Raw genomic sequence first — 57,671 nt, 5'->3', positions numbered from 1 at the left:
GCGTTATAATAGCGCATTCAGCTCGCAAAGTTACAAATCTAAATTAAGATGTGCAACTTATTTTGTGGTTTAAATGCCATTATTATATAATATGTTGAAATTCTTGCCTGATTTCTCTTTTCTTGGGATGATTCCTGTTTTTTTTATCTGATAATTGTCTTTGATGCGTGTGTGAAATTAGAGCGTAGCTTCGTACCTTTTCTTTCAAACAAGTGAAAGGCGTCTTCTGAAAAGTCAAAATCCGAGCAAGTCCCAATGGCCGATTCGGGCTTTATACACTTGTCCCGGATTGGGTAAGGAAGGGACAAAGTGAAATCAAACCGCTTTTGTTTTGCATTGCTCTTGAATTTGCATTACCTTTGTCCGCAAAAAACAAGAAGAAATGAAAAAGATAATTTGCTTTGCCTTGGCGCTGGCGCTGTTTTCGGCATGTGCCGACAATGGCAAGGAAGAGGCCCGGCGCATTCTCACAGAAGCCCAGGGACAATATGACAAAGGGAACTACAAAGAGTCGTTGCGGCTTGTTGACTCCCTCCGCCGCTCTCATCCCGAAGCAGTGGAAGAGAGGCGTCAGGCGCTGACACTCTATCAGGACGCATCCGAAAAACTCGCACAGTCGGAAATAGCCCGTCTCGATATGCAACTGCAGACTGCACAGTGCCGCCTGGACAGTATGGCTGCAGTGGTGGATTCGCATTCCGGAAGCAACGGCGATGCAGCCCTCGACAAGCTCGCCAGACTGCGCCAGCAGAGAGACTCCCTTCAGGTGGCGTTCGATACCCAGTGTGCTATGGTCAGACTGATAAGAGAGAAGCGCAAGGGATAGTCTGTATGCGGAAAGGGAAAAGGGGAGAAAATGCTGTGGCAATGACAAGTGGAGATTGCTTATAGTCGCTCAAATCGCCGATTTGGGTTAAAAAACTTTCCAAATCACTTGATTGTCAATATTAATGTGTAACTTTGCCCCAATATTGACTCCTGATAAGTTATTTAAAAATAAAATAAGACCCATAAACAGAGCATCATACAATGGCTAAGGAAAATCCAGAAACGGAAAAGCAGTTCAAGGAAACACTCGAAGGCTGTCGCACGCTCTTTGCGAAGAAGCTACACGACTACAATGCGTCATGGCGAATGCTCCGACCATCGTCGCTCACCGACCAGCTCCTCATCAAGGCGCGCCGCATACGCAGCATCGAGGTGAAGGGCAAGGCTATGGTTGAAGACGACATACGCTCGGAATTCGTGGCGCTGATAAACTATGGCATCGTAGGACTGATACAGCTCGAGAAAGGATTTGCCGACAGCGTGGACATCACCAACGATGAGGCCCTGGCGCTATACGACAAATATGCCTCTGAGGCCCTGCAGCTCATGCTCCGCAAGAACCACGACTACGACGAGGCGTGGCGTATGATGCGCGTGAGCAGCTATACCGATTTCATCCTGACAAAGATAGAACGAGTGAAAGAGATAGAGAACCTTGGCGGAGGAACCCTCGTTTCTGAAGGAATCGACGCCAACTATATGGACATCATAAACTACTCCGTGTTCGGAGTGATAAAACTGACATACGGGGAGTGACAAAGAGGCTGATGAACAAGGAGACGATAAAAGATATCGGAGTCAACGTGTGCCGCTTCGTGGTGGCACTGACATTCGTGTTCTCAGGCTACGTGAAGGCGGTAGACCCCATCGGAACGCAATATAAGCTGAACGACTATCTTGCCGCCGTGAATCTCGAAGGGACCGTTCCCGACTATCTCACGCTCAGCGCCTCGGTGCTGCTGGCTGCCGTGGAACTGTCGCTTGGAATCCTCCTGCTCTTTGCCATCCGCCGCAGGCTCGTGTCCAAGCTGATACTCGCCTTCATGACGGTGATGACCGCCATAACGGTATGGATAGCTATAGCCGATCCCGTGAAAGACTGCGGATGTTTCGGCGATGCATTGAAACTCACCAACGGTGAGACGCTCCTCAAGAACATCGTGCTGCTCGCCGCCTCCATCGTCGTGTGTAAATGGCCGTGCGCCATGGTGAGGTTCATAGGCAAGGCAAACCAGTGGATAGCCATCAACTATACCATACTGTATAGCATAGCCACAAGTACATATTGCCTGTATGCACTGCCGGTATTCGACTTCCGTCCATACCACATCGGTGCCGACATACGCAAGGGGATGGAAATACCGCCCGGAGCAGAGCAGCCACAGTTTGAGACCACCTTCATACTGAAGAAAAACGGACAGACCAAGGAGTTCACCCTCGAAAACTATCCCGACTCCACATGGACTTTCGTAGACAGCAAGACCGTGCAGACGAGCGAGGGGTACGTACCGCCGATACATGACTTCAGCATGGAAGACATGACGACGGGCGACGACATGACAGACGACGTGATATCCTCCAAGGGATACACCTTCCTGCTCGTGTCGCCACATCTGGAGAATGCCAACGACTCATACTTCGGCAACATGAACCAACTCTACGACTATGCCCAGGCGCATAAATACCGCTTCTACTGCCTCACGGCAAGCAACGCCAAGGCGATAGACCGCTGGCGGGACATGACGGGAGCCGAATACCCGTTCCTCTTCACCGACGAGACCACGCTGAAGACAATCGTCAGAAGCAATCCCGGACTGCTGTTGCTGAAAGACGGAGTGGTGATAGGCAAATGGAGCCACAACCAACTGCCGCAGCTCGACGACGAGTCGGCGCCGCTCGACAAACTGCCCGAGGGCAAGCTCTCAGTCACATCGCTGGGCAAGAAAATATGCCTGTCGCTGCTGTGGTTCTTCCTTCCGCTGTTCATCCTGTCGCTTGCCGACAGGACATGGGCATGGACGCGCCGCTTCAGAAAACAGAAGTCGGCGGCAGGACAGACAGGCGGAAGTGATTCTACTGACAAAGACAACAACACCCCCGTCGCAGACGAGGGATAACATCATTTTAATTATTAGCAAAAGTAAAAGGAAATGAGAAAGAAAATTGTAGCAGGAAACTGGAAGATGAACATGAACCTGCAAGACGGAGTTGCTCTGGCAAAGGAGCTTAACGACACACTGACAGCACAGAAGCCAAACTGCGGAGTGATAATCTGCACTCCATTCATCCATCTGGCAAGCATCGCACAGTTCCTCGATCAGAGTGTAATCGGTCTTGGAGCCGAAAACTGCGCCGACAAGGAGAAGGGCGCATACACCGGCGAGGTGTCAGCAGAGATGGTGAAGAGCACCGGTGCACAGTATGTCATCATCGGTCACTCAGAGCGCAGAGGCTATTACAATGATACTCCAGAGGTACTGAAGGAGAAAGTGCTCCTGGCGCTGAAAAACGGTCTGAAGGTAATCTTCTGCATCGGCGAGAGTCTTGAGGAGCGTGAGGCAAACAAGCAGAACGAGGTTGTGAAGGCAGAACTCGAAGGAAGCGTGTTCAACCTCTCAGCAGAAGAATTCAAGAACATCATCGTTGCCTACGAGCCAATCTGGGCTATCGGTACAGGCAAGACCGCCACTGCCGACCAGGCAGAGGAGATCCACGCATACATCCGCAGCGTGATTGCCGACAAGTATGGCAAGGAAGTAGCCGACGACACTACCATCCTCTATGGTGGAAGCTGCAAGGCAAGCAACGCTCCAGAGCTGTTTGCAAAGCCAGACATCGACGGTGGACTCATCGGTGGAGCTTCTCTGAAGGCTGCCGACTTCAAGGGTATCATCGACGCACGATAATAATTGAATACGAGAGTATCCCCTGTCGCAGAATGCCTGCAAACGGCATTGGCGGCAGAGGACTCTCCTTTTTATATTAAAGCAAAAAGACAAACATGAAACAGTTCATCGCTATATTAGTATTCACGGTATGCCTCGCCACCAGCGCCAAGGCACAGACATTCCTCAACGACCTGCAGAAATCCAAGCCGGGAGAGGGAAAGATTACCGTGACGCAAAGTGCCGATATAGACAACTTGGTGAACAACGCCAAACTGAAATACGCACAGGAACAGGCCTCTAAGCAGAAGGCAGGTCAGAACGTCGTGCCTCAGGACGACAAAGACAAGAAAAACAAGACCCATGTTCCTGCCGACAAGAAAGACCACCATACGGCTGCCACGGAAAAGAAAGAAAACCACACCGCGGCTCCCAACAAGAATACTGCAGGAGAGCATCACCGTGGAGACTCCACGGAGCACAAGAACCCTTCTGCCGAAGCAAACAACACACACAGAAGCCAGGACCGCCAGCCTGTTGACAGCCAGCAGCCTGTAGACACCAGCAAGAAGATGATGCGCAACAGCCGCAAGGTGACCGGCTATCGCATCCAGGCATATTCAGGAGGAAATTCCAGAGCCGACCGCGAGAAGGCAAATCGCATAGGCAACGACATAAAGATGAAATACCCCGACCAGCCAGTCTACGTGCATTTCTATTCTCCGCGATGGATATGCCGGGTGGGCAACTTCCGGTCATACGGAGAGGCGGAACAGATTCTCAGAGGCATCAAGGCGATGGGCTACAAACAGGCTTGCATCGTGAAGGGAAAGATTACAGTGGCATACTGATCTGTCCCGTCGGCTGAGAAAAGTCAGTTCCCGCCTTTACTCCCCACAACGAAGGGTATTACACATCATTAATAAGTAAACTAAAATAAAACAATATAATGAATCCCGAAACAGAATTCCGCCCCGGGCTCGACCAGCTGGCGGAGAACTACAAGAGCATTCTTAACCTGCTCGGTGAAGACACGGAGCGTGAGGGACTGCTCAAGACGCCGATGCGCGTAGCCAAGGCGATGCAAGTGCTGACACGCGGATATACGCAGGACGCACACAAAGTGCTTACCGACGCACTCTTCAAGGAAGAATACAACCAGATGGTAATCGTGAAGGACATCGACTTCTTCTCGCTCTGCGAGCACCACATGCTGCCGTTCTATGGAAAGGTGCACGTGGCGTATATCCCCAACGGATACATCACCGGACTGAGCAAGATAGCGCGCGTGGTAGACATCTTCAGCCATCGTCTGCAGGTGCAGGAGAGAATGACGCAGCAGATAAAAGACTGCATTAACGAGACTTTGCATCCACAGGGCGTAATCGTGGTGGTTGAGGCTAAACACATGTGCATGCAGATGAGAGGCGTGGAGAAGCAGAACTCCATCACCACAACCAGCGACTTCTGCGGTGCCTTCGAACAGGCAAAGACCCGTCAGGAGTTCATGAACCTCATCCATAAGTGATGCCCTGCAGCCGGTGCCGGCAGTGAGGCTCGGTGGAATATCCTCCATACCAGACAGAAAAAATATACCGTTGCCATGCAATGAAATGACATCATCGGAGTTTTACAGGTAAAAAATGAAATAAAAATTATTTGTAATATGAAGAAACTAAGAAAACTACTGCCATTGATGCTTATGTCATTGATGGTCTCTATGACAATGGTGTCATGTCTCGACAGCAACGACGATGAACAGCTCTCAGACAAGGAGAAGCAGAACTGGCTCATGAACGCAGCCGGAACATACAGAGGAAAGATGTACTGGTTTGACAAGAACATCGACAAGACGAAATACCCCAAGCAGGTTGACTCGCTCGTTGTCACCACAAAGATGTCGCTCGACAACACCATCACCATCTACGACTTCCCTGTGAAGCTCTTCTTCAAGTCATTGCCTGTAACGAAGAACTATACCGAGCAGCAGCTCGCAGAACTCTCTGCCGACGAACTCGCCAAGCTGAAGCGCAACGACGAAATCGTGAAGTCTGCTGAGGAAGTGGGAACGATGGATCTGAAGATGAACTTCAGCATCTTCACCGCCAAGAACAACTTCTTGTATTACTATGTGGCTCCAAACCCCGTAAGAATGACGCTCAACTTCGGTGGTGCATCACACGACATTGCCATCGCCTTCATCAGCATGACAAGAGGTATCTACAGTTCCAACAAGAACTATATCCAGATCTACGAGGCTGCCATCTACGACGGTAAGGACGTGAACGGCAAGGACAAGCTCCTCGACGGAAAGGCTCTCTACGACAACAACTCTACCGGAACAGAACTCCAGGATCTCATCTTCGAGTTCAACGGAGAGAAATAAAAGCATATTGCAGACATGAGATATACTGCCGCAGCAGGTTGACTACATGGATAGTCACTTGCTGCGGCAGTTTTTTTGTTTCCCCAATCCATTCTCTAAAAAACAAAATCCGCTCTTCTAAAAATCAAAATCCAAGCAAGCCCTAATTGCCGATTTGAGTTAAAATGCCACCTGTCTGTATTTTGTCATTGGCTAAATTTCATAATCTTATACAAAATCATTAACTTTGCAGCCGCTTTTATTTATATACAGTATATGAGACTATTGAGTGACGCCGAACTGGCACAAATACTTGACAAAGAAATATTCCATAAAATTTCAGATGCAGCCGACTCCCTCGGACTGGAGTGCTATGTAGTGGGGGGCTACGTGCGCGACCTCTTTCTTGAGCGCCCGTCAAACGACATTGACGTCGTGGTGGTGGGCAGTGGAATAAAGGTGGCCGACGCACTGAGGCGGTCGCTCGGCAGGAAGGCTCATATCTCCGTGTTCCGCAATTTCGGAACGGCACAGGTGAAATACAAGGGAACGGAAGTTGAGTTCGTAGGCGCCCGCCGTGAGAGCTACACCCGTGGGTCACGAAAGCCGATCGTTGAAGACGGTACGCTCGAAGACGACCAGAACCGTCGCGACTTCACCATCAATGCACTTGCCGTATGCCTGAACAAAGACCGCTTCGGCGAGCTCGTGGATCCCTTCGACGGAGTATACGACATGGAAGACGGCATCATACGCACACCCCTCGATCCCGACATCACATTCTCCGACGACCCGCTGCGCATGCTGCGCTGCATACGTTTCGCCACACAGCTCAACTTCTTTATAGAAGAAGAGACCTTCGACGCGCTGCAGCGCAATGCCGACAGGATAAAGATCATTAGCGGAGAGAGAGTGGAAGAGGAGCTGAACAAGATAATGATGACCAAGACACCGAGCAAGGGGTTCGTCGACCTGCAGCGTTGCGGACTGCTGCCGCTGATAATGCCGGAGCTTAGCGCTCTCGATATCATAGAGACCAAAAACGGCAGGGCACACAAGAATAACTTCTATCACACACTTGAGGTGCTCGACAACGTTAGCCGCCGGAGCGACAATCTGTGGCTGCGCTGGGCAGCCCTCATGCACGACATCGGAAAAGCGCGCAGCAAGCGCTGGGACCCCATTGCCGGATGGACATTCCACAACCACAACTTCATCGGTGCCAAGATGGTGCCGGAGATATTCCGCAGGATGAAGCTTCCGATGGATGCCAAGATGAAATACGTGCAGAAACTCGTCGACCTGCACATGCGCCCCATCGCCATCGCCGATGATGTGGTGACCGACAGCGCCGTGCGCCGACTCATCAATGATGCCGGCGACGATATCGATGACTTGATGATTCTCTGCGAGGCAGACATCACGAGCAAAAACCAGGTGCGCAAGCAGCAGTTCCTCGAGAATTTCCGTATGGTGCGCGAGAAACTCACTGACCTTAAGGAAAAGGACTTCAAACGCTTGCTGCAACCGGTAATCGACGGCAACGAGATAATGGAGATGTTCCATCTCAAACCATCGAGAGAGGTGGGCACGCTGAAGCAGACGCTGAAGAATGCCGTACTCGACAACAAAGTGGCTAACGAGCGAGAACCGCTGATGCAGCTGCTGATGGAAAAGGCGAAGGCTATGGGACTGTGCTGAGTCCTTTCTGATACATTGAGTGGAATCAGATTATAAACTCTCGACACATTTTTTTCAAAATCGGTCATTAGAACAAGCGGTGCATGTAAAATGCCATTAAACGTTCTAATGACCGATTTTTGTTGTATGCTCGGCACGAGCATTGTCTAACGGGTGCAAGTCCCGAGTAAGCCTTAATAGCGGGAATTACATAGCCAAAGGCAAGGGTGTTCATCGTGAGGTGAAATCTGAAAGAAGCCGGTGGCAAACATCTGACCTAACGTACAGAAACTTCATACAAGGCATATGACCGTGGGTAAGGTTGCAACACAGACCAAAGCCCCATAGCTATTCGGAACGGTCGGTGTAAATGAAGTGGGTATAAGATGGAAAGACAATGCCCTTATCCGAGGAGGTCTCACGGACGCTTCAAATAGTTTTTTTTACGAAAGAAGCGGAGTAAAGCTTACCGTGAGAAGTCAGCAGACGCCATAGTAGTGCAATAGTCGATAACGTTGCACGAAGGGCTGAACCTAACAATTAAACGATAGTAATTGAAACATACCTCATGAAGGAAAGAATGCAGAAAACATTATCCCAAGTTAATGGCTGCCCCCAAAGAGATAGGTCGGAAACCGAATGGTATGGGGGAGTGCAGACCTTCATGTGGATGTGTGAAGACAACATCGTGGAAGTACCATTCGACAAGGAGCACCTTTTCGAGCAAATCCTCAGTCCTTCCAATCTCAACCGAGCCTACAAGGCTGTTATGAGAAACAAAGGCTGTGGTGGTATCGACAAGATGTCATGCGAGCAGTTGCTCCCATGGCTCATGACCAACAAGGATGTGCTCATCCGTTCCTTGATGGACGGCTCTTACCGTCCGAACCCAGTGAAAAGGGTAGAAATACCCAAAGACAACGGCAAGATGCGCCTGTTGGGAATACCTACAGTAGTAGACCGTGTGGTGCAACAAGCCATCAACCAAGTACTGACTCCTATCTATGAGAACCAATTCTCCAAGACAAGCTACGGCTTCCGACCGAGAAGGGGATGCCATGATGCACTGCGTGGAGCGCAAAGGATAATCAACGAGGGCTACACCTATGTAGTAGACCTTGACCTTGAACGCTTCTTCGACACCGTGAGCCATAGCAAGCTCATAGAAATCCTCAGCCGTACGATAAAAGACGGCAGAGTTGTCAGTCTTATACACAAATATCTCCGAAGTGGTGTAATGAACAAAGGCTTGTTTGAAGCGAGTGAGGAAGGAACTCCCCAAGGAGGACCGCTAAGTCCGTTGTTGAGCAACATCATGCTCAATGAATTGGATAAAGAACTTGAACGCAGAGGGCTTCCCTTTGTACGCTATGCAGATGACTCGATGATATTTTGTAAGTCCAAGAGGGCAGCAATGCGAGTGAAGGAGTCTATAACCCGATTTATAGAGAATACTCTATATCTCAAAGTCAACAAGGAAAAGACCGTAGTGTCGTATGTGCGCGGAGTGAAATACCTCGGCTACTCCTTTTATGTGATGAAGGGCAAATGCCAACTCACAGTGCACCCAAAGTCCAAAGCCAAGATGAAATCAAGGTTGAAAGAATTGACAAGTCGCAGCAACGGATGGGGATACGCCAAGAGAAAGCAAAAGCTGAAAGAATACATAAGAGGGTGGGTCGGCTATTATCATCTTGCTAATATGAAACGTCTCTTACTTGATACTGATGAATGGTTAAGACGTCGAATACGCATGTGTATATGGAAAGCTTGGAAGAAAGTCAAGACAAAAGTGGCAAACCTCATCAGATGTGGCATTAGTAAATACCAAGCATACGAATGGGGTAATACTCGCAAGGGCTATTGGCGAATAGCTGACAGCCCTGTTCTAAAAAGGGCGATAGATAACAATAAACTACGCTCCGCAGGGTATGCTACTTTAATGGAGGCATATCTCGAATGGTATCCAAAATAGGAACCGCCGTATGCGGAACCGCACGTACGGTGGTGTGAGAGGTCGGAAAACGAAAGTAGGAAGAAAACTGCTTCGTTTTCCTCCTACTCGATTAAGTGAAGCATGAGCTTTTGTCTTTTCAAAAATCAACAGGAAACGTAAGCGTATCCGTGCCGCCAGTGTATACAGATGCTTATATGCGCTGTACAATTCCTGAAGCCATGAATGTCAATAAATAAGAATATCGGGCAGCGGTTGAGCGTGAAATCTGCCCAAGTGGGGCACGCTGCTTGCCCCACTTGAGAACGGTGCTTACCCAACATGGGCAAGCATGTTGCCCATTTATTGAAATATTTGTTTGGATTTCAACCCACAAACGGCATGATGGCTTGATGCAGTTTTCTGCTGCCAGTGTTCCAAAGTTCTTGTGGCGTGACCATTGTGACTGATGGCTTTTCCGTTTTCCTTAAAATTTAGTTAAAACAAAACAATAATCATTGACATGCCATCATAGTATGAAGAATAATGGCTAATTTTGCATCTGAAAACTGAAACCTGTATTCGGGTTTTCTACAAATGATCCGCTGGAAATTTGCTTTAGCATGTGAATGCCATCAGCAGCCGGGGCGGATAAATCAAAAAAGAAATATTAGGTAGTTTTACATATATAATATACAAATCATTACATATATAATTTTACATACATAGAAAACATTAATATTATAAATAGGTATGAAGAAAAAGAGTAATTTATTTATTCTGTTGCTTGCCGCAGTGCTCGTGTCATGCGGCGGAGGCAAGAAAAGTGGAAAACCGGATTTCGGCGACGACGAATATGCGGTAAGGACAGTAGGTGTGCAGTCAGCAGAGCTGCAGACCACCTATCCTGCTACGATAAAGGGAGTGCAGGACGTGGAGATTCGTCCTAAGGTGTCTGGATTCATCACCAAGTTGTGTGTGCATGAAGGTCAGGCAGTGAAGAAAGGCCAGCTCCTCTTCGTCATCGACAACGAGACCTACCAGGCAGCCGTGCGCCAGGCAAGGGCAGCCGTGAACACAGCAAAGGCTCAGCTCAATACAGCCAAGCTGACATACTCAAACAATGAGAAGCTCTTCAAGAACAACGTTATCGGTACTTACGAGCTTCAGTCATCAAAGAACAATCTCGAGGCAGCCTATGCTGCCGTGGCACAGGCCGAAGCAGCTTATGTATCAGCCAAGCAGAACCTCGACTTCTGCTATATCACCAGTCCTGCCAACGGTGTCGTAGGCGATCTGCCATACCGTGTGGGCGCATTGGTGAGCGCTTCAAGCCAGCAGCCACTCACCACTGTGTCGAGCATCGGCACTATGCAGGTGTATTTCTCAGTAACAGAGAAAGACCTTCTGGACATGACAAAGGGCGTTGGCGGTATCAATGCTGCAATCAAGGATTATCCAGCCGTGAAGCTGCAGCTCGCTGACGGAACTGTATACAACCACGACGGACATGTGGCTACAGTGAGCGGCGTGATCGACCCTACTACAGGTACCGTTTCTATGCGTGCCGACTTCCCTAACCCTGAGCATCTGCTCAAGAGCGGCGCTTCTGGCAGCATCGTGGTGCCACATGTGTCTTCTTCGGCTATCATCATCCCGCAGGATGCCGTATCTCAGGTTCAGGACAAGTTCTTCGTATACGTAGTTGGCGAGGGCAACAAGGTGAAATACACCCCTGTGACCGTGAATCCTAACAACGACGGCAAGAACTACATCATCGAGAGTGGCCTGAAGGCAGGCGACCGTATCGTGATGAACGGTATCTCAGGTCTTACCGACGGACAGAAGATCACTCCTCTCACAGAGGCACAATATCAGGAGAAACTGAAGAAGACCGAGGCTATGGGCGCTGACCAGGGCGACCTGAGCAAGCTGAAGAAGGCTTTCGGAAAATAAACAAGTAGAGAAGAGACGAAATGGCAAGGAGTCCTCGCATGACCCGTCAAAAAGGGTAGTGGATGATTTAGGCAGCCATGATTGCTGACAGGCAGTTGATGTAATGCTTCTTGCAGATAAGCCGGCCTGTCGGATCTCCGGCTGACTTGTCAGCTTGTCTACTTGCCAACTCGTCAACCTAAATAAAATTACAACAATGAGATTAGATACATTTATCAAACGCCCGGTGCTCTCCACCGTGATCTCTATCCTGATAGTGATTCTCGGTGTCATCGGACTCATTTCGCTGCCAATCGAGCAGTACCCGAACATGGCGCCTCCTACCATCATGGTGCGTGCCTCATATACGGGTGCCAACTCGCAGACAGTGCTTAATTCCGTGCTTGCTCCTTTGGAGGAGTCAATCAACGGTGTGGAGGGAATGACATACATGACCTCTTCTGCAACAAACGACGGTTCGGCTTCCATCACAGTGTTCTTCAAGCAGGGTATGAATGCCGACATGTGTCAGGTGAACGTTCAGAACCGTGTGTCACAGGCGTCAGCTCTTCTGCCAGCCGAGGTTACCAAGGCCGGTGTGACGGTGATGAAGCGCCAGTCGTCAACGGTGATTCTTTTCGGTCTTACTGCCGACGACGACCGCTACGACGACAAGTTTCTCACCAACTATGCAAACATCAACGTCATTCCTGCCATCAAGCGTGTGAACGGTGTGGGTGAGTGTCAGTGTTTCTCCCAGAAAGACTACACCATGCGTCTCTGGATAGACCCGGTGAAGATGAAAAGCTACGGACTGATTCCTGCCGACCTCACAGGAGTGCTGGCTCAGCAGAACATCGAGGCAGCTCCTGGTTCTGTGGGCGAATCGTCTGACAACCAGTATCAGTACACCTTCCGTTACAAAGGTCGTCTGAAGACTCCAGAGGAGTTCGGCGACATGATCATAAAGTCTACACAAGACGGACAGACCATCCGTGTGAAGGACGTGGCACGCGTGGAGATGGGAGCCCTCTCATACAGCGTGGAGTCAAAGAACAACGGCAAGCCGTCTGTAACCATGATGGTGACACAGACTGCCGGTTCTAACGCTACAGAAATTGCTACAAACATCAAGAAGCTGCTGAAAGAGCAGGAAGCAACAATGCCTCCTGGCATCCACTTCGATATCATGCAGGACGTTACCGAGTTCCTCTTCGCTTCTATCGAAGACCTCATCAAGACCCTCTTCGAGGCATTCGTGCTCGTGTTCATCGTGGTGTATATCTTCTTGCAGGACACCCGTTCGACGCTCATCCCGCTTATTGCCGTGCCAGTGTCGTTGATCGGTACCTTCTTCTTCCTGTATGTGTTCGGCTTCTCGCTGAACCTCTTGACGCTCGCCGCCCTCGTGCTTGCCATCGCCATCGTGGTCGATGACGCCATCGTGGTGGTCGAGGCTGTCCATGCCAAGCTCGACCTTGGATACAAGTCGGCGACGACAGCTTCTATCGATGCCATGAACGAGATTTCGGGCGCCATCATCTCCATCACCCTCGTTATGGCATCAGTGTTCGTGCCGGTGTCTTTCATGGGTGGTACGTCAGGAACCTTCTATCGTGAGTTTGGTATAACGATGGCCATCTCCATCATCATTTCAGCCCTCAACGCCTTGACTCTTTCTCCAGCGCTTTGTGCAATGTTGCTGAAGCCTAAGAACGAGGACGGTTCAGAGCGCAAGATGTCGATGGTAGACCGTTTCCATGCTTCGTTCAACGCTGCCTATGGAAAGGTGCAGGCTAAGTACACCAAGGGCGTGCGTCGCTTGGTTGAGCGTCCGGTTATCGCAATAGGTTCTGTCATTGTCGGTATCGCAGTAATGGCAGTACTCATGTCAACCACAAAGACAGGTCTTGTGCCTGACGAAGATACAGGTACTGTATTCTGTACCGTTTCCACTCCTCCAGGAACTTCAATGAAGAAGACCAACGAGGTGATGGACGAGGTGGACCGTATGCTCGCCACCAACCCTGCCATCGCCAGCCGTATGCGTATCACGGGATACAACTTCATCGCCGGCCAGGGATCCAACCAGGGTACGTTCATCATCAAGCTGAAGTCATTCGAGGAGCGTCAGAAACTTGAGGGACCGCTGAAGTATATCGGTGTGCACAACCTCGGTTCCGGTATGGTGCTCGGTATGATATACAAGCAGACGGCAGCCATCAAGGGAGCGCAGATTCTTGCCTTCCAGCCGCCTATGGTGCAGGGATTCTCTGCTACCAACGGTATGACATTCTCTATGCAGGACCGCACCGGTGGCGATGTGAACAAGTTCTATGACATCACCCAGAAGTTCATCGGTGAGCTCAACAAGCGTCCTGAAATCAGCAATGCCATGACATCATACAACACTAAATATCCACAGTATAAGATTGATGTCGATGTTGCCAAGTGTAAGCAGAGCGGTATCGACCCAAGCACGGTGCTCACCACCATGCAGGGATACTACGGAGGTATGTATGCAAGCAACTTCAACTCATACGGTAAGCTCTACCGTGTGTATATCCAGTCAGAGCCGAAAGACCGTGCCGACCTGAAGAGTCTTGCAAACATCTACGTGCGCACTCAGACTGGTCAGATGGCTCCTATCCAGGAGTATGTAAACCTGGAGCGTGTATATGGTCCACAGGAGATCGACCGTTTCAACCTGTTTACCTCTATCAACGTGAACGCTTCTGCTGCCGACGGATATTCTACCGGTGATGCCATCAAGGCTATGGACGAGGTGGCAAAGACCACATTGCCAGCCGGTTACACATACGAGTTCTCAGGTCTGACACGTACAGAGCAGGAATCAAGCAACTCCACTGCGATAATCTTCGCGTTGTGTCTCACCTTCGTATACCTGATTCTCTCGGCACAGTATGAATCGTATGTACTGCCGCTTTCGGTAATCCTCTCTATTCCGTTTGGTCTTGCCGGAGCGTTCCTCTTCACCAACATGTTTGGTAAGAACAACGACATCTACATGCAGATCGCGCTCATCATGCTTATGGGACTTCTCGCCAAGAACGCCATCCTTATCGTGCAGTTCGCCCTTGAACGCCGTCGCACGGGTATGGCCATCTCATGGTCGGCAGTGCTCGGAGCTTCTGCCCGTCTGCGTCCTATCCTGATGACTTCGCTCGCCATGATCATCGGTCTGTTGCCATTGCTCATGCCATGGGGCGTAGGCTACAACGGAAACATGACACTCGGAGCGGCAGCCGTAGGTGGTATGCTCATCGGTATGCTCTGCCAGATTATGGTCGTTCCAGCGTTGTTCTACATCTTCCAGACATTGCAGGAGAAGATCAAGCCTATCGAGTTTGAGGGCGACAATGCTTCTGTTGACTCCGAGGTGAAACAGTATACCAACCCATATGTGGCTGGTGCGCTGCAGGCACAGATCGACAAGAACTCAAAGAAATAAAATAATATATCCAGTCCCATCGGAGAAACTCACCTCCTTTGGGTCTGGGATTATAAAAATACATTATCTATATGAAGATCAAGAGTATTATAGCTTTCGCCTCTGCCGGTCTGTTGCTTGGCAGCTGCGGAATATACAATAAATACGAGCGTCCCGACGTGAATGTGAAGGGCCTGGTGCGCGACTCCGCTTCCATCGCCGACACTCTCGCCGTAAGCGACACTACGAGCTTCGGCAACCTGCCTTGGCGCAGCGTCTTCACCGATCCTCAGCTGCAGTCGCTCATCGAGCAGGGACTGACTCACAACACCAACATGCTTAACGCTGCTCTCAACGTGAAGATGGTGGAGGAGCAGCTCATGGTGGCAAAGCTCGCTTTTGTGCCATCGTTCACGTTCTCGCCACAGGGAGTGATCTCTTCGTGGGACGGCAACAAGGCAACGAAGACATATTCACTGCCAGTGCAGGCAAGCTGGAGCATCGACCTCTTCGGCAATCTGCTAAACGTGAAGCGCAGCGCACAGATGTCGCTGCTCGCCACCAAGGATTATCAGCTCGTGGTGCAGACTGGTCTGATTTCAAACATCGCCAACATGTACTATACTCTCATGATGCTCGACAAGCAGTTGGAACTTGTAGACAACATGACAAACCTCACCAAGGAGACATGGGAAATCATGAAGCTCCAGAAGGAATTGGGACGTGTGAAGGAGACTGGCGTGCAGAGCGCCGAGTCTAACTACTATTCGGTGCAGGCACAGGCAGCCGACCTGAAGCGCCAGATTCGTGAAGTTGAGAATTCCCTCTCCCTTCTGCTCGGTCAGCCGGCACAGACAATCAGCCGCGGAAAGCTCGACGAGCAGTCGTTGCCTTCGGAATTCTCTACCGGCATCGGCATACAGCTCCTGAGCAACCGTCCCGACGTGCATTACGCCGAGATGTCGCTCGCACAGTGCTTCTACGACACCAACCAGGCTCGTTCGCGCTTCTATCCAAGCATCACAATCAGCGGTTCTGGTGCATATACCAACAATGGTGGTGGAGGTATCGTGAACCCTGGCAAGATGTTGTGGAATGCCATAGGTAGCCTCGTGCAGCCTATCTTTGCCCACGGTCAGCTCGTGGCAGGACTCAAGGTGGCCAAGGCAAAGCAGGAACAGGCATATAACACATGGCAGAATGCCGTGCTCTCTGCCGGCAGTGAGGTGAGCAATGCCCTGGTGCTCTACAACTCTTCTGACGAGAAGTCGAAGCTGGAGCAGAAGCAGGTGGAAAGTCTCACCAAGAACGTGGAATACACCAAGCTTCTCTTCAACGAGGGCAGCAGCACCTATCTTGAGGTAATCACCGCACAGCAGAGCCTGCTCAATGCGCAGCTCTCCAAGGTGGCAGATGATTTCTACAAGATGCAGGCTGTTGTGAACCTCTACTACGCTCTCGGCGGAGGAAGAAACTAAAGTTACACACCATTTAAACTTGTATATCATGATAAGTGAAAAAGCATATATAGCCCCGGGCGCAAAGTTGGGCAAGAATGTCACTGTCTATCCTTTCGCCTATATCGAGGACGACGTTGTCATCGGCGACGACTGCGTGATTTATCCTTACGTGAGCATCATGAAGGGCACACGGATGGGAAAGGGCAACAAGGTTTATCAGAACACCGTGCTCGGTGCTGAGCCACAGGACTTCAATTTCAGTGGTGACGACACACCGCTGATTATCGGCGACGAGAACATCTTCCGTGAGAATGTTGTCATCAACCGTGCCACATTCAAGACCGGCGAGACACGTATCGGCAACCGTAACTTCTTCATGGAGGGTGTCCACGTGTCTCACGACACAAAGGTTGACGACTACTGCACATTCGGATATGGTACTAAGGTTGCCGGCGACTGCGAAATCCACAGTGCTGTAATCTTCTCTTCCGGTGTTATCGTAAACGCCAATGTGCGTGTGGGTGGAGCCTCGATGGTCACCGGCGGTGTGCGCATCAGCAAAGACGTACCTCCGTTTATCGTAGCCACTGACAACCCAGTGCGCTACGGAGGAGTAAACGAGACCCTTCTCCACAATTCGGGCATTGAACCAAAGGTGGTAGGCCATATCGCCAATGCCTATCGCCTCGTGTTCCACGGACAGACGAGCGTGTTTGATGCCATAAACCAGATCAAGGAACAGGTGCCGCCAGGCAAGGAGATTGAATCTATAGTTGCGTTCCTTGAAGCATCTAAGATTGGAATTATAAGTAAAATGTAAATCATACCTGATATTTTTTCATAGCATGGTTTTTGTAGGGAATTGGCCGCGAGGTTAGTTCCCTATTTTCGTAGTATTGAGGTATGCCGGGCTTCTCTTGTCCGGATAGCTGTCGGTCATAAAATGCTTCCACAAAGCGCTCTGTATATGCAGACGGCGTTGAGTCGCTGCCGGCAGTTGAGACAATGGCAAAGGGCAACAGACCGACATATTCGCTGCCGTTCTCAGAAGACTTCACCGGCGGACTGACACCAGAAAACCGGATTATCGAGAAACTCGACGGCAAGATGCAGGACCAGTATCTGTGGCGCTTCGACAATTGGTATGAGATTCCTGTCACAAGCGGCAACTTCGAAGGAGACTTCGCTTCAATATCATCAGCAGTGGCAGGATACACACTGGTATGGGCAGTTCTCGACACACCACCACTCGTTCGCGGAGAACTGAAAGACGGTGAGAAGACATTCCTGGAGTTTGACATCGACTACAATGCCACGACAAAGAAGAGCACTGAGGCTGGAGTATACTATTCATACAACGCAGTGGAATGGGCGCCAATCGAAACGCTGAAGGGATATACCGCCGAAGACCTTGCTGACGGTGAGACAACGAAACCTGAACATAAGGTATATGACATCACCAAATGCTTCACTGATGACACCACGCCGGTATATATCGCATGGCAGTATAAGGGCAAGCTCGCACAGCACATGGCAATCGACAACGTGAGAGTTTACAACGGAGAGTCGGCTTCTATCGCAGCTGCCAATGCAGACATGAAATTCCGTGTTGAGGGCAACGCCGTCGTAGTGGGCGGTATGGCAGGCAACGTCAGTGTATGCACACCAAGCGGAATGTGTCTCGCCGAGGCAAGACTCAATGCCGGTGACACAGCAACGCTGCCACTCGCCAAGGGTGTGAACATCATCTCCATCCGCACGGCAGACGGTGTGAAGACAATGAAGATCAACAAATAAATGACGATGAATGATAAATGACAATAAGGAATTAAAGGTAAGTTTTAAACATGCGAAAAGAAAAATCGGCAATTTGACTTTTTGAGATTTCGCCGATCATAAGCAATAAAAATGTGCATAGTCTCAGCCGTGATGGCAGGGACTATGTTTTTTTTATGCTCTGACCCATGCCCGTTTTGATTGTCATGTGTTCCGACAGATTCAGAACTGTATACTCTTATCTTTTAACGTCATTTATCTTTTGCCGTCATTCATGTCCGCTCTTTATGCATTAATGTTACTTTTTACAATAATAAAGATGCTTATTCAAATATTTTGCCTAACTTTGCCCCGAACAATTTATATCTACTAACAAGCTAATCAAAAAAACATAAACAGGAAAATACAATGGAACAAGTATTCGGCTACATTATCAGTCTGGGTGCAAGTGTTATGATGCCTATCATCTTCACCATCATCGGACTGTGTATCGGTATGAAATTCGGCAAGGCACTCAAGTCGGGGCTCTTTGTCGGTGTGGGATTCGTAGGACTGGGAGTGGTGACGGCATTGCTGACCACCAATTTCAACGACCCGCTGAAGGGAATCTCAGACATCTATCACCTGCAGCTCAACGTTTTTGATATGGGTTGGCCAGCAGCAGCTGCCGTGGCATACAACACCGCCGTGGGAGCGCTCATCATCCCCATCTGTCTGGGAGTGAACTTCCTGATGGTCATTACCAAGACCACACGCACGGTGAACATCGACCTCTGGAACTACTGGCATTTCGCCTTTATCGGAGCCGTGGCTTATTTCGTGATGGGTGAGAGTCTGCTTTGGGGATATTTCGCTGCCATCGTTTGCTATATCATCACTCTGGTATGCGCAGACCTGACGGCAGAGAAATTCCAGAAATACTACGACCTCGAAGGAATCTCCATTCCTCAGCCGTTCTGCCAGAGCTTCATGCCCTTCGCCATCGTGTTTGACAAGTTGCTCAACCTCATCCCGGGCTTCTCTAAACTCGATATCGACGCAGAAGGACTGAAGAAGAAGTTCGGTGTGCTCGGCGAGCCCCTCGTCCTGGGAGTGATCGTGGGTATGCTCATCGGATGGGCAGCACAGCTCGACATCAAGAAGATACTCTTCCTTGGCGTCACCATGGGAGCCGTGATGGAACTCATCCCCCGTATCACCTCGCTTTTCATCGAAGGACTGAAGCCTATTTCAGAGAAGACACAAGAACTGGTGAAGACCAAGTTCAACGGCAAGAAGGTGCATATCGGCATGAGTCCGGCTCTTGTTATCGGGCATCCCACGACTCTCGTGGTGTCTATAATCCTCATTCCCGTGATTCTCGCTTTGGCAGTGTTCCTGCCCGGCAACCAGTTCCTGCCGCTGGCATCGCTCGCCGGAATGTTCTACCTCTTCCCGATGGTATTGCCGTTCACCAAGGGCAATGTGGTGAAGACGCTCATCATCGGACTCGTGGCTCTCGTCATCGGCCTGTATTTCGTTACCGACATGGCACCCGACTTCACAATGGCAGCAAAGCATGTGTTTGATGCCACTGGCGACAAGGCAGCCGAGATACCGGAAGGATTCTCCGGCGGTGCGCTTGATTTCGCCTCTTCTCTCTTCGGTTGGGTAATCTATCGTGGCATCAAGCTGCAGTATCTCGGTATGGGAGTATTGACGGTGATAACCCTTGCCCTCATGTTCATAAACAACAGACGAATCGTGAAGGAAGACAGAGAGGCAAAGAAAGACTAATTGAAGCAGGTGGGTATGCCATACAATGTGGCAGATCTGCATATAATATAAATCAAAAAACTATCAAGATAATGAAGAAACTATTGTTGTCTACAGCCCTTGCGGCTACTACTCTGTGTGCCAATGCACAGACAGACTATTCTATCCAGACGGCTTGCAATCCATTGGACGTGAAGACATACGACACCGACCGCCTGCGTAGTGCGTTCACAATGCAGAATGTGATGGAGGCAAACAAGATCCACCTCACATATTCAATGTACGACCGTCTCGTTTTCGGAGGAGCAGTGCCAGTAGGCGAAGTGCTGAAGCTCGAAGCCATCGACCCTCTGAAGGCACCATATTTCTGCTACAACCGTGAGGTGGGAATCATCAATACCAGCAAGGGTGTTGGTGTGGTGACCGTTGACGGCAAGCAGTATGAACTGCATTTCAAGGATGCTCTCTATGTGGGCCGCGGTTCAAAGGAAATCACCTTCGCAAGCAAGGACGCACAGAACCCAGCCAAGTTCTATATCAATTCCACTACTGCCCACAAGGCATATCCTACACAGATGATTGTATGCAACGATGCAGCTCGCGCCAAGAAACTGAAGTGCTTGAACTCAAACAGCTTCCATGCCGGAAAAATGGAAGAGAGCAACGACCGCGTCATCAACCAGCTGATTGTAAACAACGTGCTCTCTGAGAAGAACGGCGGCAAGGGCGGTCCATGCCAGTTGCAGATGGGACTCACCGAGTTGGCTCCAGGTTCAGTATGGAACACTATGCCAGCCCATACCCACGGCCGTCGTGTGGAGGCATACTATTATTTCAATCTGCCTGAGGGTAACTCCATCGCCCATTTCATGGGAGAGCCACAGGAGACCCGCGTAATCTGGCTGCACAATGAGCAGGCTGTGATGTCTCCGGAGTGGAGCGTACACTGCGCTTCTGCCACAAGCAACTATATGTTCGTCTGGGGCATGGGCGGAGAGAATCTTGACTATGGCGACATGGACAAGATACCTTATGTGGAAATGAAGTAATCCCTATGTGGATATGAAGTAAAACCTAAACGGCCTAATGACCGATTGGGAATAATCCCCTATCGACATTAGACCGTTTTTTTTTATAACTGCTTGCAGCCTTTTGTATTTTGCAAGGCATTTTGGCAAGTATACGGATTGACGGGTAGACGAGTAAAGAGTCTGCCCGTCAATTCGTTGTATGCTCGGCACGAGCATTGTCTAACGGGTGCAAGTCCCGAGTAAGCCTTAATAGCGGGAATTACATAGCCAAAGGCAAGGGTGTTCATCGTGAGGTGAAATCTGAAAGAAGCCGGTGGCAAACATCTGACCTAACGTACAGAAACTTCATACAAGGCATATGACCGTGGGTAAGGTTGCAACACAGACCAAAGCCCCATAGCTATTCGGAACGGTCGGTGTAAATGAAGTGGGTATAAGATGGAAAGACAATGCCCTTATCCGAGGAGGTCTCACGGACGCTTCAAATAGTTTTTTTTACGAAAGAAGCGGAGTAAAGCTTACCGTGAGAAGTCAGCAGACGCCATAGTAGTGCAATAGTCGATAACGTTGCACGAAGGGCTGAACCTAACAATTAAACGATAGTAATTGAAACATACCTCATGAAGGAAAGAATGCAGAAAACATTATCCCAAGTTAATGGCTGCCCCCAAAGAGATAGGTCGGAAACCGAATGGTATGGGGGAGTGCAGACCTTCATGTGGATGTGTGAAGACAACATCGTGGAAGTACCATTCGACAAGGAGCACCTTTTCGAGCAAATCCTCAGTCCTTCCAATCTCAACCGAGCCTACAAGGCTGTTATGAGAAACAAAGGCTGTGGTGGTATCGACAAGATGTCATGCGAGCAGTTGCTCCCATGGCTCATGACCAACAAGGATGTGCTCATCCGTTCCTTGATGGACGGCTCTTACCGTCCGAACCCAGTGAAAAGGGTAGAAATACCCAAAGACAACGGCAAGATGCGCCTGTTGGGAATACCTACAGTAGTAGACCGTGTGGTGCAACAAGCCATCAACCAAGTACTGACTCCTATCTATGAGAACCAATTCTCCAAGACAAGCTACGGCTTCCGACCGAGAAGGGGATGCCATGATGCACTGCGTGGAGCGCAAAGGATAATCAACGAGGGCTACACCTATGTAGTAGACCTTGACCTTGAACGCTTCTTCGACACCGTGAGCCATAGCAAGCTCATAGAAATCCTCAGCCGTACGATAAAAGACGGCAGAGTTGTCAGTCTTATACACAAATATCTCCGAAGTGGTGTAATGAACAAAGGCTTGTTTGAAGCGAGTGAGGAAGGAACTCCCCAAGGAGGACCGCTAAGTCCGTTGTTGAGCAACATCATGCTCAATGAATTGGATAAAGAACTTGAACGCAGAGGGCTTCCCTTTGTACGCTATGCAGATGACTCGATGATATTTTGTAAGTCCAAGAGGGCAGCAATGCGAGTGAAGGAGTCTATAACCCGATTTATAGAGAATACTCTATATCTCAAAGTCAACAAGGAAAAGACCGTAGTGTCGTATGTGCGCGGAGTGAAATACCTCGGCTACTCCTTTTATGTGATGAAGGGCAAATGCCAACTCACAGTGCACCCAAAGTCCAAAGCCAAGATGAAATCAAGGTTGAAAGAATTGACAAGTCGCAGCAACGGATGGGGATACGCCAAGAGAAAGCAAAAGCTGAAAGAATACATAAGAGGGTGGGTCGGCTATTATCATCTTGCTAATATGAAACGTCTCTTACTTGATACTGATGAATGGTTAAGACGTCGAATACGCATGTGTATATGGAAAGCTTGGAAGAAAGTCAAGACAAAAGTGGCAAACCTCATCAGATGTGGCATTAGTAAATACCAAGCATACGAATGGGGTAATACTCGCAAGGGCTATTGGCGAATAGCTGACAGCCCTGTTCTAAAAAGGGCGATAGATAACAATAAACTACGCTCCGCAGGGTATGCTACTTTAATGGAGGCATATCTCGAATGGTATCCAAAATAGGAACCGCCGTATGCGGAACCGCACGTACGGTGGTGTGAGAGGTCGGAAAACGAAAGTAGGAAGAAAACTGCTTCGTTTTCCTCCTACTCGATTTTACTATCTGGTTGTAGTAAGGATATGGTATTTCGATGCCCTCCTTGTCAAAGCGCTCCTTGATGCTCTTTAAGAGGTCGTATTTCATCACCGTGGCGTTTACAGCCGTTGCCGCCCATGCCCATGCACGCAGCGTTATGGCAGAGTCGCCGAGATTCACCACGCGTATCACCACCACAGGCACGTCCGCCTTCTTCTCTTCCTCCGTGCGGTGGTCTAAAAGCAGCGGGTGCTTCATTATCTCCTGCCGCATCACGTCGATTGCCCCGTCCAGGTTGGTGTCGTAAGACACGCCGATGTCGATGAACGAACAGGTGGAACTGTCGCCATACGAGGAGTTTATTATCGTGGCAGAGTTTATCTTGCTGTTAGGAATCAGAATCATGCGGTTCTCCACGTTGCGTATTATGGTGTGGCGCAGCGTTATCTCGATTACCGTCCCCACCACGTCGTCGTCAACCCGTATTAAATCCCCCACCTTGAACGGGCGGGTGAAGATGATGAACAGTCCGCCTACGATGTTCGACAGTGCCTCTTGTGATGCAAGACCCACCGCCATGGCGAGGATTCCTGCACTGGCGAGTATGGAGTTGCTTATCTTCTCCATTCCCGGTATGAGCGAGAGAAATGAGGCGCATCCGATGATGTATATCGCCGTGACCACTATCTGCCTGAGAAACATCACCTTCGTCACGTCCATTCCCTTCTCCGCCTGTTTGCGCATCGTATGGCGGAACAGGTATTTGGCTATCGCCGAGAGCACTCTTACGATGATGTATATCACAACGAGCTTTATGCCGAAGATTATGGCGTCTTCGAGTCGGATGTTCATATGAGACTTGTCGAGCAGCTCCTTCACGGAGTGTTCGGGAACCTTCTCGATTTCCTTGATGGTCGAGGTGGCGGCGAGGAATAGACTGTTCATAATTGTGTTTGGGTTTTAATTGGGATTTAATATGATGCCGTGCATGGGATTCCCATGGCTGTCACGCGGTCGCGTATGCCGTCAAGCTCCTCGTGGGTAGCTTTCAGCAGGCCCTTTGCCGGAGTTTCGCGGTCGATGGTGTATACCATCACCTCCATCGGCTTGATGCGCTCCACAGCCTTGAGCCACGGTTCGATGTATTCCTCCTTCACGTTGCTCATGTCCACGCCGTCTGCTTGCCCTTTCATGAACATCGTCTGGATTATGACATGGCCTTTGAAGGCGGAGAGACTCTCGATGATGTCCTCCACGTTGTAGTTCGGCTGCTGCGGACGGTCCACCTTCTTGATGTATTCTATGCTCACGGTGTCGAGTTTCAGTATGTTGTTGTCAACGCGCATCAGTGCCTCGTGCACCTGCTTGTGGTGGAGCATGGTGCTGTTGCTCAATACCGATACCTTTGCCTGCGGACAGTATTTGTCGCGCAGTCTTATAGTGTCGTCAATGATTTCGGCGAAATGCAGATGCGCCGTAGGTTCACCGTTGCCGGCAAATGTCAGCACATCGGGCTTCGGTCCGTTTTCTGCCATCTCCTTCAGCTTGGCTTCCAGGGCGGCAGCCACTTCCTCGCGAGTGGGGCGTGGAAGGGTGGGGCGGTGGTCGGCGTTGAAGCCGCATTCGCAGTAGATGCAGTCGAATGTGCACACCTTTCCGTCGGCTGGCATAAGGTTGATACCTAAAGAAACACCGAGTCGGCGACTGTGTATCGGTCCGAAAATCGGTGATGGATATATTACTGTACTCATGGCAAGATGTTTTTTTTGTTTTTTTGTATGTTTCTATTTGTCATGCAAATATACACACTATTTCTAACACCAAGAAGAAAACAATTGTTTTAGTGACGGTGAAAAAATAGATTGGTATGATTTGAGCCTCATATCTTTAGATGAAGTTGACACCTTATTGGGATGTTACATTTCTCACTCAAATCGTACCGCGTTATTATTTTACCTCCTCGAAATGCACACTGTCTATAAACAAGCTATTTGCGTGAGCGTGCTGCAAATGTGCTGCAAAACTCGTGCTAACGAGAGAAAAGAAAACTTGCTTTCTTTTCCGAGTGCAGCCGAGTTTGACCTTGGTCAAATATGGAAATAAACAACGATAAGCAAACACGCACTCAACTGCTGTAAAGGTAGTATTTTTACTTGTAAATGCCTTAAAGAAATGAACATTTTCTTTAGAACCAAAATAAGTCAATCACAAAAATGCCGAATGACTCACCACAAAAACGCCGAATGAATTACCACAAAAACACCGAATGGATTACCACAAAAATACCGAATAGTTTTGTGGTTTAAACAAAAGTCGAATGCAGAAGCTTTGGAAACACAACTTAAGACCTTTGGTTTCATATTTGAGCAGATGTGTGCACGAGACCTTCGGGCTTATACTCCAGGGTTTGGCAATCATCTGTCATATTATCGCGACCGCTACGGACTGGAAGCCGACCTTGTGCTTCATCTTGACGATGGACGCTATGCTCTGATAGAGTGCAAACTTGGCAGCCGTGAGATAGAAGAAGGAGCCAAACATCTTTTGAAAATCAAACGACTCATTCAAGTGCATAATGAGACAGAAAAGCAGGTGCCGTTGCGCGAACCCGACTTGATGATTGTCATGACAGGTGGCAGCATGGCTTACACACGCCCAGACGGAGTAAAAGTCATACCGCTTTCTTGTTTGAAAGATTGAAAAAACAGAATAGAATATGGGAACAGCATTACTGGCACTCTGCTTCTGCGCATTGTCGCTCGTCCTTGCCTTGTTTGTAGGCATATCGCCCATAAGCGACAAGGCAAAGATTAGGTTTATGTATGTTGGTGCTGCGCTGTCGTTGATGGCTGTGCCAAGTGCTGCCAGGCCGACCTCATGGCATATGCCAGTTCCGCATTCTTCAAGATTGGCAAGAAGCGTAAGGATATCGCCCAGTTCCTCTGTACGGTTTTCGAAGCTTACTTCCCTGGTGGTGAAGGATTCGTGTATAAGAAGATGCCAGGGACGAAAAGTTAGCTTGATAAGATCAGAGAATAATAGATAAGTTAGCACGAGACCACCATAAAACAAATGCACTTACATCCTTCATAATCTTATTCTTGAAATCTTACTGATTGCTCGTAATGTACTGATAATCAATACTAATTGGAATGGTAAAATGACGAAAGAAACAAATTAGGAACAACAAAATCAAGAAACCCCAAAATGAAAGCATGAGAAAACATAAATTAACACTGAAAACAATGATAAATTTCCGATTTTGACATTTTAAGAACATGGCAAATAGAACAAATATTTATGAACGCATATATGTATCTTGCCATGTTGGGAAATCAATTGCTTAGTCCCATTTTTGCAGATTATATTTCTATATTGTCTAAATTACGACGGAATACAGCAGATATTCAAGGGATTTGGATGGATTATCACGATAAAATATTATTTTTGTAGCGTAAAAACGATAAAAACATGAAGTTAAATCGCATAAGAGCAGTCTTAGAGGACAAAGGGATAAGCCAAACATGGCTTGCAAAGAAGTTAGGAAGGAGTTTCAGTACGGTCAATGCTTACGTATGCAACCGTTCTCAACCCAACCTTACAACGCTTCTTGAAATTGCACAGTTCTTGTCTGTGGATATGAAAGAACTTATCACGGACAAAAAGGAACGCAATGATTGAAGAGATTATGAGAGACAAAATAATATCATAGCATCATTTTGTGGATAAACTAAAATATAGTATTTGCAAAATAAATTGAACTTTTCTCATAAGAAAAGAAATATACTATAAGAGTTCATATCTCTCTACATGTTAAATTATTAATTGCTGATAACTATGAGACTGAAGCCAAAACTCCTCAATGCAATAATATTAGGATTGACAATGTTCCTTTCAATGCAAACCACTTGTGCTGCTTGCAACCCATCAATGGCCATTCAGCAAAAGAAAGTGGCAACTGTTGGCAAAAAGAGGGTTGCCATTAGCAAAAAGAGAGTTGTCAAGAGCAAGAAGAGAACCTATCGCAAGGCTTCGGCACGTAAATATTCGCATAGGGAACTGAACGCCATTATGCGGATACTTGAGCGGAAGTTCCTGTCGGAAGACAAGACCCCGGCCTTGCGAAATGTTGTTGGATTTGGAATGGGATCCAACTCCATTGATGTTGCGCTCCGTTGGAACACGAAGGAGAAGCAGCTGGAGTTTCGTAGGCAGATTTACAACTCGCCCGCCATCAGGTTTGAGGGCAAGTTGGACCCTATCATCGACAACAGGGAAGGCGTGAGCACCTACCAAGGCATCTCCCTCAAGGCGGAGAAGCCTTCCTATCCATTGGGCACCACGGAAATCAGATTCACGATTACCAACCATAGTGGCGAGGAATTTGTGTATGGCGATGCCTATAGCATCACAGCCCAAGGAGCGGATGGCAATTGGTTTGTTGTGCCCACCGATTGCTTGTTCACGGCCATCGGTCATGTTTTAAACGATGGTCAAAGCGGCACCATTACTGCCCATCTTTTTCCCGATATTCTTCCCAACAAACCAGGCGTTTACCGCTTTTTTTATGAGGATAGCATAGATGGTGAGAAGGTGCCTTTCATGGCAACCTTTGAGTTGAAGTAAATAAAAAGAATTGTTGCTTATGAAAATACTCTTCAGTTTATTGGCATTTTGTTTATTCTTGATAATCTGCTGATTTCTTGTAAAGTACTGATTATCAATACTAACTAAAGCCGAAAATTTGCAAAAGAAACAAATTAGAAACAAGAATTACTTTTATCCGAAAATGAAAACATCTGCTTAACAAATCTTAACATGGAAATGGACGGAAATTTTCCGATGTTGTCATTTGATTACTGTTTCGATTGCTATTAAAAGTGAGAAAATGAGCCCTATTGTTAATTGTTGGACAGCTGACATTTTATGCCTGACTATATGGAATGCTCTAAATGGCAAGTTATCCTCGCAATTAGGAGCACTTTTTAATACTTTTTGATAAACACAGACTGATTTAGCCCTACAAAAATGTTAATCATTTGTTAAATTACGAACAATCCTTGGTAGATCAAAACATTGTTTGTATTTTTACGAACAAATTCAAGATACATCTAAGCATGGAAGAAAAGAAATATTGCATCAAGACGGAAACTTTGGCAGGTTTTGCTAAGGCCCTCGGACATCCGGCACGCATAGCCATCATGAAGTTCCTTGCGAAACAGGACACTTGTTATTTTGGTGATATTCACGAGGAGTTACCTATAGCAAAGGCTACAGTAAGTCAGCATCTTACAGCTTTGAAAGAAGCAGGACTCATACAAGGTGAGATAGAACCCCCTAAGGTGAAGTATTGCATCAATCGCGAGAACTTGCAGTATGCACACCAACTCTTCTCGGAGTTCTTCAATATGGAACTCAGCGAGAAGAATGATGGTTGTTGCCGATAACCACCCACTTGCAACAGACACTCTTTGACCTAAATATACCCTCGCGGTTCGCTTCGAGGGTATATTTAGAATTAAAATGTTCGTTGTTCTGCGAATTATAAACAATAATTAATTATATAAGTTATGAAACAGATTAAAGTACTTGTAAGCTCATGTGCTTGCAATCAGAAGTATGTGTCTCTAGTAGAGGCGGTAGTAAAGAACAACCAGATTGACGCAACCATCGAAAAGGTGGATGACATCATGAAGGTAATGCAGTACAACGTGATGTCGCTTCCTGCTCTCGTGGTCGATGGCGAGGTTGTTGCCCGTGGGCAGAAGAACGAAGCAGAACTGCTGGCAATCTTGAAGTAACAACCATTAGACAAAGATCATATGAGACCATTATCAATCATCATTCTGGCTGCATTATTTTCAGCCGTTAGTGTAAGCTCTTGCAATGCTAACCACAAATCTGCCGAAGTAAAGACAGAAAATGCAGTTAAGGTTCAGCAACCTGTAGAGATCCTGTATTTCCACGGCAAACAGCGTTGCATTACGTGCATCGCCATCGAGAACGAGACGAAAGCACTCGTTGAGGGCGAACTCTCCTCGCTCGTCAAAAAAGGCAAGGTAACTTTTCGCATCATCGACATCACCACACCCGATGGCAAAAAGCTCGCTAAGAAATACAAGGTGACGTTCTCTTCACTCTTCGTCGTTACGCCGAATGGTGCAGAAGACCTCACCCGCTTCGCCTTTGCCAATGCCCGAAGCAATGCTAAGGAGTTCTGTTCTCAACTAAAAAACAAGGTCATGAAGGCCGTAAAATAACTGGCTATGGACTTTCTCAACCATCTCCTTGACAGCAGCCAGGTGCCAGTATTTACTGCTTTTCTCCTCGGTTTGCTCACTGCACTGAGTCCTTGTCCGTTAGCCACCAACGTCACGGCAGTCGGTTACATTACTCGTGGCTGTATGGCGTGCGATGATGACCAGCAAAGGGCTCGTCGTGGAATCTTGTGGAGTGGCGTGCTCTATACCCTTGGTCGAACTTTTGCCTACACCCTTCTCGGAGTCATCCTCATTTATATAATAAGAATAGGCAAAGACACTTTCGGACTTCAGCAGGTGGTGAGCGAATGGGGCGAACTCATCCTTGGTCCATCACTTATCCTTATCGGCTTCTTCATGCTCTTTGGTGATAAGCTCCACCTGCCCAAGTTCGGCTTCAACGGTAACATCAATGGTATGATGAAAGGCGCATGGGACAGTTTCGTCCTCGGCATCCTCTTTGCCTTGGCATTCTGTCCCACCAGCGGATTGTTCTACTTCGGTATGCTCATCCCTATGTCCGCCGAAACCACCGCAGGTTATCTCCTTCCGCTCGTTTTCGCCATCGCAACGGCACTTCCCGTCCTTCTTGTGGCATGGATTCTTGCCTACAGTATGCAGTCGCTCGGCAAGGTGATGGGACGAATAACCGCTTTTCAGCGATGGCTCAACCGCATCGTGGCACTGCTGTTTATCATCGTGGGAATGTATTACATCGTAACAATCAACGTATGAAACGAATTTTAGTTCTATGTACAGGCAATCGTTGCCGCAGTCAGATGGTTCAGGGCATTCTCCAAAGCCTTGACCCTGATTTAGAAGTTCATTCTGCTGGCATTCGTCCGGCATCAAAAGTTCATCCTCTAGCTGTCAAGGTGATGGCAGAGATAGGCGTTGACATCGCCGAACATTATCCGAAGCACATTGACTCTTATCTGGGTGATCCATGGGATTATGTGATTACTGTCTGTGGGGGAGCGAACGAATCGTGTCCGGTGTTCATAGGCAAAGTGGGAAAACGTCTGCACATTGGCTTTGACGATCCAGATGCTTTCAAGGGTACGGAGGAAGAGGTGCTGACTGAGTTCCGACGTGTGCGCGATGAGATTAAACAAAAAATGCACAATTTCTATTTGACAGAAATAAAGGATATCAAGATAGAATGTTGTACATCAGAAAACTATAATGATTAAACTATTATGATTCAACAATTTGCTGATTGGCTTGTCTATAACCTCATAGGTGTAGATGCCACAACACACCTTGGCGAAGCACTCAACTTCTTCGTCTATGACACGCTGAAGATTGTACTGCTGCTATTCCTCATCAGTGTCGTGATGGGGGTAGTAAACGCCTATTTTCCTGTTGAGCGAGTTCGCAATTTCCTTACCTCACGACGGCTCTATGGTTTACAATACCTGCTGGCGAGCCTCTTCGGAGCCATCACGCCCTTCTGCTCCTGCTCCAGCATACCGCTCTTCATCGGGTTTGTCAAGGGAGGCATTCCGTTGGGCGTAACCTTCGCATTCCTCATTACATCTCCTTTAGTCAACGAGGTTGCCGTGGCGATGCTTGCCGGCACATTCGGTTGGCAAGTGACCGCCATTTATGTCATAAGCGGCATTCTCTTAGGCACCATAGGAGGCTACATCTTAGGAAAAATGCGACTTGAGAAGAATCTTAGCGATTGGGTGCGACAGATTCAGCAACAGACAGGAACCAGTCAAGACACACCGAACGAGCATTTCTCCCTGCCACAGCGTCTGCCACAGATTCTGAGAGAAGCATTCGGCATCGTTCGCGGAGTCATCCTTTACGTCATCATAGGCATCGCCATCGGAGCTACTATGCATGGCTATGTGCCCGAAGGATTCTTCGAGACCTACCTCAGTGGAGAGCACTGGTATGCCGTGCCTCTTGCCGTCTTTCTTGCAGTACCGATGTACGCCAACGCTGCCGGTATTGTCCCCGTTGTCGAAGTCTTTGTGGCAAAAGGCGTGAGCCTCGGCACCGCACTTGCCTTCATGATGTCGGTAGTAGGTCTATCTTTGCCAGAGGCTACCATGTTAAAGAAAGTAATGAACACGCGTCTCATCGGGATTTTCTTCAGCACAGTTGCCTTCGCCATCATCCTCCTTGGTTGGCTGTTCAACTGTTGTTTATAGGTAACGAACGTCCTGAAATTCAACTAGCATCGGTAATGTATAATGCTACTACTGATGATGAAGAACACTTGGCTGATCATCACTATAAAATTGATAATTCATCTTATCAAGATTGACAATCTAATAAGCAGCCCCATTGATTTTCAGCAGAAATGCCGATTGTCAGTGGGCTTGTTCTTTCCAAAATGAATTCCACAAGCCATGTTGGGAACACTAGATTACTTCGTCCAGTGGTAGTGGCTGTCGAGTATCAAGAAGATAGCCAAGCCGAAAATGACCAAGCCAAGAACGAAGAAGAACCAGAAGAACCACTGGGCATAGTAACCAAGGTAACAACCATCATATTCCTTGTAGCGTTCACGAACTTTCTTCCGTTCATCAGCAAACATGGAATTGACCTCACGGATATGGATCTGCATCTGTGCGGTCATTCATTGGCGTTCTTTGGCAAACAGTTCTTGAATCTTCTGCCAGTCAGCATCATTGACATTTACAGACACCTTAAATTTTGTGGGACTTTTGTATATGATGTTTGCATAAGCTTCATCATTGCTGCATATCGCTTTTCCGTCAGTTGGATATTGCGATTAAGAGTCTCTGCATTTTTATTGCAGTTAGCTGTGACGTGTTATACATATTGGCAAGTTCTGTAAAGGAACCAACAATCTTGTCCACATATTTCTCGTCATCATAAAGGCGAGACCGCAAAGCCACATCTATGGCTTGATATAAAAGCTCAGCCCGTTGGCGGAATTAATTCAATCGATATGAGTAAAAGTTGTTCATAACGCTGATTTTAAGTAAAAACAAGAATTTCAAAAAAAACTGTCAGATTGTCTGGTTTTTCGTTGTAATGTTCTGACAACCAGATAGATGACCGTCTTTCGATTGTCAGGCAATTGTCTGGATGGTTTGCTGATGAAAGTAATTGTCAGATGGAAGTAATTGACAGATGTGAGGAATTCAGACGACAGGAATCGTATGCGTTGGCAGAATCTTGTAATACTGGTATTACAACATTAACTTATTGGGCAGATGTCTGACAGCAAATCTGCCCAACAGGGGCAAGCACGTTGCCCATGATGGGCAAGCACGTTACCCCAGTTGGGCAAGCACCGTGCCCAATTTTAGCCCGAATCGGTCATTAGGCCGTTCAATGTGATATTATACAAGAAAAATTTCTTGTTTCTCTCTAAAATGGTTATCTTTGCAGCGAATTCAGGTTATATAGCCAAATTGTGAAATGAGCAAGAAAAGAAGAAAGTCCGGCAGACGCATTGGTCTGCAGGCGATAACGCTATGTATAAGTACCGCAATGGTACTGATTTTATTGGGAATGGTGGTAACCTCCGTGCTTACGGCGCAGAATCTCTCCTCTTATGTGAAGGAGAACCTCACTGTGACGATGGTGCTGAGCGAGGAAGTCACCGATCCACAGGCAAGGCAGATGACCGTTGCCCTGCAGAAGCTGCCCTATGTACACCGTGTGACCTACGTCAGCAAGGAACAGGTGCTGAAGGAGCAGACTGCCGCCATGGGCACAGACCCGAGCGAGTTTATCGGTGAGAACCCCTTTGTCGGTTCCATGGAGCTGCAGCTCAAGGCGGATTATGCCAACAAGGACTCGCTGAAATGGATTACCAAGAATCTTAAGGCTGACAGCAAAGTGACCGACATCACTTATCCGCAAGACCTCATGGACAGTGTGAACGACAATCTGCAGCGCATCAACCTGGTGCTGCTGGTGCTTGCCGTACTGCTCACCTTTGTGTCGTTCTCGCTGATAAACAACACCGTGCGCCTCGCCATGTATGCCCGCCGTTTCCTGATCAACACGATGAAACTCGTGGGAGCGTCATGGGGATTCATACGCTGGCCGTTCGTCAGAAGCGCCATGTGGCAGGGACTGCTCGCCGCGGTGCTCGCCGATGCGGTGCTTGCCGGTGGAGTGTATGCCCTGTATATGTATGAGCCCGACGTGCTCGTGGTGCTCACATGGCAGGTGATGGCGATTACGGGAGTGTCGGTGCTGCTCTTCGGACTGCTCATCACGCTCTTCTGCTCATGGCTCTCGGTGAACAAGTTCCTGAGGATGAAAGCCGGAGACCTCTACAAAATTTAAGGCCCCTTGGCTGGCTCCAGCCTTAAGCGCCACTTCCCGGCCCTTGTCGGGATTAAATAAGACATACATTAAAAACGTTACATAATAATGGACAAGAGAAATTTTGCATTTGACCGCGTGAACTTCATGCTTATCGGCATCAGCATGCTGATAGTGATAGTCGGCTTCATATTGATGAGCGGCGGCGGTTCGACCGAAGAAAAGTTCGACCCCGAGATATTCAACACCATGCACACTACCGTAGCGCCTATAGTATGCTTCATCGGTTTCGTGTCGATGATATACGGAGTGATGAGAAAACCTAAAGACGATTAAGGCATAACATAAGGAATAGAAATGAATTGGTTTGAAGCATTGATCCTCGGTCTCGTGCAGGGACTGACGGAATACCTGCCTGTGAGCAGCAGCGGCCATCTGGCTATCAGCGCCACACTCTTCGGAGTGAACGGTGAAGACAATCTCGCATTCACTGTAATGGTGCATGTGGCAACGGTGCTCAGCACCCTCGTGATACTTTGGAAGGAGATTGACTGGATCGTGAAGGGCGTGTTCAAGTTCAAGATGAACGAAGAGACGAAATATTTCCTCAATATCCTCATCTCAATGATACCGGTCGGCATCGTGGGCGTGTTCTTCAAAGACACCGTGGAGGAGATATTCGGTTCCGGACTCCTCATCGTGGGCTGCATGTTGCTCGTAACAGCATTGCTGCTGATATTCTCATACTACGCCAAACCACGCCAGAAAGAGAAAATCAGCCTTAAAGATGCCTTCATCATCGGTCTCGCACAGGCAGTGGCAGTGATGCCGGGACTCTCACGCTCCGGCAGTACCATAGCTACAGGACTGCTGCTCGGCAACAAGAAAGAGAAGCTGGCACAGTTCTCCTTCCTCATGGTCATTCCTCCAATCCTCGGTGAGGCATTGCTCGACCTGCTCAAGGGACTCAAAGGCGAGCAGGCCTTCGGCGGAGTAGACACACTGCCACTCGTGGTGGGCTTCTGCGCTGCATTCATATCCGGATGCTTCGCCTGCAAGTGGATGATAAACATCGTGAAGAAAGGCAAGCTCGTATATTTCGGAATATATTGCGCCATCGCCGGTGCGGTGACCATAATCTGCTCATTTGCATAACAGAAAAGAACAGACATACAGATGAACTTCAACAAGGGAGAGATAATCTGCATCGACAAGCCATACCGCATGTCGAGCTTCGGGGCACTTGCCCACATCCGTTTCCTGATTTCAAAGAGGATGGGAGTGAAGAGGGTGAAGACCGGACATGCCGGCACACTCGATCCGCTTGCCACCGGAGTACTCATCCTATGCACTGGCAAGGCTACCAAGCGCATCGATGAACTGCAGGCGCACACCAAGGAATATACCGCCACGCTGCAGCTCGGTGCCACGACGCCAAGTTTCGACATGGAGCACACCGTGGACCATACCTATCCCACGGCGCACATCACACGTGAGCTGATAGAGGAGACGCTGCCAAAGTTCGTGGGAGAGATACAGCAGGTGCCGCCGGCATATTCGGCATGCAAGATAAACGGAGACCGCGCCTACAAGCTCATGCGCGAAGGCCAAGACGTGCCGCTCAAGGCCAAGACCCTGCGAGTGGACGAGATAGAGATGACCCACTTCGACGAAGAGGCAATGCAGCTGTCTGTCAGAGTGGTATGCGGCAAGGGGACATATATCCGCGCCCTGGCACGCGACATCGGAGAAGCTCTCGGCAGCGGAGCCTATCTCACAGCCCTGCGGCGCACAAGGGTGGGCGACGTGAGAGTGGAAGACTGCATCACGCTCGATGACTTTCCGCAGTGGCTCGCTGAGCAGGACATAGAGGAGAACACAGAAGAAAATTGAAAATATATAAAGGTAAAGCAAGAATATGAAACTATCGCAATTCAAATTTAAACTTCCAGAGGAGCTTATCGCACTTGAACCGTCATACCATCGCGACGAGTGCAGGCTGATGGTGGTACACCGCAAGTCGGGCACCATCGACATGTTTCAGAAAGACGATAAGGGACATGAGCTGAAGGATGCAGACGGCAACCCCGTGTACATGGACTTCCGCAACGTGCTCGACTATTTTGATGAGCACGACGCATTCATATTCAACGACACGAAAGTCTTCCCGGCACGTCTCTACGGCACGAAGGAGAAGACAGAGGCAAAGATTGAAGTGTTCTTGCTGCGTGAGCTAAACGAGGAGATGCGCCTGTGGGACGTGCTCGTGGAGCCGGCAAGAAAGATAAGAATAGGCAACAAGCTCTTCTTCGACGAGAGCAGTTCGATGGTGGCAGAGGTGATCGACAATACCACAAGCCGTGGACGCACACTGCGATTCCTCTACGATGCACCACACGATGAGTTCAAACGCGACCTCTTCGCGCTCGGTGAGGCTCCGCTGCCACACTATATCGTGGACAGGAGAAAAGTCACCGACGAAGACCTGGACAGATTCCAGTGTATATTCGCAAAGAACGAGGGAGCTGTCACAGCACCGGCAAGCGGACTGCATTTCAGCCGTGAGCTGATGAAGAGGATGGAAATCAAGGGCGTGAACTTCGCATTCATCACCCTGCACTGCGCACTCGGCAACTTCCATAGCATAGAGGTTGAAGACCTCACCAAACACAAGATGGACTCCGAGCAGATGCACATCGGAGCCGAGGCATGCAGCGTGGTGAACGAGGCAAAGCGCAATGGCAGACATGTATGCGCCGTGGGTACAAGTGTGCTCAAGGCTACAGAGACCGCCATCGGCACAGACAAGATGCTGAAGGAATATGAGGGATGGACAAACAAGTTCATCTTCCCTCCATACGAATGCGGACTCGCCGACACTATGATTGCCAACTTCTATCAGCCGATGTCGCCGCTGCTCATGGCAACATGCGCTTTCGGAGGATACGAACTGATAATGGAGGCATACAAGAAGGCGGTGGAAAACGGCTACAAGTTCGGATGCTACGGTGACGCCATGCTGATTTTGAACGACTGACGCTGATGATAGCATATCTTTCTTTGGGAACAAACCTCGGCGACAAACGCAAGAACATCGCCGAGGCAATAAAAAATATCGGAGAGCTGGTTGGCGACGTAGTGCGCCAGTCAGCTCTTTATGAAACTGAGCCTTGGGGCTTCAGGTCAGACAACCGCTTCGTCAACGCTGCCGTATGTGTGGACACACAGCTCTCACCCCGCCGGCTGCTCGAAGTGACACAGCGCATAGAGAGGGAGATGGGGCGCACGCTGAAATCCGACGGCGGTGAATACCACGACCGCATAATCGACATCGACATACTGCTCTATGGCGACCTGCATATCGATGAACCCGACCTGAAGATACCGCATCCGCTGATGCACGAGAGAGACTTCGTGATGACGCCACTCAATGAAATAATGGAGGAATAACAAGAAATGGGTATAGAAAAAGGTATATTCAAGAGAATGGAACTGCTCGTCGGCGAGCGTGTGATGCAGAAAACCGCTGAGGCACGGGTGATAATCTTCGGCGTAGGCGGAGTGGGCAGCTGGTGTGCCGAGAGTCTTGTGAGGTCTGGAGTCAGACATCTCACCATCGTCGACTCCGACAGGGTGTGCATAACCAACGTGAACCGCCAGCTCATGGCAACCACCAAGACCATCGGACGGGTGAAGGTTGAGGTGCTCAAGGAACGACTGCTGGAGATAAACCCTACGGCAGAAATCGTTGCCCTGCAGAAAATCTACGACGAGACCACTGCCGACTCTTTCAATATCGGCAGCTACGACTATATCATCGACGCCATCGACAGTCTGAAAGACAAGGCATTGCTGATTCTGGAGGCTTGCAAGACCGATTCGGTGCTTCTCTCCTCTATGGGAGCAGCACTGAAGATGGATGCGAGCAAGATTGCCGTTGCCGAATTCTGGAAGGTGAAAGGCTGTCCGTTGGCACGTGCGTTGAGAAACAAGTTCCGCAAGATGAAGGTGCGTCCGGCACATAAGTTCAAATGTGTATACAGCGATGAGCTCCTGCATAATCTCGGCACCAGCTTCACCTGCGGTACAGACCAGTGTGTATGCTCCAACAAAGAGGAGGTGTCCGGCGACCCTGGGCTTGCCGACCATAACTGGAACAATTCCAAAGCGCAGATAAACGGTACTGCGGCACATATCACGGCGATTTTCGGTTTTACCCTCGCCAGCCTCGTAGTAAACGACCTCTATCAGAAGGGACTTGCCGAGGCAAAAGACGCGGAATGATAGGGCTTGGTATCTTCGCCTTTGCGTGAACATTAGCGTGTCAGATTCTAATTTCCCCCCAGGGGGATAAAAACGAAAAAGCCACCCGTTTGGGTGGCTTCTGTATTTTGTATAACATTACTGACATTCACTTTCTTTTCTTTCTTTTTTGACCGTTACCCACGTGCCTGTTGCTGTATTTACAGCAAACAGGTGTGACTAACTAAAATCAAACAACTAATCTTACCTAAATCTATAATAACCTAACTAATAATCGTTTTCAATGCCCTTGGGCATCATTCAATCCTTGAAAAACAATCTTTTATCTTTACCTTAATCCTTTTTCCCACCGCTTTTCATAGCGGGGGAATCATACCTATCTTCTTCGTTATCCTTGCCGTCGAGCGGCTTTAAACAATCCTTTACCACTAATTACCTATTTCACAATCTTTCATTACCTAATATTTCTATGGTCTTTCTGTTATCCTTATCTTTATTATCATCAATGACCAACTTTGTTATCCTCAATCTTCATTACCTGAAAAACTATCGTTTCCTTGTTTCTAATACCTTTCTGGTCATCTCTGCGTCTTTGTTATCCTTCCTTCAATCTTTGTCTTTTACCTTTCTAATAACCTATCTTCAATCTTTTTACCTCTTACCTCTAATAACCTATCTGTTTGTTATTTCTTCTATTGGCGTTGTGGAGGTCTTCTTGTGTGCCTCCTTGTTTGTTTTGACGTTGCAAAGATAGTATTGTTTGCGCACACAACAAACAAAAACATGCTAAATAACATACTTTTCCATAATATCTTGATGTAAATCAAAGTATTTTTGTTGTCGCACACAAATGCAAACGATTTCTTCTTTTTTCCTGTTGTGTTCATTGGGTTAAAAGACAAACAAAATCCACTCTTCTAAAAAAACAATATCCAAGCAAGCCCTAATGTCCGATGTGGTTTAAACCAAAAATAGGAAGACAGCATGTAGTCATGCCGGCTCCCTATTTTATGTTTTTGTTATCCTTTGTCCTTTTTACCTGTCTATGTCGATGCAAAAGTATGAAATAAAGGTGGATGTTGTATCGCTTTCCGCCTTAAATCATACGTAAACGATTACATGCCAGACAGAGGCTTACTTGTCTACGCTCACCTTGTGGTTCATCCATTTCCCTCTGTAGATCCGAATGAGGAAGATGATTCCTCGGAACGTCAGTTCTATCGCCATTGCCGACCACACGCCAGCCAGTCCGTATTTCGGTGCCAGATAAGCAGCGAGCGAGAGGCGTATGAGCCACATGCTGCCGAAGTTCATCACCGACGGAATCTTCGTGTCGCCGGCTCCTATGCAGATGCAGTTGCCCACGATAGCTGCGGCGAACATCGGTTCTGCAAAAGCCTCTATGCGCAGTGCTCCGATGCCGAGCACTCTGATTTCCGTCACCGGTGTCATGATGCCTATCATTTCTGGTGCAAAGCAATACATTATAGCTCCCATCACCGCCATTATCATCATTCCCAGAGCCAGCGTCATATATGCGAACCGCTTCGTCAGGTCGTGTCGCTGCGCTCCCATGCTCTGTCCTATCAGCGTAGTGGCAGCCTCGCCGATACCATATCCCGGCATGTAGCACAGGCTCTCTGCCGTGATGGCGAAGGTGTTGGCGGCGATGGCAAAGTTGCCAAGCGGCGCCACGATCATGGTGCTCACTATCTGTGCGCCGCTCATCAGCATATACTGTATCGCCATCGGAAAACTTATTCTTATGGCATTCTTGATATATCCGCGGCATGGTCTCCATATCCATCTCTCCCCTTTGAGCGATATTATCGGAGCCTTCCTCACGGCAATCCATATCAGAATCAGTCCGGTGACGAGAAACGCCAATGCCGTTCCCACGGCGGCACCCGTCAGTCCGAGTCCCAGTCCGGGCATGTGTATCGTCGTTCCCAGTATCGTGATGTCTCTCGTCGGGAATATGGCGATGAAATTGAACATCACGTCGAGCAGACACATCAATACGCTCATCATGCTCGGTATCTTCATGTTGCCCGAGCTTTTCAGCATTGCCGACGCCATCATGCCCACCATATATATAGGTAGGGCGGTGCTGTAGACCAGGAAATAGCTTGTCGACAGCGGAGCGATGTCGCTTCCGCCTCCGAGCCAATAGGGCAGAGGCTTTGCTATTGCCGCTCCTAATGCCATGAACAGCAGCGACATGACGGTCATCGCCATCAGTCCCAGACGGAACACCTGCCGCGTCTTCTTCTCATCGTTGGCACCTATGAAATGTGCCGCCTGCACCGAGAATCCCATTATCGCCGCCGATGCCAGTCCGCCGAACAGCCATGTAGTGGTCTCTATCAGTCCTATTGCCGCCGAAGCCTTCGCTCCGAGCGAACCCACCATTGAAGCGTCGATGAAGAACATGAGTATCGACGACATCTGAGACAGTATCGACGGGATACTGAGCTGCACGATGAGGCGCAGCTTGTCGCCGTCGGTCATCTCCTGTCCGTTGCGGATCATCGCCAGCAACTTGTTCTCTTTAGCGTTCTTTTGTGACATATTGATATCGTAGTTGACAAGTTCCTATTTGTCTTCCCGTTCGTTTCCTTCCTCGTTCTTTTCTCTTTCCATGTCGCGTTTCGACTTGCTCTTTATCACGAGCCACACACCCAGACATACGAGCAATATGGCGATGCCCTTCTGCAGCGTCATCACACCCATGCCGGTCAGTATGCTGACCGTCACCGACACGGCAGGCTGCACATAGTTGTACACTCCCACCACCGTAGGGCGCAGCGTGCTCTGTCCTATCATCATGAGGATGTATCCGAGATACGTTCCGAAAACCACCACGAATGCCGATTCCCACAATGTCTTCGCCGGCACGCTGCCGAAGTCTATGCTTGCCACGTGTGGCATGGTGAACGGCAGGATGATGAGTGCAGCCCATGTGAACATCCATTTGTTCACCGTTATCACCGAGTATTTCCTCACCAGCTTGCTGAAGAGCGCCAGATAGAGGGCAAACGACAGCTGTGCCGCCATGCAGAGCAGGTCGCCACGCAGGTCGCCCACCTTGTCGCTCGTAGCCGCGGCGCTCGACATCACCAGTGCCACGGCTCCCGTGCATCCGAACAACACTCCCAGAGCCTTCTTTCCGGTGATAGGCTCCTTCAGTATTATCGCCGAGAGAATCATGGCGAAGATAGGCATCGAGGTGGTCACCACGCTGGAGTTGATGGGCGACGTGATGCTCAGTCCCACAGTATAGCAGCATTGGTTGGTCACGAGGCCGAAGATTCCGGCTGCTATGAACATCAGCTTGTCTTTTGTCGGCACGTGCTCACGTGTAGTGAACAGTGATGTTATCCAGAACAGGACTGCTCCTCCTGCCACACGGAACGACACCATGTCGAGTCCCGTCACGCCATGCGTCATGGCATCCTTGCCGAGCGGTGCCATCAGTCCCCAGAAAGCACAAGCAAGGAAGATGCTCAGGTGGGCAATCAAGACACGGCTATTGTTGCGTAAATTGTTCATTTTTTCCTTAATATCGTTAAATTGCGGCTGCAAAGGTACTTAATTATGATAGAAAACCTTATATTTGTAATTGATAAATCATTAAAATAGTTTGCTATGCAGAAATACGCGGATTACATACGTCAGATAGAGATAGACTCCCTGTGGAGCGGCAGAAAGCACGTGATATGGAATCTCGACAGAAGGGTGAACATATTGAGTGGAGTCAACGGCGTGGGCAAGAGCACCATTATAAACAAGGTGGTGAAAGGACTCTCTGCAGGCGGAGAGTTTCCGAGCCATCTCCTCAAAGGCGTGCATCTCAAGGTGAGTCCCGAGGATGCCAAATGGATACGCTTCGACATCATCCGTTCCTTCGACAATCCTATGGTCAACCAGGAACTGCTCAGCAAGGTGGGCATCAGCCTCGTCACCGAGCTCGACTGGCAGTTGTACGTGCTGCAGCGCAAATATCTCGACTATCAGGTGAACATCGGCAACCGCATCATCGCCGCCCTGCAGAGCGGAGAACCGGATGCCGCCGAGCGCGCCCAGAAACTGTCGGAGCCAAAGAAGAAATTCCAGGACCTCGTAGACGACCTCTTCGCCGACACCGGCAAGACCATCGTGCGCACGGCAAACGAGATATGCCTCACGCAGATAGGCGAGACCCTGCAACCATACCAGCTGTCGAGCGGCGAGAAGCAGATGCTCGTCATCCTGCTCACGGTGCTGATAGAAGACCAGAAGCCATACGTGCTCTTCATGGACGAACCCGAGGTGAGCCTGCATGTGGACTGGCAGCAGCGCCTCATTGACATCATTCTGGAACTGAATCCCAACGTCCAGATTATCCTCTCAACCCACGCCCCGGCGGTGATAATGAACGGTTGGATGGACAACGTGACAGAAGTCAGCGACATCACCATGGACTGACCATCAGGAGGAAAGCTCTATGAACAAGCGACTTACCCATAACCTCACTTCCGCCTATATCGAGGCGGCAAACCGGCTCAACTCCAAGCGCTCCCGCAAGCGCATCGTGGCTTACGTGGAGAGCTACGACGACGTGTTCTTCTGGCGCACCGTGCTCAGCCGCTACGAAAACTCCACACGCTACTTCGAAGTGATGCTCCCCTCGCACACCACCCTGGAGCGGGGCAAGAAGTCGGTGCTCATGAATGAGCTCGGCGACCGCCTCGGCGAGTGTATGATAGCCTGTGTGGATGCCGACTACGACTATCTCATGAACGGAGCCACGCCAACCTCGCGTGCGGTGATATCCAATCCCTACGTGCTCCATACCTATGCCTATGCCATAGAGAGCTACCAGTGTTTTGCACCGTCGCTACACAACGTCTGCGTGATGGTAACCCTGAACGACCATTCCATCTTCGACTTCGAAGACTACATGCGGCAGCTCAGCGAGGCGATATTCCCACTCTTCGTATGGTCGATATGGCATTATCGCAGAAGCATATACGGACAGTTCACCATCACCGACCTCAACCGCATCGTGGAACTCGGCGGCTTCTCCATCCACAACCCGCAGTATTCCATCGACAACATGCGCCGTAAGGTGCACAACAAGGTGAGACAGCTACAGCAGCGCCATCCTGAAGCCAAGGAGTCGTATCTCGCCCTGAAGAGCGAACTCATCAGGATGGGCGTCACGCCGCAGACCACATATATGTATATACAGGGTCATCACCTCTTCAACAAAATTGTGCTGCCGATCCTGGGGCGCGTGTGCAACATCCTCGTGCAGGAGCGCGAAGGGGAGATACGCCGGCAGGCGGTACACGACACCCAGCGGCGCAACGAACTCTCGTGCTACACCAACAGCATTCAAGACATCACGCAGATGCTGAAGAAGAACATGGGATATATGGACTCCGAACCCTTCAGACGCATTCTTGCCGACGTGGAACGCATCTTGGGAGGTGCACACAATGAAGAGAATGTGCAAAAACAAGCACTCTAAACATTCAAAAACACAATAAAAAGTCATTTTTCTGCACATAATCCCTTGTTTATGTGCAGAAAATTATACCTTTGCACCGTTTTTTCAGCAAACTAAGCGGCATTTGTCGTATGCTTAAACACCGATAAGGCGCATAGGAGACGAGTCGTTCCGTCTGGAAAAGCGGTGGCTCGGCAAGCCGGAATCGGATTAATTTCAAACAAATCATAACAATAGAAAATTATGTCTTTTAATTTATTGAAAGGAAAGCGCGGTATTATCTTCGGCGCATTGAACGACGCGTCTATCGCGTGGAAAGTAGCAGAGCGTGCCGTAGAAGAAGGCGCTCAGATCGTGTTGACAAACACGGCAGTGGCTTGCCGCATGGGTACCATCGACGAGCTCGCCAAGAAGACCAACGCTACCGTCATCCCTGCTGATGCGACATCGGTGGAGGATCTCACAAACCTCTTTGAGAAAGCCCAGGAGGCAATGGGAGGCAAGATTGACTTCGTGCTGCACTCTTGTGCCATGAGCGTTAACATGCGCAAGAAACGTACATACGACGATCTCGACTACACTTTCCTGAACAAGACTCTCGACATCTCGGCTATATCATTCCACAAGATGCTGCAGGCTGCCAAGAAGCTCGACGCCCTGAGCGAAGGTGCTTCCGTGCTCGCCCTCACATACGTGGCTTCACACCGCACATTCTTCGGCTACAACGACATGGCAGACGCCAAGTCGCTGCTCGAATCCATCGCCCGCAGCTTTGGATATATCTATGGCCGCGAGAAGCACGTGCGCATCAACACCATCTCACAGTCGCCTACCTTCACCACTGCCGGCAGCGGCATCAAGGGTTTCGACGGACTCTACGACTTCTCCGACCGCATGTCGCCACTCGGTAACGCCAGCGCTGACGAGTGTGCTGACTACTGCGTAGTGATGTTCTCCGACCTCACCAGGAAAGTCACCATGCAGACCCTCTTCCACGACGGAGGATTCTCAAGCATGGGTATGTCGCTACGCGGCATGACGCAGTACAACAAGTCGTTCATCGACGACAACCGCGACGAGAACGGCAAGATCATCTACGGATAATCCGCTGCAATCAGCATAACCTCATAATCCCCAAACGGTCATTAGGCGGTCTAATGACCGATTTTGGATAAATACGACACACCCCATTCTCTCTGGCATTCCAGTTGAGGATGGGGTGTGTTTCATTATGTTTGTTGGTATATACCAGTTGTTTTCAAAGGCTGAAATACAGACTTTTGATTACTAAAATACAAGTTTCATTCCATGGAAACTTTGGGCACAGTCTTGGGCACCACCCGTGCCCACTTGGGGCAAGGTGCTTGCCCATGTTGAGAACGCTGCTTGCCCCACTCGGGCAAGCGTGCTGCCCATTTCCTGAAGTTTTGTTATCTTTTCCAATGATTGTGGCTTGGTGATTTGTATCTTTGCTCTTTGATAATGGCAATATACTGCTTTTTATCCAATAATTGTGCTGTAGTGGATAAAAAAGCCGGTTTTTATCCACTACGATGCTATTTAGTGGCGAAAAAAATAATAACTAGTTATGATTTGATGAGAAATGGAAAAATTTCGTGCTGGCAAACCATCCAGACAATTGAAAGCAATTGTCAGGTCTGTATTTGTCTGTATGCCAGTGTATTATGAGGTAAAACCAGACAATCTGACAGTTTTGGACGAAATTTTGTTTTTTCCTATTTTTAGACGAAATCAGTCAGCAGCCACTTCCATACAGGCACTACATCAATATACAGTTTGTCTTCGACGATGTGGTCCTTTTCGTCGTATTTGCATGATTTTATTTACCGCTAATAAATAAAAACAGGTGATTTTGTTTACTGTCAATAAATAAATTGTGGCTTTGTGCCGGGAATGTGGTATGGATATTCTTGTCAAAAAAGCAAGAATCGGAATATGCCAGATACGTTTGACATATTCCGATTCTGTTGGTTGGGTCATGAGTATGCCGTCGCTATTGCGACAGGTTGCTCATTCTTTTGCCGTCCGGTCCTTGTCTTCAAGAGAAGGACGTGGCGGGTATTAGTTGTCTGCACCGAAGAGAGGATCCTCTGGCATTACCATTATAGGCTTCTGGTCGGCGAGCTTCAGGATTTTCTCAGAAGCATATTTTCTGTCCACTACGAGACGGAACATATACTCGTTGAACCACTCGTTGGTCATAATCAGACAGCCCTTGTGTCCCCACTCAGGTCCCCAGCTGTTCTCCACCTTCCACTTTGTAGGTTTGCCCTGAGCGTCGAGGTCGACAGCCACGAGAGTCATGGCGTGTGTAGAACCGCTGTCGAATGTGGCGATGCGGTCAGCCTTGTTCATTGGGAATGTTGTAGAGAAGAGCGAACCGTAGTCGAAGTTGTTGATGTCGCTGTATCCGCGCTTGCCGTCGAGGAACTTGCCCACGTCGTAAGAGCTGTACATCTTCTTGCCGTCCTTCAGAGATGCGATGGCGAGGTTGGCAATCTCGTCCATAGGCAGGTTGAGATATTTCCAGTTGTGTCCGTCGTATGTGTGGCGGTCGAAGTCCACCTCGTAAGTCTTGTAGTATTCGCGGCGAGGGTCGTTCATTACCATGATGAATGTGCCGTTGAGAGTCTCCTTGCCGGTCAGTTCCTTGAAGAACGACTTAGGAGTGTATTTCTTGGCCTCCAGCGCCTTGCCGTTCTTGTCTTTGAAAGCGAATGTGAACTCTGTCACAGGCTCGCCGAGAGTGAGTTTCAGCATGTGGTAGATAGTGCCGAGCATGTTGGTCTTCTCTGTCTGGATAGCCTGCTTGGATTTCTTCTCAGCCACCATCTTGCGCAGCTTCAGTCCGTATTCGCGCAGTTTTGAAGATACGAGAGCAGCCATCTTGCTGGTGTTCTCAGCAGAGTAAGTCTCCGGCATCACGCTTGTCGGCACCACGCCATACTTCTCAGTGAGGTCGGCAACACCGCAGAAGGTACCGCCGTCGTTGATTGGGTTCTTGAAGAAGAACTGCACTCTTGTGTCGTCCATAGGCTTGCCGGCGCAGTCGATCACTCCCTGCAAGAAGAGGTTAGCTTTCTCCAACTGGTCGTAGAAGAAGAGGTAGTCCTGTGAAAGCTCCACCTTGAGCGAGTCGCTCTCGTGTGCGAAGTTACCGCGGATCACGTTGAATCCGCTGAACATCCAGCATCTTCCGCTCTGCTTCTGGTTCATGATGCTCTGCGCCTTGGTCTCCACGCTGAAGTGAGTGTCGAACTCTCCTGCATTGGCGAAGTTCTTTGCCAGGTCGTTGATGTTGTTGGCTGCGATGGCGTTGAAGATAGCCTTGTCTGCCGCACCCTTCGACTGTGATCCCTTGATCTGCTGGAGCATCTGCTGCGAGATGCCGCCGTCTTTCTTCTGTGCCGATACGTTCATCGACATTGCTGCGAGCATCAGGCCCGCGAGGAAAATTTTCTTGTTCATTTTTCTTTTATCTGTTTATATTGTTTTTCTCTTTCTTTCATTAGAGTGTTTTGCATGTCAGCAATGTGCAGTCGGTTAACAGGTGAAACGTTTCGCCCGTATGCTTCTTCTGTCGTTCTCAGCTTCTCCTATTGTGGCGGAACTCTCGTAGAATTGCACTTGTGGACAGTCGGGCGGCAGGTTTCTTTGCCGTGTGTTTTCCCTTTTTGCCTTATTTGTCAAAGTTGTTTCCATTCCAGCAATCCCTTGCCCAGGTCGTCGAGTTCGATGGCGAGGGCTATGGTCTTGCGTTTGTCAGCTTTGAACGGCTCGGTGTAACGGTTGTCGGTTATTTGCTTTTCGGCAGCGTTGACACCTCCGTTCTTCGTGAGTTTCAATTCCATTACATATATAAATGTACTGTTTTCAGCCACGATGTCAATCCTTCCTGTAGAAATCATTTTCTCCACTTCCACCCTCATGCCGATGGCATTCAATATAGTGCTTATGATGAGGCGGTAGCGCTCTTCCATATCCATGCTCGCAAGCTTCTTGTTGCTGTATGGCACATCGGCGACGAGCGCCTTCAGCTGTTTCATCGCCTCGGGCATGTTGCCGTTGTAGAGGTTAAGATTCAGGAAAGCCTGTGCCGACTGTATGTCGCTGCCTTTTCGCATCGCCAATGCAGGAAGAACCATCTCGTAGAGAGCCTGTCTCACCTCGTGGTTCGGTATGCCGAGCATGTATGTGCCTCCGGTGTATCCTTTTATCGTGAGGTATCCCGACTGATACATGAACAGCTCCGCTCCTCCACCGGTAACGTCGGAAGATTCTATTGTGGTGCTGATGATGGCGCATTGGTCGAGGTCTTTCAGTCTGATCTCCATGTCGTTGACAAACTTGGCGAGGGCTGTTGTGGCACCGGAAGATGCCCAGAAACTCCGGAGATCTTTTGTCGCTAAGGCGTGTACGAGACTATATGGGTTATAGACATCAATCATATTCTTGCGGCAGAAATGATATCCGTCATAATACGCCTTCAGCTGGCGCAAGGTTTCCTCCGTAGTCCATCCGTTGGCCTCAGCCATCTGGCTTGTTTCAGGCATGAAATTGTCGGTCAGCTCCTGCTGTGTGATGCCGCAAATGCCGGCATATTCAGCATCGAAACTGATGTTCGACAAGTTGTTGAGTACCGAGAACAGTGAAATCTGTGTGAATTTCGTTATGCCCGTTATGAAGACAAAGCGCTCAATCTCGTCGAGAGTCTTCAATACAGAGAACACGCTGCGGTATACCCGTGTGCAATTCTCATGTTCAGGAGTCTTCCACGAATGCTGCAGAGGCGAGTCGTATTCGTCGATGAGTATCACCACCTGTTTGCCCGTCACCTTGTTTGCCGTTTCTATAATATTACTGAAACGCACCGTGAGACTTGCCGTGTCGGGGAGTTTCGTTTCGTAGAGCTTCTCGTATTTTGAGAACACGAAGTCGAGATAAGCCTCAAGGTCTTTGGCGTTGTCGCTGCCGTTGCTCATGTCGAGGCGTATCACGGGGTGGCAGGTCCAGTCCTTTTCCATCTCCATGATTTTCAGACCCTCGAACAGTTCTTTCCTGCCTTCGAAATAGCATTGCAGAGTATCGACAAGCACCGACTTGCCGAATCGTCTGGGACGACTCAGATAGTCATACCTCGCCCCATTGTTGGCAAGATTCCATACCATTTCGGTCTTGTCAACATAGAGGTAGCCCTCTTCTCTGATTTTCTTGAACGACTGTATTCCTACAGGCAGTTTTCTCTCGTTTGTCTCCGTCATGACAGCTTTGTTTTTCATCGTTTTGCTCGCCGCTCTGCGGCACTGGCGGTAAGGCATTGCAAATATAAGACAATTATTCGACAGAGCAATGAAAAGCATTGAAAAATAGTTCATTATCATTGATTTGTCGGGAATGTGGAAGATTGAAGGCACTGTGATGGGCCTTTTGAAAAATAAATTTGCCATTGTCGGGAAAAATCAGTACTTTTGAAGAAATTTTCCTTTTTGCCAATTTGAGGCAGTCTGCCGTAGTGTGGAATCCTGCCGATGGCGGGAGATGGAACAATGAGATAATACAAACGACATGAGTTTCGCAAGTGTGGGCTGCCCGCCATGTGGTAGTGGGGTTAACGCTTGCGGTGTCATGACAAACCACAGGTATCAGAAAATACATATATGAGCGACGAGACAAGAGATGACGAGACAAGAGACGACAATGAGTTGACCCGAAACAACGACGGCGATATGCCCGGAGACGGCGAAGCCATGGCAGCCGGCAGCGAGGACCAGCCGGCTGGCGAGGGCAGCGATGGACAGACAGACAACGATGCCGACGACCAGCCTGCGGAGCATTCCGACTACAAGCCGACGAACCGCTTCGATGCCTCCGCCGTACATCACCTGAGCGGTATGTACAAGAACTGGTTTCTGGATTACGCCTCTTACGTAATCCTGGAGAGAGCCGTGCCGCATATCGAAGACGGACTCAAACCCGTGCAGCGACGTATCCTGCACTCCATGAAGCGCATGGACGACGGACGCTACAACAAGGTGGCAAACATCGTGGGACACACCATGCAGTTCCATCCCCACGGCGACGCCTCTATCGGCGACGCCCTGGTGCAGCTCGGACAGAAAGACCTGCTCGTTGACTGTCAGGGAAACTGGGGAAATATCCTCACCGGCGACCGTGCCGCCGCACCGCGATATATAGAGGCGAGACTCTCTAAGTTTGCCCTCGACGTGGTGTTCAACCAGAAGACCACCGACTGGCAGCTCTCCTACGACGGCAGAAACAAGGAACCTATCACTCTGCCTGCCAAGTTCCCGCTCCTCCTGGCACAGGGAGCGGAAGGAATCGCCGTGGGACTGTCGTCAAAGATACTGCCCCACAACTTCAACGACATCTGCGATGCCGCCGTGAGCTATCTCCATGGCGAGCCGTTCCAGCTGTATCCCGATTTCCCCACTGGCGGCAGCATCGACGTGAGCAAATACAATGACGGACAGCGAGGCGGAGTGCTCAAGGTGAGAGCAAAGATAGAGAAACTCGACAACAAGACCCTCGTCGTCCGCGAGATACCGTTCGGCAAGACCACTACAACGCTTATAGACTCAATACTGAAAGCAATCGAGAAGGGAAAGATAAAGGCGCGCAAAGTGGACGACAACACAGCCGCCGAAGTGGAGATACAGGTGCATCTCGCCCCGGGAGTGTCGTCGGACAAGACACTCGACGCCCTATACGCCTTCTCCGACTGCGAGATGAACATATCGCCAAACTGCTGCGTGATAGAGGACGACAAACCACAGTTCCTCACCGTCAGCGACGTGTTGCGCAGTTCGGTGGAGCGCACAAAGGCACTCATACGCAAGGAACTTGAGATACGCAAGGCGGAGCTGCTCGAACAGCTGCACTTCGCGTCGCTCGAAAAGATATTCATCGAGGAGCGCATATATAAGGACAAGAAATTCGAGAACGCTCCCGACATGGACGCTGCATGCGCACATATAGACGAAAGGCTCACGCCATACTATCCTCAGATGATCAGAGAGGTGACAAAGGACGACATCCTGCGCCTAATGGAAATCAAGATGCAGCGCATCCTGAAATTCAACAAAGACAAAGCCGACGAGCTGATGGCGAAGATAAAGGCGGAGATAGACAGCATCGACCGCGACCTCTCGAACATGGTGGAGGTGACGGCAGCCTGGTTTACATACCTCAAGGAAAAATACGGCAAGAACCATCCCCGTCTCACCGAAATCCGCAACTTCGACACCATCGAGGCGACTAAAGTGGTGGAGGCGAACGAGAAACTCTATATCAACCGCCAGGAAGGCTTTGTGGGCACTGGTCTGAAGAAAGACGAGTTCGTGTGCAACTGTTCAGACATCGATGACATCATAATCTTCTATAAAGACGGAAAATACAAGGTGATAAAAGTTGCCGACAAGGTGTTCGTGGGCAAGAATATCATTCATGTAGCCGTGTTCAAGAAGAACGACAAGCGCACGATATATAATGTGGTGTATCGTGATGGAAAGCAGGGCAACTACTATATCAAGCGCTTTAATGTGCCTACCGTGACACGCGATCGCGACTACGACCTGACGCAGGGCAAACCAGGGTCAAGAGTGAACTATTTCACAGCCAATCCTAACGGTGAGGCAGAGATAATCAAAGTGACGCTCGACCCGACGCCGAAACTCAAGAACATATTCATAGAGAAGGATTTCTCGAAAATCCTCGTGAAGAGCAGAACGGCAATGGGAAACATACTGACGAAATACCCTGTGCACCGCATCTCGCTGAAGAGCCACGGACACAGTACGCTGGGTGGCAGGAAGGTGTGGTTCGACGCCGACGTGAACCGTCTCAACTACGACGACCACGGCACTCTGCTCGGCGAGTTCAACGAGGGCGAGCATATCCTCGTGGTGCTCAAGAGCGGAGAATACTATATGACCAATTTCGATGCCAACAACCACTACGAGGACAACATCATGAGGATAGAGAAATTCGTTCCTCATAAGGTGTGGTGTGCCGTGGTGAGGGATGCCGACCAGGGCGGAACGCCATATATCAAGCGTTTCCTTTTCGAGATGACAAAACGCAGGCAGAGCTATATCGGCGAGAACCCGAAGAATGAACTGCTGCTGCTGACCGACACTCCGGCTCCACATCTGCTTCTCACATTTGGCGGCAACGATGCTTTCAGAGGAACGCTGGAACTGGATGTCAACGAATTCGCCCTCGTCAAGGGATACAAGGCAAGAGGCAAACGACTCACCACCTTTGAACTTGCAAAGATCGAAGAACTGGAACCTGTAGCTGCCGAACCGGAGGATTCTGAACCTGCTGATGGCGGCGATGTGCCGCCGGCAGATGCTGACGGGACAGCCGATAATAAGGCTTCGGAGAATCTCGACCCGGATGCAGGCAAGTCGAAACAGCAGATAATAGACGAGATAACAGGGCAGCTGAGTCTTTTCGATGAATGACGATGACACACGGCTTATACCCGATTCCCAATAGCGATACACAACAATGAAACATCTACGGCAGTATGTCAGGAAACCGCAGAGGATATTGCTTCTGGCAGTCCTCTCGCTTATGCTTCCGCCATTGTGCGGAAGCGGTCTGTCGTGTCATGCCCAGAGCAACGACAGCGTCGCCTGGTCAAGAGGCAAGGTGATAACGAACACGAGACTTCTGGGAGTGGGAGGCGTGAACGTCCTTGATACCTATCTCTCGCCGGAGAAATATTCGGGTACGGAGCTTCGTTACATATCACAGACTGTCCGCGGAAGCGAACATCGGAAGTGGCGCCGACTCATCGTGCATCAAGGCATGGCATCGTTTTCCCGCAACCGTGCCGACAATGCCAACGAAATGGCTGGTTCCTACGATTTCTGCTATGGTTTCCTGCGCCGATGGACGCTCTTCGGCGACAGACTGACCATCAGAGCCGGCGGTATGGCGGATGCCAATATCGGATTCCTCTATAATACCCGCAACGGCAACAATCCGGCACAGGCTCGTCTGAGCTTCGACATCTCCCCAGTGGCGATGGCTGCATACAAGTTCACTGTAGCGGGAAAACCATTCACGCTGAACTATGAGGTGAGTGTGCCGCTCTGCGGACTGATGTTCAGTCCCAACTACGGACAGTCGTATTATGAGATATTCTCAAAAGGCGACTACGACCACAACGCAGTGCCCACGACATTCATCGCCACACCCTCGCTGCGCAATACCCTCTCTCTCGACTTCAACATTGCCAAGACTACTCTGCGCCTCGGATATATGGGCGACTACAGACAGGCAAAGGTGAACAATCTGAAATATCACAGTTACTCACATCTGTTCGTCATCGGAATAACGCGGACGTTCAGACTAACAAGACTGCAGCCATGAGAAAGATAACCCATGCATTGTTGCTGCTCGCCATGCTGCTCTCCGTGGCGGTGTCATTCCCGTCGTGTGTGGATGAGGAGGAGATGAGCGACACGCCACGCGGAAACTTTGAGGCGCTATGGAAGATAGTTAATGAGAGATACTGCTTTTTCGACTATAAACGGCAGGCATACGGTCTCGATTGGGATGAGGTACACGACCGCTATTCCCGTCAGATTGACGACAGGATGAACGACGAGCAGCTCTTCGAAGTGTTGGGAAACATGCTCGGCGAACTGCGTGACGGACATGTCAACATGTATGCCAGTTTCAATTCAGCACGCTATTGGCGATGGCATGAAGACTATCCCAAGAATTTCAGCGACTCGCTGGAGCGCCGCTATCTCGCCACCGATTATCGTATAGCCGGGGCGCTGCGCTATCGCCGTCTCGACGACAACGTGGGATACATCCGCTGCTCATCTTTAGATGCAGCCATTGGCGACGGCAACCTTGACGACGTGCTGATGTATCTCGCTCCATGCAATGCCCTTGTCATTGACATCCGCAACAATGGGGGAGGGCAACTCACTATGGCGGAGCGTCTGGCTGCACGGTTCATCAACAGTGAGACACTTGTGGGATATATGCAGCATAAGACAGGAACGGGACACTCCGACTTCTCATCCATGAGAGAACAGAGACTGAAACCGTCAGGCCGTCTGCGTTGGCAGAAGAAAGTGTTTGTGCTGACAAACCGTTCTGTATACAGTGCCGCAAACGAATTCGTGAAATACATGAAATGTGCTCCACAATGCATCGTTGTCGGCGACAAGACGGGGGGCGGAGCAGGGATGCCTTTCAGCAGCGAACTGCCAAACGGGTGGGGAGTGAGGTTCAGTGCATGCCCCATGTACAACCGCGACAGGCAAAGCACGGAATTCGGCATAGAACCAGATTACAATGTGCAGATTTCCGATGCCGACATGGCTCTCGGCATCGACACGATAATAGAATTTGCCCGTATGCTGGCAAGGCAATGAAACAGGCATTGAAACCCCATTTTGATAACATTTAACGAGAATGCGGCACGTAAATGTTGGAAAAAGTGTAACTTTGCAAAATGATTTTGTCAGAATGATGACGATTGACAATAAGAATACAGGCAATTAAGAATCAGGATGCTGACAATTGACGGTCAGGATGCTGACAATTGAGAAAAGAAAATAATAAAACCTATATAAGATTATGGCACAAGAAGATGTTTTCAAGAAAATCGTCTCTCACTGCAAGGAATACGGATTCGTGTTCCCAAGCAGCGATATCTACGACGGACTGGCAGCAGTGTATGACTATGGACAGAATGGTGTGGAACTGAAGAACAACATCAAGGAATATTGGTGGAAGAGCATGGTGTTGCTCCACGACAACATCGTGGGCATTGACTCTGCAATCTTCATGCACCCTACGATATGGAAGGCCAGCGGACACGTTGACGCCTTCAACGACCCGCTAATCGACAACCGCGACTCAAAGAAGCGCTATCGTGCTGATGTGCTCATCGAAGACCAGATCGGCAAGTATGAGGAGAAGATAGAAAAGGAAATCGCCAAGGCACGCAAACGCTTCGGCGACAGCTTTGATGAGGCTAAGTTCCGCGAGACCAACCCTCGCGTGCTGGAGCATCAGAAGAAGCGTGACGACCTTCATGCACGCTACACAGAGGCAATGCAGGGACCAAACCTGGAGGCTCTGAAGCAGATTATCATTGACGAGGAAATCGTTGACCCTATCAGCGGAACAAAGAACTGGACCGACGTGCGTCAGTTCAACCTCATGTTCTCTACAGAGATGGGTTCCACTTCTGATGCGGCAAGCAAGATTTATCTGCGTCCTGAAACAGCACAGGGTATCTTCGTTAACTATCTCAATGTGCAGAAGACCGGACGTATGAAGATTCCATTCGGTATCGCACAGATCGGAAAGGCATTCCGCAACGAGATTGTGGCTCGCCAGTTCATCTTCCGTATGAGAGAGTTCGAGCAGATGGAGATGCAGTTCTTCGTGAAGCCGGGCACAGAAAAGGAGTGGTTCTCGAAATGGAAGGAGTTCCGTATGAAATGGCATCAGGCACTGGGCTTCGGAGCTGACAATTATCGTTTCCACGACCACGAGAAGCTCGCTTTCTATGCCAATGCAGCTACCGACATCGAGTTCAAGATGCCGTTTGGATTCAAGGAGGTTGAGGGTATCCACAGCCGTACCGACTATGACCTGAAGCAGCACGAGAAATTCTCCGGCCGTTCAATCAAATACTTCGACCCACAGACAAACGAGAGCTATACTCCGTATGACATCGAGACAAGTATCGGTGTCGACCGTATGTTCCTCTCTATCATGTGTCACTCATACGAGGAGGAGAAGCTGGAGAACGGCGAGACACGTGTTGTGCTCAAGTTGCCGGCAGCACTCGCTCCGGTGAAACTCGCTGTATTGCCGTTGGTGAAGAAAGACGGACTGCCAGAGAAGGCTCGCGAAATCATCAACAACCTGAAGTTCCATTTCAACTGCCAGTACGACGAGAAGGATACCATCGGCAAGCGCTACCGTCGTCAGGATGCCATCGGAACACCATACTGCGTTACTGTTGACTACGACACACTCAAGGACAACTGCGTGACGCTGCGTTTCCGCGACACCATGGAGCAGGAGCGCGTAAGCATCGACGATCTCAACAGCATCATCGAAGACAAGGTGAGCATTGCAAGTCTGCTCAAGAAATTGCAGTAATATAACGATTATAGATGAAGAACAAATATTTTTTCGCCTTAGCCATCCTGTGCGGAATGGCACTCGGACTCGTCACGGCATGTAGCGAGACAGACAACGAACTGATTGAATATCCCAACTGGGAGAAACGCAACGTTGCCTATTTCGACAGTATCTACAATGTGGCGATAGAGAACAGAGACGGTATGTGGGATACCATACGCTGCTGGTCGATGAGCGAGAACAACACTACGCTCTCTCGCACGAACTATATCGTGGTGCACAAAGAGGAGGTGGGCACCGGAAGCGGTTGTCCGCTATACTCCGACTCCGTGCTCGTGCATAACCAAGGTAAACTGCTGCCTTCTACAAGCCATCCGCAGGGATATTTCTTCGAGAAGAGCTACGAGGGAGACTTCGACAGCTACAATCCGCTGACGGCACGGGCAAAGAAATGGGCGGTAAACATATTGGTTGACGGATATGTCACAGCATTGCAGCGCATGCACATCGGAGACCGCTGGCGTGTGTATATGCCATGGACAATGGGATATGGCACAACGGATTACAATGGAATTCCGGCATACAGTGTGCTGATATGGGACATCAAGCTTCTCGGATATTATCATCCGGGAGCAGTAGTGCCCGATCAGAACGCCAAAGACCATACTTCCTCTCTGTGGACAATGGAGTAGGGACGTTCCACTCTTCTGAAACAAATCCAAACCAGTCATAAGGGCTTACTTGCAAGCAGTTATACTGTTACTACAATAAGCGGCCGGCTGACCATTTCGGGATAAAGCCCAGGCAAGCCTGATATCTGGCTGATTGTGGCAAAATAATAACAGCCTAAGACAGTTGACATGTTCTCTGTCTTAGGCTGTTTGCGTTTTCTGTATTTTCGGCGTCAGACCGTTTGTATTTCCATTATCAGCATCGTTAGGTTGTTTGCGCTTCCATTATCAGCGTCGTCAGACCGCTTGTGCTCCAGTATCTGTGTCGTCATACTGTTTGTGTCTTCAGAATCAGCGTGGCAAGCTGAACTTGCCACGCTGTGATACCGGACAAATCGTTCGTGTATTAGAAGTGATATTTCGTACCGATGCTGAATCGCAGTTCCACCTTTATCGGACTGCAGCAGACGGATGTTTCGAGATTCTTTGTATACATTGTGGCTGAAGGTTCGAAATACAGTTCCGTATGGGGCGTCACCATGACACCGGTCTGGATGGCGGCGTGGATTCCAGGAGCGAAGTGTCGATTACCTGACCTCGATTGCTTTCCTTTAGCGCTTTTGGTGGCTAAACCCCGAGCCGGTTCTCTCTTCTGAAACCTAAAGTCCAAGCCCTAACGACCGATTTGGGATAAATGGCCTAACGGCCGTTTGGATTAAAATATAATATGGTGTTGCGGTCTTGTAAACACCTCTTTTCAGCGAAAAACCAGTCTTTTTTAATGAAAGTGAAAAAAATATCAAGAAAAGTTTGGAAGTTTAAAATAAACTCCTTACCTTTGCAACCGCTTAATGAGAGCACGGGCGTTTAGCTCAGCTGGTTTAGAGCATCTGCCTTACAAGCAGAGGGTCGGCGGTTCGAATCCGTCAACGCCCACCAAACTCTTCATCAAGCCTTGGTCCGATTCCAAGATACATAACAATCGGGCGTTTAGCTCAGCTGGTTTAGAGCATCTGCCTTACAAGCAGAGGGTCGGCGGTTCGAATCCGTCAACGCCCACCAAAAGCAAGACTCGTTATCCACCCGATAGCGAGTTTTTTTTATCCCAAATCCGTTGGACCACAATTATCATTGTAATCATTAGTGTAATTATCTTTGTAATTCGCGGAATTTTGTATCTTTGCATAAGATAAGCTGCATCTCAGCATATCAATCAAATAAAAAAGAAATGGAAAAGGATAAGATGGACGATAAAGGAACTATTACATCAAAATCAACGTCAAGCGACAATGCTGACAACGCGAAGGCTATGCAGGGCACAGCCTATGCCATACTTATAATCAT

General features: G+C 49.1%; 47 protein-coding genes, 2 tRNA genes and 2 pseudogenes. 44 read left to right on the top strand and 7 right to left on the bottom strand.

Annotated features, from left to right (window positions below):
- The first annotated feature begins 382 nt into the window (after positions 1-382).
- The 17 genes from CCC32_RS05635 to ltrA (CCC32_RS05555) all read left to right on the top strand — a co-directional run bounded on the left by CCC32_RS05635 (position 383) and on the right by ltrA (CCC32_RS05555) (position 23,126).
- Positions 383-826: an outer membrane protein assembly factor BamD gene (locus CCC32_RS05635; RefSeq protein ID WP_042517091.1), complete on the top strand. Its 444-nt coding sequence runs from the start codon at positions 383-385 to the stop codon at positions 824-826.
- 203 nt (positions 827-1,029) lie between these two features.
- Positions 1,030-1,584: a DUF1599 domain-containing protein gene (locus CCC32_RS05630; protein WP_022315668.1), complete on the top strand. Its 555-nt coding sequence runs from the start codon at positions 1,030-1,032 to the stop codon at positions 1,582-1,584.
- The gene (locus CCC32_RS05625; RefSeq protein WP_502705605.1) at positions 1,581-2,945 is read left to right on the top strand and encodes a BT_3928 family protein; all 1,365 of its coding nucleotides are present in this window, start codon (positions 1,581-1,583) and stop codon (positions 2,943-2,945) included. Before CCC32_RS05630 ends, CCC32_RS05625 begins: the two co-directional genes overlap by 4 nt.
- Positions 2,946-2,978: 33 nt before the next feature.
- Entirely contained in the window at positions 2,979-3,734 is a 756-nt protein-coding gene (gene tpiA, locus CCC32_RS05620) for a triose-phosphate isomerase (protein WP_022315666.1), read from the top strand.
- A gap of 95 nt (positions 3,735-3,829) precedes the next feature.
- On the top strand, positions 3,830-4,564 hold the full coding sequence (locus CCC32_RS05615; RefSeq protein WP_022315665.1) for an SPOR domain-containing protein: 735 nt from the start codon (positions 3,830-3,832) through the stop codon (positions 4,562-4,564).
- A 98-nt stretch (positions 4,565-4,662) separates the two neighbouring features.
- Positions 4,663-5,241 (top strand): GTP cyclohydrolase I FolE, encoded by a 579-nt coding sequence (gene folE, locus CCC32_RS05610; protein ID WP_022315664.1) that lies wholly within the window; start codon positions 4,663-4,665, stop codon positions 5,239-5,241.
- A 138-nt stretch (positions 5,242-5,379) separates the two neighbouring features.
- Entirely contained in the window at positions 5,380-6,099 is a 720-nt protein-coding gene (locus tag CCC32_RS05605; RefSeq protein WP_287072894.1) for a DUF4840 domain-containing protein, read from the top strand.
- A 255-nt stretch (positions 6,100-6,354) separates the two neighbouring features.
- Entirely contained in the window at positions 6,355-7,779 is a 1,425-nt protein-coding gene (locus CCC32_RS05600; RefSeq protein ID WP_022315662.1) for a CCA tRNA nucleotidyltransferase, read from the top strand.
- Between the two features lie 547 nt (positions 7,780-8,326).
- Positions 8,327-9,733 (top strand): group II intron reverse transcriptase/maturase, encoded by a 1,407-nt coding sequence (gene ltrA / locus CCC32_RS05595; protein ID WP_287072881.1) that lies wholly within the window; start codon positions 8,327-8,329, stop codon positions 9,731-9,733.
- Between the two features lie 711 nt (positions 9,734-10,444).
- Positions 10,445-11,647 (top strand): efflux RND transporter periplasmic adaptor subunit, encoded by a 1,203-nt coding sequence (locus tag CCC32_RS05590; protein WP_287072892.1) that lies wholly within the window; start codon positions 10,445-10,447, stop codon positions 11,645-11,647.
- Positions 11,648-11,843: 196 nt separating this feature from the next.
- Positions 11,844-15,098: an efflux RND transporter permease subunit gene (locus CCC32_RS05585; protein WP_287072890.1), complete on the top strand. Its 3,255-nt coding sequence runs from the start codon at positions 11,844-11,846 to the stop codon at positions 15,096-15,098.
- A gap of 71 nt (positions 15,099-15,169) precedes the next feature.
- Positions 15,170-16,555, top strand: coding sequence for an efflux transporter outer membrane subunit (locus CCC32_RS05580; RefSeq protein ID WP_044072490.1), 1,386 nt, complete (start codon positions 15,170-15,172; stop codon positions 16,553-16,555).
- A gap of 28 nt (positions 16,556-16,583) precedes the next feature.
- Positions 16,584-17,357: an acyl-ACP--UDP-N-acetylglucosamine O-acyltransferase gene (lpxA, locus tag CCC32_RS05575; RefSeq protein ID WP_042517081.1), complete on the top strand. Its 774-nt coding sequence runs from the start codon at positions 16,584-16,586 to the stop codon at positions 17,355-17,357.
- Positions 17,358-17,542: 185 nt separating this feature from the next.
- Entirely contained in the window at positions 17,543-18,334 is a 792-nt protein-coding gene (locus CCC32_RS05570) for a hypothetical protein (protein ID WP_287072885.1), read from the top strand.
- A 387-nt stretch (positions 18,335-18,721) separates the two neighbouring features.
- Complete coding sequence (locus CCC32_RS05565) at positions 18,722-20,089, top strand: PTS galactitol transporter subunit IIC (protein WP_042517077.1); 1,368 nt, start codon at positions 18,722-18,724, stop codon at positions 20,087-20,089.
- A 71-nt stretch (positions 20,090-20,160) separates the two neighbouring features.
- Positions 20,161-21,117, top strand: coding sequence for a 5-dehydro-4-deoxy-D-glucuronate isomerase (gene kduI, locus CCC32_RS05560; RefSeq protein WP_287072883.1), 957 nt, complete (start codon positions 20,161-20,163; stop codon positions 21,115-21,117).
- A 602-nt stretch (positions 21,118-21,719) separates the two neighbouring features.
- Positions 21,720-23,126, top strand: a complete 1,407-nt coding sequence (ltrA, locus tag CCC32_RS05555; RefSeq protein ID WP_287072881.1) for a group II intron reverse transcriptase/maturase — start codon at positions 21,720-21,722, stop codon at positions 23,124-23,126.
- 133 nt (positions 23,127-23,259) lie between these two features.
- Here ltrA (CCC32_RS05555) and CCC32_RS12785 read toward each other — a convergent pair.
- Positions 23,260-23,778: pseudogene (locus tag CCC32_RS12785) on the bottom strand (mechanosensitive ion channel family protein); the annotation flags it as partial.
- 392 nt (positions 23,779-24,170) lie between these two features.
- Entirely contained in the window at positions 24,171-24,950 is a 780-nt protein-coding gene (locus tag CCC32_RS05545) for a radical SAM protein (protein ID WP_287072877.1), read from the bottom strand.
- Between the two features lie 571 nt (positions 24,951-25,521).
- On the opposite strand from CCC32_RS05545, the pseudogene CCC32_RS05540 reads away from it, so the two are divergent.
- The 10 genes and pseudogenes from CCC32_RS05540 to CCC32_RS05495 form a co-directional block, all read left to right on the top strand.
- A pseudogene (locus CCC32_RS05540) lies at positions 25,522-25,899 on the top strand (DUF4143 domain-containing protein); the annotation flags it as partial.
- A gap of 177 nt (positions 25,900-26,076) precedes the next feature.
- The gene (locus tag CCC32_RS05535) at positions 26,077-26,217 is read left to right on the top strand and encodes a hypothetical protein (RefSeq protein WP_156132433.1); all 141 of its coding nucleotides are present in this window, start codon (positions 26,077-26,079) and stop codon (positions 26,215-26,217) included.
- A gap of 453 nt (positions 26,218-26,670) precedes the next feature.
- Positions 26,671-26,880 carry a helix-turn-helix domain-containing protein gene (locus CCC32_RS05530; protein WP_044072484.1) on the top strand — a complete coding sequence of 70 codons (210 nt, stop codon included), beginning with the start codon at positions 26,671-26,673 and terminating at the stop codon, positions 26,878-26,880.
- Positions 26,881-27,036: 156 nt separating this feature from the next.
- The gene (locus CCC32_RS05525; protein WP_117475658.1) at positions 27,037-27,825 is read left to right on the top strand and encodes an immunoglobulin-like domain-containing protein; all 789 of its coding nucleotides are present in this window, start codon (positions 27,037-27,039) and stop codon (positions 27,823-27,825) included.
- A 491-nt stretch (positions 27,826-28,316) separates the two neighbouring features.
- Positions 28,317-28,646 (top strand): ArsR/SmtB family transcription factor, encoded by a 330-nt coding sequence (locus CCC32_RS05520; protein ID WP_287072867.1) that lies wholly within the window; start codon positions 28,317-28,319, stop codon positions 28,644-28,646.
- Between the two features lie 123 nt (positions 28,647-28,769).
- Positions 28,770-29,000: a thioredoxin family protein gene (locus CCC32_RS05515; protein WP_022315796.1), complete on the top strand. Its 231-nt coding sequence runs from the start codon at positions 28,770-28,772 to the stop codon at positions 28,998-29,000.
- 21 nt (positions 29,001-29,021) lie between these two features.
- Complete coding sequence (locus CCC32_RS05510; RefSeq protein ID WP_022315795.1) at positions 29,022-29,459, top strand: nitrophenyl compound nitroreductase subunit ArsF family protein; 438 nt, start codon at positions 29,022-29,024, stop codon at positions 29,457-29,459.
- A gap of 6 nt (positions 29,460-29,465) precedes the next feature.
- Positions 29,466-30,194, top strand: coding sequence for an aromatic aminobenezylarsenical efflux permease ArsG family transporter (locus CCC32_RS05505; RefSeq protein WP_287072865.1), 729 nt, complete (start codon positions 29,466-29,468; stop codon positions 30,192-30,194).
- The gene (locus tag CCC32_RS05500) at positions 30,191-30,652 is read left to right on the top strand and encodes an arsenate reductase ArsC (RefSeq protein ID WP_287072864.1); all 462 of its coding nucleotides are present in this window, start codon (positions 30,191-30,193) and stop codon (positions 30,650-30,652) included. The genes CCC32_RS05505 and CCC32_RS05500 overlap by 4 nt, the downstream gene beginning before the upstream one ends.
- Before the next feature lie 6 nt (positions 30,653-30,658).
- The gene (locus CCC32_RS05495; protein WP_287072862.1) at positions 30,659-31,624 is read left to right on the top strand and encodes a permease; all 966 of its coding nucleotides are present in this window, start codon (positions 30,659-30,661) and stop codon (positions 31,622-31,624) included.
- 218 nt (positions 31,625-31,842) lie between these two features.
- Here CCC32_RS05495 and CCC32_RS05490 read toward each other — a convergent pair whose 3' ends face one another.
- Positions 31,843-32,055 carry a hypothetical protein gene (locus CCC32_RS05490; RefSeq protein ID WP_287072860.1) on the bottom strand — a complete coding sequence of 71 codons (213 nt, stop codon included), beginning with the start codon at positions 32,053-32,055 and terminating at the stop codon, positions 31,843-31,845.
- An 812-nt stretch (positions 32,056-32,867) separates the two neighbouring features.
- Here CCC32_RS05490 and CCC32_RS05485 point away from each other — a divergent pair.
- The 7 genes from CCC32_RS05485 (at position 32,868) to CCC32_RS05455 (ending at position 38,009) form a co-directional block, all read left to right on the top strand.
- A complete protein-coding gene (locus tag CCC32_RS05485; RefSeq protein WP_044066074.1) occupies positions 32,868-33,746 on the top strand; it encodes a cell division protein FtsX in 879 nt (292 codons plus the stop codon).
- 87 nt (positions 33,747-33,833) lie between these two features.
- Positions 33,834-34,061 carry a DUF3098 domain-containing protein gene (locus tag CCC32_RS05480; protein WP_022316286.1) on the top strand — a complete coding sequence of 76 codons (228 nt, stop codon included), beginning with the start codon at positions 33,834-33,836 and terminating at the stop codon, positions 34,059-34,061.
- 21 nt (positions 34,062-34,082) lie between these two features.
- Positions 34,083-34,880, top strand: a complete 798-nt coding sequence (locus tag CCC32_RS05475; RefSeq protein ID WP_022316285.1) for an undecaprenyl-diphosphate phosphatase — start codon at positions 34,083-34,085, stop codon at positions 34,878-34,880.
- Between the two features lie 21 nt (positions 34,881-34,901).
- On the top strand, positions 34,902-35,618 hold the full coding sequence (gene truB / locus CCC32_RS05470; RefSeq protein WP_022316284.1) for a tRNA pseudouridine(55) synthase TruB: 717 nt from the start codon (positions 34,902-34,904) through the stop codon (positions 35,616-35,618).
- A 25-nt stretch (positions 35,619-35,643) separates the two neighbouring features.
- Entirely contained in the window at positions 35,644-36,762 is a 1,119-nt protein-coding gene (gene queA, locus CCC32_RS05465; protein WP_278839936.1) for a tRNA preQ1(34) S-adenosylmethionine ribosyltransferase-isomerase QueA, read from the top strand.
- Between the two features lie 5 nt (positions 36,763-36,767).
- Positions 36,768-37,175 carry a 2-amino-4-hydroxy-6-hydroxymethyldihydropteridine diphosphokinase gene (folK, locus tag CCC32_RS05460; protein ID WP_042520110.1) on the top strand — a complete coding sequence of 136 codons (408 nt, stop codon included), beginning with the start codon at positions 36,768-36,770 and terminating at the stop codon, positions 37,173-37,175.
- Positions 37,176-37,181: 6 nt separating this feature from the next.
- On the top strand, positions 37,182-38,009 hold the full coding sequence (locus CCC32_RS05455) for a tRNA threonylcarbamoyladenosine dehydratase (protein ID WP_287072852.1): 828 nt from the start codon (positions 37,182-37,184) through the stop codon (positions 38,007-38,009).
- A gap of 1,113 nt (positions 38,010-39,122) precedes the next feature.
- On the opposite strand, the gene CCC32_RS05450 is transcribed toward CCC32_RS05455, so the two are convergent.
- Together CCC32_RS05450 and CCC32_RS05445 are read right to left on the bottom strand one after the other, a co-directional pair.
- On the bottom strand, positions 39,123-40,559 hold the full coding sequence (locus CCC32_RS05450; protein WP_022316280.1) for an MATE family efflux transporter: 1,437 nt from the start codon (positions 40,557-40,559) through the stop codon (positions 39,123-39,125).
- A 24-nt stretch (positions 40,560-40,583) separates the two neighbouring features.
- Complete coding sequence (locus CCC32_RS05445; protein ID WP_042520107.1) at positions 40,584-41,540, bottom strand: DMT family transporter; 957 nt, start codon at positions 41,538-41,540, stop codon at positions 40,584-40,586.
- Between the two features lie 96 nt (positions 41,541-41,636).
- Between CCC32_RS05445 and CCC32_RS05440 the strand changes: the two genes are divergently transcribed.
- From CCC32_RS05440 to CCC32_RS05430, 3 genes are all read left to right on the top strand, one after another.
- A complete protein-coding gene (locus CCC32_RS05440; protein WP_022316278.1) occupies positions 41,637-42,455 on the top strand; it encodes an AAA family ATPase in 819 nt (272 codons plus the stop codon).
- A 19-nt stretch (positions 42,456-42,474) separates the two neighbouring features.
- Complete coding sequence (locus CCC32_RS05435; protein WP_042520105.1) at positions 42,475-43,503, top strand: DUF4435 domain-containing protein; 1,029 nt, start codon at positions 42,475-42,477, stop codon at positions 43,501-43,503.
- Positions 43,504-43,725: 222 nt separating this feature from the next.
- The gene (locus CCC32_RS05430) at positions 43,726-44,586 is read left to right on the top strand and encodes an enoyl-ACP reductase FabI (protein WP_287072846.1); all 861 of its coding nucleotides are present in this window, start codon (positions 43,726-43,728) and stop codon (positions 44,584-44,586) included.
- 978 nt (positions 44,587-45,564) lie between these two features.
- On the opposite strand, the gene CCC32_RS05425 is transcribed toward CCC32_RS05430, so the two are convergent.
- Both CCC32_RS05425 and CCC32_RS05420 read right to left on the bottom strand, forming a co-directional pair.
- On the bottom strand, positions 45,565-46,971 hold the full coding sequence (locus CCC32_RS05425; protein WP_022316275.1) for a C1 family peptidase: 1,407 nt from the start codon (positions 46,969-46,971) through the stop codon (positions 45,565-45,567).
- A gap of 218 nt (positions 46,972-47,189) precedes the next feature.
- Complete coding sequence (locus CCC32_RS05420) at positions 47,190-48,782, bottom strand: PD-(D/E)XK nuclease domain-containing ATP-binding protein (protein ID WP_287072843.1); 1,593 nt, start codon at positions 48,780-48,782, stop codon at positions 47,190-47,192.
- 378 nt (positions 48,783-49,160) lie between these two features.
- Between CCC32_RS05420 and CCC32_RS05415 the strand changes: the two genes are divergently transcribed.
- From CCC32_RS05415 to CCC32_RS05385, 7 genes are all read left to right on the top strand, one after another.
- The gene (locus CCC32_RS05415) at positions 49,161-51,989 is read left to right on the top strand and encodes a DNA gyrase/topoisomerase IV subunit A (protein ID WP_231556917.1); all 2,829 of its coding nucleotides are present in this window, start codon (positions 49,161-49,163) and stop codon (positions 51,987-51,989) included.
- A 46-nt stretch (positions 51,990-52,035) separates the two neighbouring features.
- On the top strand, positions 52,036-52,905 hold the full coding sequence (locus tag CCC32_RS05410; RefSeq protein ID WP_287072841.1) for a DUF3316 domain-containing protein: 870 nt from the start codon (positions 52,036-52,038) through the stop codon (positions 52,903-52,905).
- Positions 52,902-53,927 (top strand): S41 family peptidase, encoded by a 1,026-nt coding sequence (locus CCC32_RS05405; RefSeq protein WP_287072838.1) that lies wholly within the window; start codon positions 52,902-52,904, stop codon positions 53,925-53,927. The genes CCC32_RS05410 and CCC32_RS05405 overlap by 4 nt, the downstream gene beginning before the upstream one ends.
- A 205-nt stretch (positions 53,928-54,132) precedes the next feature.
- On the top strand, positions 54,133-55,674 hold the full coding sequence (locus tag CCC32_RS05400; protein WP_022316270.1) for a glycine--tRNA ligase: 1,542 nt from the start codon (positions 54,133-54,135) through the stop codon (positions 55,672-55,674).
- A gap of 14 nt (positions 55,675-55,688) precedes the next feature.
- Positions 55,689-56,348, top strand: coding sequence for a BamJ family beta-barrel-assembly machinery protein (gene bamJ, locus CCC32_RS05395; protein WP_287072836.1), 660 nt, complete (start codon positions 55,689-55,691; stop codon positions 56,346-56,348).
- An 840-nt stretch (positions 56,349-57,188) separates the two neighbouring features.
- Positions 57,189-57,266 (top strand) — tRNA-Val (locus tag CCC32_RS05390).
- A gap of 45 nt (positions 57,267-57,311) precedes the next feature.
- A tRNA-Val gene (locus CCC32_RS05385) sits at positions 57,312-57,389 on the top strand.
- Positions 57,390-57,671: the final 282 nt, after the last annotated feature.

Source organism: Prevotella sp. LMAG:51 (genome assembly GCF_008680225.1).
Taxonomy (GTDB): Bacteria; Bacteroidota; Bacteroidia; order Bacteroidales; family Bacteroidaceae; genus Prevotella; species Prevotella pectinovora.
Note: the sequence above shows the minus strand (reverse complement) of the source record. Positions and strands in the feature narration are given on the sequence as shown.

Excerpts from the sequence above, each read along its gene's own strand:
- CCC32_RS05635 (WP_042517091.1), top strand. The coding sequence starts at position 383 with ATGAAAAAGATAATTTGCTTTGCCTTGGCGCTGGCGCTGTTTTCGGCA.
- CCC32_RS05630 (WP_022315668.1), top strand. The coding sequence starts at position 1,030 with ATGGCTAAGGAAAATCCAGAAACGGAAAAGCAGTTCAAGGAAACACTC.
- tpiA (WP_022315666.1), top strand. The coding sequence starts at position 2,979 with ATGAGAAAGAAAATTGTAGCAGGAAACTGGAAGATGAACATGAACCTG.
- CCC32_RS05615 (WP_022315665.1), top strand. The coding sequence starts at position 3,830 with ATGAAACAGTTCATCGCTATATTAGTATTCACGGTATGCCTCGCCACC.
- folE (WP_022315664.1), top strand. The coding sequence starts at position 4,663 with ATGAATCCCGAAACAGAATTCCGCCCCGGGCTCGACCAGCTGGCGGAG.
- CCC32_RS05605 (WP_287072894.1), top strand. The coding sequence starts at position 5,380 with ATGAAGAAACTAAGAAAACTACTGCCATTGATGCTTATGTCATTGATG.
- CCC32_RS05600 (WP_022315662.1), top strand. The coding sequence starts at position 6,355 with ATGAGACTATTGAGTGACGCCGAACTGGCACAAATACTTGACAAAGAA.
- ltrA (WP_287072881.1), top strand. The coding sequence starts at position 8,327 with ATGAAGGAAAGAATGCAGAAAACATTATCCCAAGTTAATGGCTGCCCC.
- CCC32_RS05590 (WP_287072892.1), top strand. The coding sequence starts at position 10,445 with ATGAAGAAAAAGAGTAATTTATTTATTCTGTTGCTTGCCGCAGTGCTC.
- CCC32_RS05585 (WP_287072890.1), top strand. The coding sequence starts at position 11,844 with ATGAGATTAGATACATTTATCAAACGCCCGGTGCTCTCCACCGTGATC.
- CCC32_RS05580 (WP_044072490.1), top strand. The coding sequence starts at position 15,170 with ATGAAGATCAAGAGTATTATAGCTTTCGCCTCTGCCGGTCTGTTGCTT.
- lpxA (WP_042517081.1), top strand. The coding sequence starts at position 16,584 with ATGATAAGTGAAAAAGCATATATAGCCCCGGGCGCAAAGTTGGGCAAG.
- CCC32_RS05570 (WP_287072885.1), top strand. The coding sequence starts at position 17,543 with ATGGCAAAGGGCAACAGACCGACATATTCGCTGCCGTTCTCAGAAGAC.
- CCC32_RS05565 (WP_042517077.1), top strand. The coding sequence starts at position 18,722 with ATGGAACAAGTATTCGGCTACATTATCAGTCTGGGTGCAAGTGTTATG.
- kduI (WP_287072883.1), top strand. The coding sequence starts at position 20,161 with ATGAAGAAACTATTGTTGTCTACAGCCCTTGCGGCTACTACTCTGTGT.
- ltrA (WP_287072881.1), top strand. The coding sequence starts at position 21,720 with ATGAAGGAAAGAATGCAGAAAACATTATCCCAAGTTAATGGCTGCCCC.
- CCC32_RS05545 (WP_287072877.1), bottom strand. The coding sequence starts at position 24,950 with ATGAGTACAGTAATATATCCATCACCGATTTTCGGACCGATACACAGT.
- CCC32_RS05535 (WP_156132433.1), top strand. The coding sequence starts at position 26,077 with ATGGCATATGCCAGTTCCGCATTCTTCAAGATTGGCAAGAAGCGTAAG.
- CCC32_RS05530 (WP_044072484.1), top strand. The coding sequence starts at position 26,671 with ATGAAGTTAAATCGCATAAGAGCAGTCTTAGAGGACAAAGGGATAAGC.
- CCC32_RS05525 (WP_117475658.1), top strand. The coding sequence starts at position 27,037 with ATGAGACTGAAGCCAAAACTCCTCAATGCAATAATATTAGGATTGACA.
- CCC32_RS05520 (WP_287072867.1), top strand. The coding sequence starts at position 28,317 with ATGGAAGAAAAGAAATATTGCATCAAGACGGAAACTTTGGCAGGTTTT.
- CCC32_RS05515 (WP_022315796.1), top strand. The coding sequence starts at position 28,770 with ATGAAACAGATTAAAGTACTTGTAAGCTCATGTGCTTGCAATCAGAAG.
- CCC32_RS05510 (WP_022315795.1), top strand. The coding sequence starts at position 29,022 with ATGAGACCATTATCAATCATCATTCTGGCTGCATTATTTTCAGCCGTT.
- CCC32_RS05505 (WP_287072865.1), top strand. The coding sequence starts at position 29,466 with ATGGACTTTCTCAACCATCTCCTTGACAGCAGCCAGGTGCCAGTATTT.
- CCC32_RS05500 (WP_287072864.1), top strand. The coding sequence starts at position 30,191 with ATGAAACGAATTTTAGTTCTATGTACAGGCAATCGTTGCCGCAGTCAG.
- CCC32_RS05495 (WP_287072862.1), top strand. The coding sequence starts at position 30,659 with ATGATTCAACAATTTGCTGATTGGCTTGTCTATAACCTCATAGGTGTA.
- CCC32_RS05490 (WP_287072860.1), bottom strand. The coding sequence starts at position 32,055 with ATGACCGCACAGATGCAGATCCATATCCGTGAGGTCAATTCCATGTTT.
- CCC32_RS05485 (WP_044066074.1), top strand. The coding sequence starts at position 32,868 with ATGAGCAAGAAAAGAAGAAAGTCCGGCAGACGCATTGGTCTGCAGGCG.
- CCC32_RS05480 (WP_022316286.1), top strand. The coding sequence starts at position 33,834 with ATGGACAAGAGAAATTTTGCATTTGACCGCGTGAACTTCATGCTTATC.
- CCC32_RS05475 (WP_022316285.1), top strand. The coding sequence starts at position 34,083 with ATGAATTGGTTTGAAGCATTGATCCTCGGTCTCGTGCAGGGACTGACG.
- truB (WP_022316284.1), top strand. The coding sequence starts at position 34,902 with ATGAACTTCAACAAGGGAGAGATAATCTGCATCGACAAGCCATACCGC.
- queA (WP_278839936.1), top strand. The coding sequence starts at position 35,644 with ATGAAACTATCGCAATTCAAATTTAAACTTCCAGAGGAGCTTATCGCA.
- folK (WP_042520110.1), top strand. The coding sequence starts at position 36,768 with ATGATAGCATATCTTTCTTTGGGAACAAACCTCGGCGACAAACGCAAG.
- CCC32_RS05455 (WP_287072852.1), top strand. The coding sequence starts at position 37,182 with ATGGGTATAGAAAAAGGTATATTCAAGAGAATGGAACTGCTCGTCGGC.
- CCC32_RS05450 (WP_022316280.1), bottom strand. The coding sequence starts at position 40,559 with ATGTCACAAAAGAACGCTAAAGAGAACAAGTTGCTGGCGATGATCCGC.
- CCC32_RS05445 (WP_042520107.1), bottom strand. The coding sequence starts at position 41,540 with ATGAACAATTTACGCAACAATAGCCGTGTCTTGATTGCCCACCTGAGC.
- CCC32_RS05440 (WP_022316278.1), top strand. The coding sequence starts at position 41,637 with ATGCAGAAATACGCGGATTACATACGTCAGATAGAGATAGACTCCCTG.
- CCC32_RS05435 (WP_042520105.1), top strand. The coding sequence starts at position 42,475 with ATGAACAAGCGACTTACCCATAACCTCACTTCCGCCTATATCGAGGCG.
- CCC32_RS05430 (WP_287072846.1), top strand. The coding sequence starts at position 43,726 with ATGTCTTTTAATTTATTGAAAGGAAAGCGCGGTATTATCTTCGGCGCA.
- CCC32_RS05425 (WP_022316275.1), bottom strand. The coding sequence starts at position 46,971 with ATGAACAAGAAAATTTTCCTCGCGGGCCTGATGCTCGCAGCAATGTCG.
- CCC32_RS05420 (WP_287072843.1), bottom strand. The coding sequence starts at position 48,782 with ATGAAAAACAAAGCTGTCATGACGGAGACAAACGAGAGAAAACTGCCT.
- CCC32_RS05415 (WP_231556917.1), top strand. The coding sequence starts at position 49,161 with ATGAGCGACGAGACAAGAGATGACGAGACAAGAGACGACAATGAGTTG.
- CCC32_RS05410 (WP_287072841.1), top strand. The coding sequence starts at position 52,036 with ATGAAACATCTACGGCAGTATGTCAGGAAACCGCAGAGGATATTGCTT.
- CCC32_RS05405 (WP_287072838.1), top strand. The coding sequence starts at position 52,902 with ATGAGAAAGATAACCCATGCATTGTTGCTGCTCGCCATGCTGCTCTCC.
- CCC32_RS05400 (WP_022316270.1), top strand. The coding sequence starts at position 54,133 with ATGGCACAAGAAGATGTTTTCAAGAAAATCGTCTCTCACTGCAAGGAA.
- bamJ (WP_287072836.1), top strand. The coding sequence starts at position 55,689 with ATGAAGAACAAATATTTTTTCGCCTTAGCCATCCTGTGCGGAATGGCA.